Below are 57,671 nucleotides of genomic sequence, written 5' to 3' on the forward strand. Positions count from 1 at the left end.
CGCTTAATGTGGAGAAAGACTGATTTTCCTCGTAATGGGAAATCCTGGACGACGATCTCCTTATGAAAGCCATGACCTATTAAAATGCGATGTTTTTCCTCTTTAGGGGTATCCTTCTTTTCTTCAAAATATAAATGAAGGGTACCATCTTCTGTTTTATGGGAGACAAGATTAAAGTGGGTTATTAATAGTTCAGGCAGTATAAGCTTTAATAGGTCGATAGATAATTCCAATGCTGTTCGTTTTTCTGCAAATATCGAACTCCTATTTCAATTCACACACAACTTTTGTGCTTGATCCGGTAAAAGCTATAATGGTCTGGTAAGACAATCCATGAGCCGTAAGGGGAATTGTTAGGACAATGCCGTGGCAGAGTCCTTTTTTTAAATCCTTAAAGGTAGAGGGGGGTTATAGGCACAGTTATAAATTAAGATCAGAGGCCGAACTGTCTATCTATCAATGGATAGAGACATGGTACAATAATAAAAGAAGACATTCCTTTTTAGGGAATAGAACAATTAAAGAATTTGAAATAGATATGTATAACCTAGAATTAGCAGCTTAGTCATTCAACTAATTGTCCAGTTTTTTGTTGCAAGTCCAGAAGAAGCCTATAACGGGTTTAAGGACGAGTTTACGGATTATTCCAAATACAAAGGGAATTGGCTTTCTTTATGAATTGCAATTGGGTATATGGAGCCATAAAGGTGGTAATTAAGTATATGAACATAGATTAATATAACTAATGAACAAGAGTAAAATTTACTCTCACAGCGTAAACAAGGGTAATTTTTAACTATATTTACCCTCGTTAATCTAACATGAGTAATTGTTACCCTTGTACAATATGACAGAATTTAATAAAAATACACCATACAATAGTCTACCTTTGTTGCCACCAAAAGTAACCTTAGAAACTACTAAGGTGTTACGTAAGACCATCGATGCTAGTAGGGCATTAGCTCAACTCAAGGGTATGCTAACCAATTTACCGAACCCAACCCTATTTTTAGACACCATACATTTACAAGAAGCAAAAGCAAGTTCCGAAATAGAGAATATTATTACTACTAACGATGATCTGTATAAATCTATAGTTTCAGATAAGAAGTTTGAAAAACCTGCAACAAAAGAGGTGATAAGCTATAAAGAAGCACTTTGGAATGGCCTTCGAGACATAGAAAAACGACCTTTTATAAGTACCAATTTGTGTATTCAAATTGTTCAAAGTATAAAAAAAAATACCGCAGGTATTAGGACAACACCAGGAACAGCATTAAAAAATGCTACTGGAGAAACTATCTACACACCCCCTGAAGGTGAAAATGTGATAAGAGAAAAATTAGCAAATCTAGAAACCTTTATGAATGGTGATGATGAAATAGATCCATTAATTAAAATGGCTTTAATGCATTATCAATTCGAAGCAATTCACCCCTTTATTGATGGAAATGGTAGAACAGGACGTATTTTATTGTTACTCTACCTAAAGCTTGAGAAATTGCTGGATACCCCGGCTATATATTTAAGCGAGTATATTATAAAAAATAAAGCTGATTATTACAATAAACTACGAGAGGTTACCGAGAATAATGCATGGGAATCGTGGATATTATATATGCTTGAAATGGTAGAATATACCGCTAAAAAGGGATTACAGCGTTTAAAGGATGTAACCGATTTAATGCAATTAATGAGCACAGAAATAAAGGAAGCCTTGCCAAATGTTTATACAAAAGAGCTTGTAGAGATATTATTTAGGTTGCCATATACAAAAAGACAATATTTAATTGACGCTCAATTGGGAACACCCAAAACGGTTGGTAACTATTTAATAGCCTTAGAGGAAGCTGGGTTTTTAAGATCAGAAAAAGTTGGTAAAGAAAAATTATATCTCAACCATAGGTTAATGGCTGTATTGGAGACCTCCTAATGGTCTAATATCCGCAACGTGCAATATTTTTAAATGATACGGTTCTAATAGGATGAAGCTAATACTAGAAATTTTATTTCGTTATGTTTGACGTTATTTGACAATGATATGACAGTTCTTTGTTGAGAAAATGTAATTATAAAATGGATATAATTGCAATCATTTTAACGCCTGTATGGCCAGCAAACTAGGCTTAACTGTCGGAACCGCTAAAAAAACTCCGCAGGATAAACGAGTAGTTAAGTTATGGTAAGATTTTGGGTGGGGTGGAAAACCAAATTATTAATCGCCTTGAAAACCGAGTCGCATTTCCAATAATGGTCTAAGACTCTCTTCAATAGTAATGTCGGCCAAATTCGCCATAATCTTTGCCATTTGACTTGTATTGATATCCATCGTATTTTTTGCTAGAAGATTGGAGAGCCTATCGTGGAGCTTCTGGTTCCTGATCGCTATTTTTTTCATTTCACGACCCATCACACGGGCGGCGATTAGATTAAGTCCAAAATCATCGTAGCCAAATAGGTCTGAATGATGCTCATAAATCTGGTCGGTGTACATGTTAAAAAAGTGGGATAGGATACTAAGGATATCCTTTAGGTCATCTCTTCTGATTTCAGGACGGTCTTCCCATGCAATGAGCTTTAGGATAATTATTCCAGGCAAAGAGCAGAACTTAAATCGATGTTCCCCTTCCAATTCTACTTCGGGCAGTCCGCTATCATAGATTTCCTTGAAGCCGGGCATATTCAAACTGGTTAGTCCTGTGCCTTCAAAATTCACCTTTACATTTTTATCTACAATGCTTCCGAAAGGAAGTAGGTCAATCTGCATTCTTCCCTGCCACAGCAGTACGAAATCATTCTCTTTTGAAGGCTGAAAGTGTTCTATTTCAACAAGATATTGTTTTAGGTTTTCAAAAACTCCCTTGTCTTCTATGAAGATCGCAAAATCGATATCCCTAGTTATCCTACTAGGTGGAATTTGGTGGATGGCCGTCATCCATAGATCACGGGCGACTGCACCTACTAGATAAAAATCGACTTGATGTTTTTGAAAAGCGCGCTCCAAGGCAGCCAGCATCTCAGAGAAATCCGGACGTTGGTGGAGTTGTTTAAAATTTATTCTGTAGGTACTCATTATATATTTTTTGAGCGGTTTCGGTACATCTTCTATCTCCTTGCATCATTAGATCGGCGTAAGCGAGCAACGGATGAACGGCGTTGGTACCTTCAATATCGACTTTCCAGAATTTTTCATAGATCTTGATATTGCCGCCTTCATCGGGAACAAGTCTATAATTCTTCATTAGTTCGTTTCTTGGTTCAGTGGTGTAGAGTGTCAATTCCTCAGGACGTAAGTAGTTGGTATAAATATCCCCAGCGGGTTCGCCTCCCCAGAACGTTTGACCCTGTTTTAATTTAAGGTCCTTCCAATTAAAAAAAGTATCATTATCAACAAATCGAAATGTTCCAATGGCCAGATTTGGTTTTAACTTTTTTTCATAGGCCATAATCCATTTTTCGAGCAACTTTTTTTTGTTCTCCATTATATACGTATCCTTCGTAAGTGGAAGCAGAAACCCTTCATCCTTTAGGCCGTTAAAGATGTTTGTGATGTTGCCGATTCCTGTATCCGTTCGTTCCGCTATTTCACGATAGGTGTTGTTGACCCAAGTATCGTCCAATAAGAATTGGTAAACAACCTTTAGGCCAGTTTTGGTAAATGCCCTGTTGGTAATTTTTTGTTTTATTGTGATCGGTTCGTTGGCATCCAGCCAAAGAAAGGTTTCTTTTTGGTTTAGGTAAATATTACCGTTAGCCTCAAGATAGGCGATGTTCCTGTTACGGAGCTCTTGTTTTATTTTGGGGAATATGCTTTGTGCAACAATCATAAAAGGATAATATTCCTTGGCGAATGCCTCTAATTTGGGCAGATGGATATTTCTCAGCTCTTTTTTAATTTCTATATTAAGCTTGATAGTGCGGTCGCTCAGTGTTAGGGCTATCGTACCATCTAAGACTTTATCTGGGGCGTTATCAAGCCATTTGGCTTCGATTTCACCTGTTTTCTTAAGGTTGGCCAATGCGTATTGCACAATTCCTTGATTGTTCATTGTTCATTTAATTCTTACGTTCACGATAACGTGAACATGTATAAATAATGAACAAAGGTACTCAATTATTTTAAAATGAAAGAACATAGTTAAAATATTAGCTGGATATCCTATTTAAACGCAATCTATAGTACTGCTTCAATGGACTAAAGACCGATTACCATATCCAGAGCGTCGTCCAAGTCTTTATTGATGAAATTCTGCTGTTATTCAATGATGGTTTTAATATCGGAAAGATTATGGAGCTTCTGAAGTACCTGTGGCGGAATTCAGTCCCTGGAGATATTGCCAAACGAATGACGGGCAAGGTTCATAGTGAGTTTTTTGGTAATATTAGTTCTAAGGGCAATTTGTCGCAAGTTTCTATTGAGGTTAATACGGGTTACAAAGATATTCTACGATGGATGATCACGATTAGGCATCCATTAATAGGTTTACAATAATTCAACGGACATAGCTATATTTGTTAAGAAAGATAGTTGTTGTTAAATGGATGAGTTTATTAACAAAATACCCAGTATAATATTTGGCCGGGGCCAAGAGTACTTCGAAAATGACCATGTTTTAAAATTATATGAGAAAAGTAAGGGGATTTGGTGTGCCGAGGTTTCAGGTAACTACGGAAATTATGATGTAGAAATTGAAGCTGATGGTGTAGGTAGTGTTCGTAGTTACTATTGTGATTGCCCTTATGACGGTGTCATTTGTAAACATGTTGCCGCAGTTGCCATCGCAATAATAGAAACACAAACCATCACCGATATAGAGCATCAACGACCAGATCCACAAATTAATTGGGAACACTTAATAGAAACTACCAATGCGGATGAATTAAGGAGCTTTTTGCGTGACTATGGAAGTCAAAATGAAGCTTTCAGACGGCACCTCGTTTCAACCTTTTCAAAGCCTGAAACTATAGACCATCGCGAAACTATTGGGTACTACCAAAACCAGGTCAATGGGATTTTTGAGGATTATGAATATGGGGGGTATATTGATTATCGCCATAGTCACAAGGCCATGCGGGATGTCGATCATTATCTTACCCTAGCCGAGGATTATTATGGGAAAGGAAATTTTAACGAAGCATTTTCTATTGTAGCTGCCATCGCCATGGAAGGTGTCAAAGCCATTCAATACATGGACGATTCCTTGGGTCAATGCGGCGTTGCCATAGCGGAATCTTTTGAAATGATTGGAAATATCCTGAATACAACCGATTCAAAAACCTTACAGGATCATATTTTTGAATGGCTACATAAACAAGTACAGAACTCAGATTATAAGGATTACGGTCTAGAAGATCATTTAGAAGCGCTATTTTTTGAAACTGCCATAGTATTGAACCTACAGGATAAGGCCCATCAGTTTCTTGATCTTAAAATCAACGAACTGAACAATTCGGAAGGTTGGAGTAAAAAGTATTATTTACAGGAATATTTATTGCAAAAGATAAACCTCTTGCAATCCGAAGGAGAAACCAAAGAAGCTGATGCTATAATTGACGAGTATTTAAATTATAGTAAATTCCGCCAAATCCGTGTAGATAATGCTCTGGCTGAGAATGATTATAATCAGGCCAAAGAGTTAATTCTTAAAGGTGTTGAAATTGCAGGTCAAGAAAATGAGTCGGGTACGATTCATGATTGGAAAGTGCAATTGCTTGAAGTGTATAAATACCAGGGAGATGATATCCAATATCGTAACCTTGCTAGAGAACTGTTTATAGAGAACACCTCAGAGATAGCGTATTACAGATGCTTTAAGCAGACTTTCCCCTATGGCGGCTGGAAATTTGAACGAAATCGCTTGATTACAGAGTTGAAAAACCGCCAACAGCGCTATTATCAGGGGATACCACCGAACGATATGGCCCAAATTTTAATAGAGGAACAAATGACCATCGAGCTGCTCCAACTTGTCGGGGATTCAAACAATATTTACATGATCATGGAATATACCCATCTACTAGAACCTGAATTTTCGGTAGAATTATTGGGCTGTTATAAATCAGCCATCGAAATTGAAGCAAAAAAAACCGGTAGGAACGAATATAAAGCGCTAGTACGATATTTAGATAAGATGGCAGGTGTTAAGGGTGGAGTGTTATCTGCCAAAGAGTTGAAAGAATCGTTACTTCAACAATACAAGAACAGACCCGCTATGAGAGAAGAATTTCAAAAACTTCAATGGGATTAGCAATATATGCCTTCTAATTATTGGGCAAGCTTCACCGATTTATGAAAAACCCAAACGTATGGAACTCTTACTTCAAGCCCCTATAACCAAATCCAGAGCCTCGTCCAAGTCTTTGTTGATGAAATTCTGCTGATATTCTATGGTAGTCTTAATATCGGAATGATTGTAGAGCTTCTGTAGTACCTGTAGCGGAATTCGGTCCCCTGAGATATTATTACTTTAAATTACAGCAATAATACGGAACAGTTATTTATTAATAGTTGTTTCAATATTATACTATTGGTAGGTAGATAATAAATTCTTTAGAAGGAAAATACAACAATTTGACGATGCCTGAGGCGAGGGATAGAGAATATGCTCATCTGTGTTTTTTGAATCCCTGCTCTTGGAACAAAACGAACCGATATCCTTCTTCCTTCAAAAGAATACTTCTTGCTTTTTTGACCATTCCTAATGTCATAGCTATGGTTCCTAGTTCCATCTACTCTTCCACTGTGCTTAATTACAAATTGTATTTAATTCTTGATAATCGGAAATTGATACGGTTGGAATTTCCTGGCTACTTAGTATTTTAATACAGGATAGATCTGGATTTCTATCCACCCTCAAATCTATTAATTCGTGATTGTTGCTTACGTCGAGACTAGTAAGAAGATTGCTAGAACTATATAGATGTGTTAAACTAGTATTTTTTTCAAGATTAATACTTTGAAGCTTATTGCTAGAAATCAGTAAGGTCTCTAACAATGTATTAGCGCTAAAATCTACTGTGGTAAGTTGATTATGTATTAATAGCACGTTTTTTAGGTTTAAAGCATCATCAGTGTTAATATATTTTAATAGGTTATGACTAACGAGTAACTCTTCAATAGATTCATTGTTAATGCTAATTTCTTCAAAGTTATTAAAGGATAGATTTACCTTTTTCAAATTTTTCGATGTTGATAGCCCTTTAATTGAACTAAGTTCATTTGCTTGGACTTCCAATACTATCAGATTAGGGTTGTTGCTAATATCAATAACGGTTAGGTGATTTCCATTAAGAAATAAAGTATCTAACGTAGTGTTAAAGCTTAAATCAATATCTTTAATTTGTTGTCCTTCGGCAGACAAAAATGTTATGTTTACAAATCCCTCGATTCCTGTCAAATCACGTATTTCACCAAGATTGGCAGCAAGGTTTAAATTCAATTTGCTTACTGCCTCAGCATCTGACTTCAAGATTTGTTGGTTTACGATACCATCTGAATCTATGCCTTGTTCAATTAATTTTGTTTCAAAATGTATATCTGGAATTCTAAGATAATTATCATTTATCGGATTTTTGGTTTCATCGTTATTTGAACATGATACAATGTGATATAATGTTACAGCAAACATTAGGTAGGTACTTTTATTTCTGAAAAAGGAAAATTTCATAGAAGATTCTTTAGTTAAGATTAGTTCTTAACTGTTATTTTTAGACACTTTGTTTAACAAAATATTCAGCCCTGGTCTATGGACTAGCCGGATACTTCTTATATAATTAAGCACTATTTCTCTCATGCTTCAAAAAACTTAACAATTAAGTTCCTAATATAATTTGTAAATTTCGCACATTATTTAAATCGACGCATAAAATAAAAAAAAACCGGAATTCTATGAAATTTGGCGAATTTTTCAATAAGGAATAGGACAATGACTAATAATGAGGATAATTTAAAAGAGTTACTCGTATTAAAACTTAAAAAGGGGGATAAAAGGGCATTTCAAGAGCTCTTTGAGAGGTATCAACCAAGTATTTATGCCTATAGTCTTGCCATTTTAAAGTCCAAACCACAAGCAGAAGAAATCGTACAGGACGTATTTCTAAAAGTTTGGTTAAACCGTGAAAAATTAGATCCTTCCCTGTCTCTAAAAGCTTATATTTTTACTATTGCCAGGAATTTGGCTTTTAATCTCCTCGTCAAAAGCGCAAATAATAAACAACTAAGGGAAGCCATTTTCTATAAAAGCCAAGTACAGTATAATACAGCCATCAACAAATTTGTGGAAGACGATTATGAGCAACTAAAAAATCATGCCATTGAAAAATTACCTCCCAGGTGCAAGCTTGTTTTCCTGATGTCCAGGAACGACGGTAAAAGTTATGAGGAAATTGCCCGTGATCTAGATATTTCGGTAAATACCGTAAAATACCAAATAAACAAGGCTCTAACCACCATAAAGGAATTTCTTTCCACTAACGGAGATATCGTTTTTATTTTAGCATTCTTAATTGAATGTGCCAGATATTAGAAGCCATTTAAATTTCCCTTTTAAAGCGCTCCGAATACTAAAAGCTTGTAGAAAAAACGAGATAAAAACTTGTTTCTCAAATATTTTTCGAATTTTTATATTCCTTTGCCATACTCCATAAACATTATCTTTCCCTCTTTTTTTCCGCTTTCCTTTTGCCTTTTTCATAAAAAAAACAAAAAATAATTCTGATAGACATAGTAGTCGTTCCTGTTTCAACTGTATTATATGTAACGAAAATCTATTCTACCAATGAAACAAGGGCAACGCATAAAACACTTATTAAACAAGTTTGTACAGAACAAATGCTCCCCTGAAGAAGTAGCAGAATTAGTGGCATACTTTAAAAAAGAAGAGCTAACAGCTGAATTTTTACAAGTAGAGGAGGTTTTAGAAAATTTGGACATAATCCCTAAAATGGACAAAAACACCTATCATAGAATACAGGACCAAATCCTTTCAAAGGCCGAAATATTAGAGAACAAAACTAAAAGGGAACTATATAAAAACAAGAATCTTCTTAGTTATACTGCAGTGGCCGCTGTACTGATCGGATTAATGGTGAGCATAATTTATTTCCGATCGTTTATAGAACGTTTTTATAACGATTCCCAGGAAAACTACAAAGCTATTGTTGTAAAGGAATATATTTTATTAGAAACTGATGATGGAAAGTTACAGGAATTATCCGAGCAAGGAAATCTTGATTTATTGGATAAAAAAGGAAATATAATTGGAGGAAAAAAAGGAAATAAATTAGTGTATAAGAAGGCCGAAGCCTTAACCGAAAAAGTAAACTACAATACGATTCGCATCCCGTACGGAAAGCGTTTTGAAGTACAATTATCAGATGGAAGCCATGTTTTTCTTAATGCTGGGTCCTCTTTAAAATATCCCGTGAATTTTCCCAAAACGGGCAAAAGAGAAGTTACTTTAACAGGAGAGGCTTTTTTTAAAGTAACCGAGGATAAAGAGCGCCCTTTTGTGCTTACCACAAAGAATATTCAAATTGGAGTTTTGGGCACTGAATTTAATGTTACAGCCTATGGTGAAGATTCCATAACCAATGTAGTTTTAGTGGAAGGTTCGGTAAAGCTGAAAACTGGCCAAAATCTACAAAATGGTGCGATCCTTGAGCCTGGTCAGCTTGCCAGTTTGGAACTAAATAACAACAGCTTACATATAAGCGAAGTTGACACTGAAATCTATACTTCTTGGATGCAGGGCGGATTGGCCTTTGTGGAAATTACTTTTGAGGACATCCTAAAAAAAATGGAGCGACATTATAATGTAAAAATAATCAATGAAGATAAAAATCTTGCCAAGGAAAAGTTCAACGCAAAATTTGCCGATGAACCTCTGGATAGAATATTGAATTATTTTAAGGAGACCTATGGATTAGAATTTACCAAAGAAAACCAGAGAACAATAATTATTAACCAAAAAACTTAAGTGAAATGAAAAGAAAATGAGAAAAACCATAAAAGATGGGGAATGTTGTAGCATCCCCCACCAATAATTGTGGTCAATTAAAAATCTAGTATCAATTAACATCACTACTTCAAAAGTATGAAAAATCTATTCTATTGTATAACAAGATATCGCTTGTTTAAACTTGACTTAAAAATGAAGCTAACAATACTGTTGCTCATCATTAACTTTTTTGGCATACAGGCCAACCCCTCTTATTCACAAAAAAACGTGACATTGGACCTAGACGGGGTGAAAATTTCCCGACTAATTGGAATTTTAGAACACCAGACCGATTTCCTATTCGCCTATAAAATAAACGATGTGAACTTGGATAGAAAGGTGCAGATAAAAGCTTACAAAGAGAATATCCATACTGTTTTAGAGAGGGTATTCAGAAATACCGAGACCACGTTTAGGATTTTCGGTAACCAGATATTTCTTTCGAGAAAAGAGAACCCATCCTTAACTATGGACGACGTTCCTATAAATATACAACAGTCCATTACGGTAACCGGAACGGTAACTGAAGCCGATACTGGTCTGCCCATACCAGGAGCCAATATCTTGGAAAAGGGAACCTATAATGGAGTTATGACGGATTTTGATGGGAACTATTCCATTGAGGTCCCTAACAATGCTTTCCTTGAAATAAGTTTTATTGGTTTCACCTCCCAACAAGTTAAAGTAGACAATCGAAACAAAATCGATATAGTAATGGAAACGGAAACAGCGGCACTCGACGAAGTGATTGTTGTAGGTTATGGAGTGCAGAAAAAACAAACAATGACGGCCGCTGCCTCTGTAATGAAAATGGATGACATTAAATCCTCATCCTCCACGAACATAACATCTACACTAGGAGGCCGAGTAAGCGGGGTTTTAATTCAACAACAAGGAGGCGAAGCCGGTTATGAAAATCCTAAGATTATGATTCGTGGTTCTAGTTCACCTAACTCTTCTGATCCTTTGATCGTTGTAGATGGCATTGTTGGACGAAGTATGGGACAACTTACTTCAGACGAAATAGAGTCCATGACAATTTTAAAAGATGCTTCAGCCGTAGCACCATATGGGGCACGAGGAGCAAATGGGGTAATCTTGATAAAAACAAAACGAGGAAAAGCTGGAAGTAATCAAGTCAGTTATAATTTTAAAGGTGGTTTTGGAGAACCAACTCGCCTTCCAAAAATAGCATCTTCCTATGATCATGCACGTTATATGAACGATGCATGGCGGAATAAAGAAATGGATTTAGGAAATGAACCAGGCCAATATGGTATTTATTCACAGGAAGAGTTACAGAAATTTAAAGACGGTTCTGACCCTTACGGTTTCCCCAATACAAATTGGCAAAAAGAAGTACTCCTACCTCGCGCGTGGCAGGAACAACATGGTCTTAATGCGAGTGGTGGAAATGAAAAAGTACAGTACTTTTTAGGGTTAGGATATAGCAATCAAGATGCTTTATATGGTGATGTTCGAACAAATACACCTTCTACAGGGTTTAAACGATATAATGTAAGGGCTAATATAGATGCTAATCTTGTAGATAATTTGTTGAAATTATCAGGCAATATTGCGTTGCGTCAAGAAGATCGAAATACAATTCCTTCCTCCACAAACTTCATTTTTCATAATATGTATCGCAATCCACAAACCGATCCTGGGCGTTTTCCAGATGGTAAGCTGGGGAAGGTGTCTTTAGGACATAACCCTATCGGATTAATTACTGAAGGAGGGTATGTTAATAATAAGAAAACTTCCATCAATACTAACTTTATTGTAGATCTATCTATTCCTAATGTAGAAGGGTTGAATGTTAAGGGAGTTTTTGCTTTTGATAAAGGCTTCAGCTATCAAAAGAAATGGGAGACACCTATTAATTATTACATTTGGAACAAAACCTTAGAGCAATATGATGGTAGTAGCCCTAATCGAGAAGGTTCTGATTTAACAGAGTCTTTCGGCAATAGTCAGTCTTATTCAGCCGAACTCCAAGTAAATTATAATAAACGTATTGCGGAAGATCATCACATTGGAGCCTTATTCCTATATACTGCTTCGGAGGATAAGTCCAATAATTTTTGGGCCGCTCGTTATAAATATCTGTTTTCAACAATTCCGCAACTTTTTGCAGGACCCGAAAAGGATAAAGATAATAGTGGTTCTGCCACCGAAAGCGGAAAAATTGGTACGGTTTTCCGTTTAACCTATAACTATAAGGAGAAGTATATGGTTGAGACTAATGGTCGGATTGATGGTTCCGAGAAGTTTCCAAAAAATCGACGTTATGGCTTCTTTCCATCGGTATCCGTTGCATGGAGACTTTCTTCAGAGCCATTTATGCAATCTATTGACAATGTTTTAAACAATCTAAAGTTAAGAAGCTCTTGGGGGTTAGCAGGTGCTGATAATATAGGGCGTTTTAGTTATATGTCGGCTTATGGAGTGGGCAACAATGCCGTATTCGGTGGGCAAACACCAAATATTGCCATGGGATATACTGAAACACGCTTTGCAGACCCCAACATTACCTGGGAAACATCTGAAATGTTCAACGTGGGTATCGATGCCGCTTTATTCAGAAACAAGCTAACACTTGAGGCCGATTACTTTTATAAAGTTACCCGTGACATTTTACTTGCTCGAACAGATATACCTAATATTCTAGGTTATAAAGTGCCTGCTGCGAATGTAGGTGTTGTTGATAACCGAGGTATTGATCTAAATATTACCCACCGCAATAATTTTGCTGACTTAAACTATTCTATTGCTGGAAACCTTACTTGGGCGAGAAATAAAATTATTGATTTATTGGAACCTGAAGGTCAGAAAAACAACCCAAGGCAAAGAAGGACAGGTCATCCGATGGGTCAGTATTTTGGTTACCAGGCAATAGGCCTTTATAAAACAAACGAAGAGGCCGATAATACCCCTCAAATGCAGTTTGGTCAGGCAAAAGCAGGGGATATTAGATATAAGGACCAAAATGGAGACGGAATAATTAATGCAGAGGATAGAGTGGCTATAGGTAGAACCGACTATCCGGAGTTGATCTTTGGTTTAAATCTCCAAGGGGAATATAAAGGCTTCGATTTAGGACTGTTCTTCCAAGGGGCAGGCATGACCAATCTAATTTATAACGGCTTTCTAGCACAGCCTTATTTAGAAGGGCGTGGAGGAACACTTTTTGACCACCATATCGGTAACTCGTGGACACCAGAAAATTTAAGTGCAGAATTTCCTCGTTTATATTATGGCGGTAGTCCTATTAATCGTGAAATATCAACCTTTTGGTTGCGTGATGCGTCATACCTCCGTTTAAAAAATATAGAATTAGGATATGATTTTAAAACAACAGCATTTGCTCAGTCTAATCTTATCAAAGGATTTCGAATATATGCAGCTGCTCAAAACTTAGCCACCTGGTCCGCTGTGAAATACCTTGATCCAGAAGTACGTAGCAATACGATTTACCCGCAAATGAAAACCTTCACCTTAGGTGTTAATGTAACATTCTAAATATAAAACTTATGAAAATTATAAATTATTCTATTCTACTCCTCCTTTTATTCTTTGCTACCTCGTGTAGTGATGTGCTTGAAAAAAGTCCATTAAACGAGATTTCTGACGATGCCTTTTGGAATGACCCTGTTCTGGTATCCTATTATATAAATGACCTATATGCGAACCTACCCTTACAACAATACCAATTAGGAGAATCGCGTACAGATAATTCGGTGCACTCGCAACGCGATAAGTGGCGCGCTAGTTCTTTTTTATATAATTATAATTTAGAAAATGCAGACAATCCCTCGGAAGTTACATGGAGTACATCTTATGAAAATATTAGGAAATTTAATCGTTTTGTAGAGAAAATAGAACTTTCTTCGTTGAGCCTTGAAGAAATTAATTCTTACAAAGGAGAAGTTTATTTTCTACGTGCTTTCACCTATTTTGAATTGGTAAAAAGATATGGTGGCGTTGTCTTGTTAAATGAAGTACTTTCCTTAAAAGACAACTGGGAAATACCACGTAGCACAGAAGACGAAACATATGACTTTATATTTCAAGACTTAAAAAAAGCATGCGAACTTCTACCTGACTATTGGGAAGGCAAAGATAAAGGACGGGCTACAAAAGGAGCTGCATGGGCATTACGATCGCGTGCCGCACTCTATAATAAACGTTTTGATGAGGCAATCGAAGCGGCAAAGGAAGTATATAAATTAGGTTATAATTTGGTTCCTGGACAAACACCAGAACAATATCGCTCTATTTGGTGGACAACTAACAAGGATAATTCGGAAATAATCTTTGACAAACAATTCAGCAACCCTGATGTATCGAACGCCATGTTAATTTATCATATGGTTACTTATATCAATGATCCATACGGTGACAGAGGATGGGGTGGTCTTGGTCCTACTCAGAATTTAATCGATCAATATGAATTAAAGGATGGTAGTCAAGCTCCACAGTTTAGCGGTAAACCTGAAACCGAAATTTTCGATATTCATGAAAGTGGGATATATGAAAATCGAGAGCCTCGTTTTTACGCTTCTATCGTTTTTCACGGCGCAAATATTTGGTTGAATGGCGATAAAGGACCAGTAGCCGTAGATCGTTATACCATGGATACCCCTGATAAAGGAGATGGATCCATGACCGGTTATAATGTTTGGAAATGGATTGATTATGACAACTACAATTACCCTTATGCTGGTTCTAGCAGTAAAGACCACAGTATAAATTGGATATATTTCAGGTTGGCAGAAGTTATTCTCAATGAAGCAGAAGCTCGTGTGGAAAAAGGCGATATCACAGGCGCATTAACCGCTGTTAATAAAATACGATCTAGAGTAGGACTGCCTAATTTAACAGAAACGAACCAAATAAAGTTACGTGAATTAATACGTAAAGAGAGACGAATAGAACTTGCCTTTGAGGATCATCGCTTTTGGGATATTCGTCGTTGGCGAATCGGAAATAAAACAAATCAAGGGGTTATGTCTGGTGTACGGTTTATATCCCCAACTAAATTTTACATTTCCAATACGGATACCCGAACCTGGGACGACCGGTTATACTACCATCCAATACCTCGTTCAGAAATTGTCCGAATGAATGTTTTAGAACAGAATCCTGGATTTTAACTTTTTAAAAATAATAAATGAAAACAATAAAAAACATATTCACCGTCCTTTTTGTTTTGGTCTTAGTAGGATGCGAAAATATTGAAATTGAAGACGTTTCAACTTTTGATAGAACTGAAATTTTGTCATTCAAAGTATATGGAAAAGATAAAAAGTCAATTCTTGTTGGTAAGCCGATAATAAATCCTGAATCAGGAACGATTGTAGCTAATGTAACAAAAGAGTCTGATTTATTTGAAATTTTTGCTACTTGTACGCTAACTTCAGGTTCTACTATTTCACCCGCTTTAGATGGGTACCGTAATTGGTCCACGGGAAGTCATACATTCACGGTCTCTTCTGCAAGTGGCAAACGAACTAAAACATGGACAATAACTCTTCAAAAATAAATATTTTGTTGTGCCCAGTACTTATTGTTGTCAACTATACAATTCTGTTTTGAACCTATGGGAATTAAGCTGTTCCTATAGCTATATTCTTATGAGTATAATAATTAAATACTTATAAGGAATTAAAAAGAACCCTGTGAATTTATCAAAAGTGTAAGGACAATCATGAATAGCTAATTCATGGACAGAAGAAATAGGCCATATTACAAAGGAGACCGGAATAGCGGTCTCCTTTATTTCTTTTGCCTATGATGGAGAGTAAGATATTTCGTCGGCAGGGGATTCTGTAAATGTAGAAGCCATGAAGACCATTTCAAAGGGCATGGGATCCGCAATATATATCTTGAAGTCATTATGCTTTATGGATTAACCTGATGCAGAGCTTATCGAAGACGATGAGCGATCTGTTCAGATTGAATCAAGTGGAAAGTCTTTAAAGAAATTAGAGCAGGTTGTTAAGCTTTTAGTTAAGATGTTATTAGTAAATACACTTCCTATAACTTGTTTATACCGGGACTCTTATAAAATTACAAAACTGATTAACAGTAGTTCTAATACCTATGGTTTTTGATTGAATGCTGTCCTATTTCGTATTCAAACGACGATTGCCAATAGAAAAGTGAACAGGTATTGTCAGGAACAGAAAAACAATTACTCTATAAAAAGGGAAATATGGCTTTTATTAAAAAAAGACTGATTGGAAATTACCTTTCATTTCAAGGATAATATAATGTCAAAAAGTAGTATTTGCACTAAACATAATTACTAAACACTCTTCCTCGAAATTAACAAAGCGAGGCTCTCCTAAATACTTCTTAATTTTAACGCGATAGTATTTATTTTTATTCTCCAAACTCCTTTCAAACAATGAAAAGACAACATAATTAAATAAAAAATAATTTTAAAAAAAACAATTATGAAAATAATATTTTATATGCAGATCTGCATCTTCCTATCAGTCAAGCTTTGCATTTCACAAGCCAATACCCAAGATAAAAGAAATAGGTATATTCATTTTAATTTTGACAATAACTTAAATAGTGGTAATTATAAATTCGAAGGCGATTATTATGCTTTTGTAAAAGGTATCAATGGGAAATCCTTAACCTTTTCTCCCAATGAGAATTTTGACCATTTAGTTTTAAACAACCTCATGTTAGATGGCTCTAAAGATTTCTCTGTTCAATTCTGGGTCAGGACATTTTCAAAAAAACCTACTGTTTTAATATCACAAAAAGAATTTTCAGACAAGAGTATTAATTCACAAAAAAATAAGGGTTGGGTATTGTACTCTTCTGGGGGAACATTTGCATTTAGTATTGGTTCCGGTGATAAAAGGTTAAATTATGAAAGAGAAAATGGCGACAAAATGCCTATATCTGATGGGGAATGGCACCAAATAACAATGACGTATAACAAAGAGGCCTCTGAAGTTCGCTTATATTACGATGGGCATAACAAAGCCATTTATAAAGTAGGGTTCGATTTTTATCATAACAAACCATTGGTTATAGGGACAAAGAAAAATGGTTTTGATTACAACAATAAATTGCTGCCTCAAATTGAGGATGGAGCTGTAAAGTTACAGGCTTTAGTAGATGAATTTAACTCCTTAGGCATCGGAACCCTAAAAAATGATGAATTTCTTGACTTGGTCGTCAATCCTGATCAAATTTTCACTAGTAAAAACCCCAATTCTAACCAATCTAATTCGTTAAAGCGTGTAAATGACATAAGAAAAGAATTGTTGAAAAACCCATACACTGTTTTTCAAATTATGGAGTTAACCGAGCTAAAGCCTATAAGTAAAATTTATTATTTGGATAACGGAAAGGTCCGTATTCATAAGGAAACAGCTCACACCTTTAGCCAGCAGACACAATTATTTCCTTCTGAATTTGAATTAGATGAGCTTTATATTTGGGATAAAAACCTTAACGCATCGGAAGTACTAGATACTTATAGAAAATATAAAAATTCCACTGCGTTCAAATTTGATTCAAAATTAGATTCCTTAAACATAGGCAATTGGAATATATGGCACGGAGGAAAACACTTTACAATTGAAAATGATAATTGGGATTCACGCATGCGTATTGTTGAAATGATTAAAGAAAAGGATTTAGATGTGGTTTTACTACAGGAAACCTATTCATCGGGAGATTTCATAGCTGCTGAGCTAGGTTATTATTTTGTTACAGCATCTGACTGGGATTATTGTTTTCAAGGATCAAACATCTCCATTATTAGCCGGTACCCTATCAAAGAAGTATTCGTACCATTGGAAGCTTCCTTTATGAACATAGGAGCCAAACTAATCTTGAGTGAAAGTCAAGAAATTTATGCTATGTCGAATTGGTATGGGATGACCTCCTTCCCTAAGGTTTATGATTTCCATAAAGACAGGTTTAGTGCTGCAAATGTAGTCCCAGTGGTATTTGGCGGTGATTTTAATGCAGTTCCCCATACCGATGGAGGGGACAGTCCTGCTTCCTTAAAATTGTTAAATAATGGATTTACTGATGCTTATCGCAGTTTATATCCTAATGTAAAAGAGCACCCTGGATATAGCCATATTGAGGACGGAAGAATAGATCAGATTTATTACAAAGGAAAGGGAATTAAAAATTTTTCGACTGAATTAATATCGGAATGGCCAAATGGATTCCCATCAGATCATTTTTTAATTATTTCAAAATTTAAGTTAAATTATTAAGCTTTAAACTAAAACAATGCTTGGGTAACATGAAATTAATTATTGCATAAAAAATGTCGGCACTATGCCATAAAGTATGTAAGTTTAAAAAACAAGGGCTGGACTTCCTAAAGTCCAGCCCTTGTTGCATAGCAAAAAAAATAATTTTGGATTACTATTAATAGAAAATTCCCTGATGTAAATTTGATGAAATATGAAGCGTAAATTAATTTTAAAAATGTGAAACATAATTTGTTTTAGTCATAGAATACAGTGAGAGGCCTTATGTTAGTATTAGCATAAACCTCAATGTTAATGGTTAAATTTATGTAGATAAAATAAATAATAACTAAAATCCAATATCTTATGCAAGTCAATAGTAAAGAAATGAATTTTTATGGGAAAAATATCTATACAGGTATTGACACTCATTTGAAGAATTAGAGGGTTACCATTATGATAGAAGATGCATATTACAAAACTTTTTCAATGAACCCGAAAGCTAAAGAGCTGTCATTGTATTTAAAGAAAAACTTTTCTAATGGGAACTACTTTTCAGCTTATGAGGCAGGTTTTTGTGGATATGGTGTTCAGGTAAAAGATATTTACAGGAACAAATCTAGGATAAAATCATTCTTATACCGCCATGGGATTGAAGTGCCATTCGAACTGGCAACGGCTTCAAAATATTGGTCTTCTAACCTTACAACATGGTTGAGAGAAGTAAAATTAAGTACTGATTTTGGGCATACGATAATACTCGGTATTTTAGATACTGTCACCCTGCTCAGGGTAAGGTTGTTGTACGTACAAAAGGAATTACGGAGAATTTCTAATCAAGAGGAATATGTCCAACAAGTTAAATGGCTTACCGGTATTCCTGCATAGGCTTAATAAGTGTCATGACCTTATAGTCAGAGCTAGAGTCTATTCTTCGGTTCAAAAGTTTGGATAAACTTTGCTCGTATATTGGATTGGTGCCCACAACCAATAGCTCAAGCGGAAATGAAATGGTGGGAAGCATTCCCCCAAGGAGCAATCGATACTTACGTGGGATGATAATAGAAAGTGCATGGATCTCTATAAGAACTGATCCGGCATTGGTATTAGTATTTTGTAATTTATGTAAGCGTATGAGGCTCAAGAAAGCAATAATCAGGATTGCGAAAAAGCTATTGAACAGAATAAGATATGTGCTTAAAAATCAAACAGAATATAAATATGCAATTGTATAAAAACAGGATTTACCGAAAGACAGCTATCTAGACCTTTGCGGTGCAACAAAAATATGTATCCGTTCTTATGAGAGGCTGCTGCTGCTTTCAATTATAGAAAATTAAACAAGGAAATGCGGCCTGATGATCCGTTGATAGAAGATTGTTTTTATAATTTGCATATTATCAAACCAAGAGGATACCGAAGGTGCGGTTTTAAATCGATGGGTTTTGAAAATCATTTTAGGGTGATGAATCTGTAATGCTTTTTTCAATGAAGAAAACTTCGGATGCAATGCTTCCCGATGGAGAAAAGCTTATAAAAAAAATTGGATTACAACATAGAAGGCTAGGGGTGAGACTCGCCTTCACCTTCTCGACTATTAATAGTGTTTTTATCCAAAATTAAATTTCACTTTAGTTTTACATTTAAACACCCATTATTCGCCTTTATCACCCTTTGTTTTTCTTAAATCTCTATAATACTTGTTATAAACTTTGTGGTCCCAAATCTATTGATATGAAAAAAAGGCATAGCGAAAGGAGTCTCGGAGTTTATCCTATCGCATCTAGGGCCTGTACAACGAGAAGCCTCTAAACGTGAGTTTAGAGGCTTTTTCTATTTATAAAAAGTCCTAATTGGACCAATCTTTCATTAGAGCGGGTTTATTTCAAATCGAATCTATCGGCATTCATTACTTTTGACCAAGCTTTTACAAAATCATTGACAAATTTTTCTTTATTATCATCCTGAGCGTAAACTTCAGCATACGAACGCAAAATAGCATTGGAACCAAATACGAGATCTATACGAGTGGCTGTCCATTTCACTTTTCCTGTTTTGCGGTCGCAAATTTCGTAAAGTCCATTTTTTGTGGGCTTCCAAGTGTTAGCCATATCGGTTAGATTGATAAAAAAATCGTTGGTTAGAGCTCCGACGTTATCAGTAAAAACCCCGTGTTTCGTCTTTCCATAATTTGTGTCTAACATTCTCATACCGCCCACAAGTACCGTCATTTCTGGTGCCGTTAATCCCATAAGTTGTGTTCGGTCGATCATTAATTCTTCCGGACTTACAACATAATCATTTTTATTCCAGTTACGATACCCATCAGCTATTGGTTCTAAGTATTCAAAAGATTCTACTTCTGTCATTTCATCAGTAGCGTCTCCACGACCGGGTGCAAAGGGCACAATAATTTCAAAACCTGCAGCTTTAGCAGCTTGTTCTATGCCAACATTACCCGCCAAAACAATTGTATCGGCGACACTAATCCCAAATTCAGAAGCAATAGGTTCTAGAACTGATAAAACATGTGCCAAACGTTTTGGTTCATTCCCTACCCAATCTTTTTGAGGAGCTAACCGAATACGCGCACCATTGGCTCCCCCTCGCATATCCGATCCACGAAAGGTACGAGCACTATCCCAAGCAGTAGTTACCATGTCTGAAATCGACAAACTTGATGTAGCAATTTTGTTCTTTACAGCTGTTACGTTATAATCAGTGGTCCCTTTCGGAATGGGATCTTGCCAAATTAAATCTTCCTTTGGAACATCTGGACCAAAGTAATTTGATTTTGGTCCCATATCCCTATGTGTCAATTTAAACCAACTACGGGCAAAGGTTTCTGAAAAATATTCTTGGTCGTTCATAAACTTCAATGATATTTCTCGATAAATAGGATCGACTTTCATAGCCATATCCGCATCTGTCATCATTGGATTAAGACGAATACTTGGGTCTTCTACATCTACTGGTTTGTCTTCCGCTTTAATACTCACAGGTTCCCATTGCCAAGCCCCGGCAGGACTTTTACGAGACTCCCATTCATGATTAAATAACATTTTAAAATAGCCATTGTCCCATTTTGTAGGGTGAGTAGTCCATGCACCTTCAAGTCCGCTTGTTACCGCATAGCGACCTTTTCCCGATTTGGTGGGGTTACGCCAACCTAATCCTTGTTCTTCTAAATTTGCCGCTTCGGGCACAGGTCCCAAAATACTGGCATCACCGTTACCATGAGCTTTCCCTATCGTATGTCCGCCTGCCGTTAAAGCGACAGTTTCTTCATCGTTCATAGCCATACGTTTAAATGTTTCACGTATTTGAGCAGCTGTTTTTAAAGGATCTTGTTTTCCATTGACTCCTTCTGGATTTACATAAATTAACCCCATTTGTACAGCGGCTAAAGGGTTTTCCATTGTCGAAGGCTTGTCTACATTCTCATAACGTCCTTCACTTGGTGCCAACCACTCCTTTTCAGCTCCCCAATAAGTGTCTATTTCTGGATGCCAAATATCTTTACGTCCAAAACCAAATCCAAAGGTTTTTAATCCCATATTTTCATAAGCAATAGTACCCGCCAATACAATTAAATCGGCCCAACTGACTTTATTGCCATACTTCTTCTTGATAGGCCAAAGCAATCGTCTTGCTTTGTCCAAACTAACATTGTCTGGCCATGAATTAAGAGGTGCAAAGCGCTGATTGCCTGTACCACCACCACCCCGACCATCAGAAATACGGTATGATCCAGCTGAGTGCCAAGATAAGCGTATGAATAAACCTCCATAATGACCCCAATCTGCCGGCCACCAATCTTGACTATCAGTCATTAATGCATGCATATCCTTTTTTAGAGCCTCAGTATCTAGTTTTTTAAGTTCCTCGTGATAATTAAAATCTTCACCTAACGGATTTGTTTTAGTATCATGTTGATGCAGAATATCAAGGTTAAGTGCATTTGGCCACCAGCTCATTACGGATGATTTGGTTGATGTATTTCCTCCATGCATTACAGGACATTTACTTTCACCGGCTAATGAGTTGAAATGTTTGTCATTTTCCATATTTACAAGTTTTATAGATTCAATTGTTTAATTTTCATACTTTATCTAACTGTAGATAAAACTTATGTAAGTATTTGGGTCCGTATGTTATATGTGTTGTGATTTAGCGTGCATTACGTTAAAATTAATTAAAAAAAAAACAATAGGTTCTATATGTGCCATAAAAACATATGTTCCTTGAAGGCAACTATTTAGACATAGGTTTTTTTAAAATTTTTCCTAACCTTGGCCTTGATAATCTTTTAGGTTATAAATTACCAAAACTTTATTTTATTGAGCCATAATTTCGAGTCTTGAGGCCAATTTGGGGTTAACTAAATGGACTGTTTTTGCGTTTGCTTTTCAGCTTGTAAACTACTTTCCCAAATAAACACATCCTACTCTTTTATCCCATTATAAAAGATAGATTAAAATGAATGTCCCATTGATCGTGAAACTGTTTCTTGATTTTTTACAAAGACTTTCAAAGCCCGGAACTTCTGTTATAGAAGACTCTACTATCGATTCACTTTCTTTTCTACATAAGGGTGAAATTTAAGGCTACCATAAATATAAGAATTATAGTGCTTTGCATTGGAAAAGCTTCCTGCCGATTGAAAGGATTCCTTCAGCAGCATGTATTGCTCATTGGTGGATCAGTGATCTCTTGCACAATCTTTTTGTATTTTCTATTCGATTTTTATTTTCCAATTTAGGTGGTCATCCACGTAACTAACCAGATAAAAAAACCTGAGATGCAAATTCAAAAACTATGATCTGACCGTACAGACTTACTGATAAAGAGAGGTTGTCGGAAATTTTTAGCTTAAACATTCCAAAATATTTTGCCAAAAATGAAATTGATGATTTTAAAAAATATCGAGAGCAAAAGCTAGAAAATTATTTGACCACTGTCATAGAGAATTCTATTGTTGGTGGGACGGGCTATTTTATAAATGAAGATTATAAATCAGGGCGAATTACGTGGATTTTTTTTGATGTAAATTAGTATGGGAAAGGGATAGGGGAACAGGCTGTAGAACATTGTTTGAATATATTAAGTAATGATAAAAGAGCAGATAAGTTTATGGTTGCAACCGCTCAATATGCGTATAGATTTTTTATGAAATTTGGCTACGACATTTACTGAATCGAAAAAGATTATTGGGGAGAAGGTCTCGATTTATACGAAATCGAAAGGTCTAATTAATAGAGGCTAAAAGCTGGCATAGACTTGTTTTAAAAATAGTTACTGTTTGTTTTTTGAGTGGTTTTTGTTTATTGAAGAAGTAAGCAAATAGAATTATAGCCGAAAGGGATATGTGATGTTTTTGCTTTTTAGTTCGAAAAATTGAAATAACATATAAAAATACGTCCCTGAGATAGTCCAAGAACGAAACGTCGTTTTACCCTTAATAATTTCTTAAGCTTTTCAGGCCAAAATATTGGAAGCTAAAATAAGTGGCAAGCAAACCTCGATTTACATTTTAATAGGTTTTATATAAAATATTATTTATTAGCTTTGAACCAGCAATGAAATTTTTGAACAGCATATTACGTCTTCCATTTTTCAGCACTTATTATTATCTAATAATATCTGCTCGGAATGGTTATATACATACTTGAAATTGATTTAAAATAAACAATAAATAGTAACATTATTAAAGCCCGAGCATTTGCTCGGGCTTTTTTTATTTAAAAATGAAATGGATACAATAGACAAATTAAAAGAAAACGTAGAAATTATATTTCCAGAAAACGGGTTAAAGGAAAAATTGGAACAATCCGATAAAAACGGGAAGAAACTAATTATAAAACTTGGTTTCGACCCAACGGCACCAGATTTACATTTGGGACATGCCGTTGTCCTTAAAAAAGTAAAACAATTTCAAGATTTAGGGCATCAAGTTGTTATTTTGGTTGGAGATTTTACAGCAGAAATTGGGGATCCAACGGGCAAAAATAAAAGCCGTAAACCTTTGAGTAATGAAGAAGTGTTGTTGAATGCTGAAACGTATATTGCGCAACTGTCAAAGATAATTGATGTAAATAAAAGCAAAATAGTTTTCAATTCAGAATGGTTGGACAAGCTTTCCTTCTCTGAAATCATTCAAATTTTATCTAAAGTTACTGTTGCTCAGTTGATGCACCGAAATGACTTTAACAAGCGGTTCTCCGAAAATACTCCTATAGGCATGCATGAGCTAGTGTATCCTATATTGCAAGGTTTTGACTCCATTAGAGTGAACTGTGACATTGAAATGGGCGGCACAGACCAGCTTTTTAACTGTACAATGGGAAGGCAGTTACAGCAAACCTACGGAATGAATCCACAAACTGTAATGTGTATGCCTTTATTAAAAGGGTTAGATGGCAAGGAAAAAATGAGTAAAACCTTAAATAATATCATAGGCTTAACAGACGAACCCAATGATATGTTTGGTAAGACAATGTCAATACCAGATACTCTAATTACAGAATTTTTGGATATGACAACTGACTTTTCCGCGGAGGAAAAAGAAGATTTAAAAGCGCGATTGGCAAATGGAGAAAATCCTATGAACCTAAAAAAACTTATAGCCAGAAATATAATTACGCAATACCATAATAAGGAAGAAGCAGAACAAGCCGAAGACTTTTTCACGAATCAATTTCAAAACAAAAAATTTGAAGAAAAAGTATTTGAACCTGTATTACTTGAATCCATTGATTCTGAAAACGGAAACATTAGTTTAATTGATTTATGTTTCCATCTAAAAAACGACTTGAGTAAATCTGCCATAAGAAGACTCATTGAAAGCGGCGCTGTTCAGATCAACAACAAAAAGATAACAGATTCTTACATAAATCTCCAACTAGAAAAGGAAACTAAGATTAAAGTGGGGAAAAGAAATTTTTATGAATTAAAATAACAAATCCAGCCAAGACTAAAGTTATGTAAAAGCAATTTTGGATCTTGCCTAATCAAGTTACTGGTAAAAATTGAATAAGAAGAGCTGTATGACGGGAGATTGAAACCTGCGGATATAAACGAGGGGAAGGGTAAAGCTCTTTTTCGAATCGGCAAATAATCGTTGGTGGTAATAGGTTGAACGAACGGGGAAATCAACTAGGTATCAAAAATAATTAAGTAAAAAAATGACAAAAAACATTTAAACAATAGCAGTCCTAACAGCATTATTTTTAAATTCTTGTAAAGAATCTTCAAAACAAAAAAATACAGAAACCAACACCACAGGAAAAGTTGAAAAAGTTGTTTGCGAAATTGTTGATATGTCATCAACTGATAAAGACGGAAAAAAATTAAAACCACCACAGAAACACAAGAAATTTAAGGCCTGGCGTAAGACCAAGACTGAAAATATTGTATATGGAACAAGTCTTCTTTTGGGTTGTTTAGAATTTATAAATGCATATCCAATGATTAAATTAAATCAATATAGGATCATTCGTTGAGCCGATTAAGACAATTAATCGGCTTGTTTTTTGCTATAATTGAGCCGAAAACGATTGGAAATTGGCTCAAATGCCATAGTAGAGGGGGAGGGGATCATAACCAGGATTTTTATTGATGAAGACTTTAAAGGTAAAGGCCTAATCTTATTTGATAATTAGAATGAATTGAATGTCTTGCTCCTTTTTATTTACTTTATACTTATTTATTTCTTGAATTCTGCTTCATGAGACCTTTTGATGGTATTTTATCCTAATTCATGCGAATTGGTCGGGTATTTTTTGTAGATCTCATAGCTAATAGTAACTTTTTTTATATAATAATCTGTACCAACCATACTTACCGACCAAAAATCTTATTGCAAAAACAACCGAACCCAGTAAACAATGCTATTTGTTTTAGAATTTTGGGAGGTATTCCTAAGTGAAGGTAGTCTTCTGGAGAAATAGAAGGGAGGTAACTTAATAGCTGGCTGTAATACAATAGGATGAATACTTTAATTATTGTATAATTAATTTAAAATGCCAAAAAAATGACGCAAAAACCTACGTTTTGGATAGTTGTATTAGGGGTGGTGATCCTAGCTTTTGGGGTAGGGATTTATCTTCAGGACATACAACACCAGAAAAGCACAAAAGCCGCATGGCAAGCCAATCGTTTCAATATTACGAGATTTGATAAAATTATGAAATATGCCGCGGAAATGGATTCTGATAATTGGTCCGTAATGCGCGATAGTATTGGAATGCAACTGGATAGTCTGATGATTTTAAGATTTAGGAAGGAAAAGGACAGTTTGGATGCCCTTAAGAGAAAATAATCCTTAGATGGAGTTGGATATTCGTAGATAATGGTCGGAAAGCTTTACTCTTTTGTATGGCTGGCTGCCATTTTTCTTTTTTAAGGTGGGCAAATAAACACAACCATTACTCCAGTTGGTTAGGTTGGCAAGCTTATAATTATAGTATTTTTACAGAATCCTTGGCTTACTTAAAGAAACCAAAGGCTGCCAGTATAAGACAAAGGACTACCGATACCAAAATGATGACCAAAACCACTACCATAAGGCTAAGGAATCCGTTAAGCACCCTAGTACCAAAAGAAAGATCTTTCATACGTTAAGTTTTTACTACAATTTAGGAAATATTTGTTTAATAATTTGCAGTCCTCTTCCCAATTCGTTTAAATGTTCTACAAATAAGATGTTTTTAGGATAAGTGGTGGTCTTAATGGATAAAATATTGAAAATGAGGCTTTATTTAGAATGCGGCAGGTTATGCGGAAGAACGGTCGTTGTAATTCCAACGGTGCTTTTTTACTGCGCTGCCAATGAGTTAATTGCTAATGATAAAGCCCCTTCTTAGAAAAAGAATGGTTGTGCTAATCTAACTTGGTTTCTGTCTATAATAGGATCCCCTAATTAATAAGTCTTACTACCATAGGGTTATCGCTCTAATATAGTGCCAATGTGGTTCATGATCTGGGTACTTGCTCCCATATTACGACTTACATAACTGCTGTTGATACTTCCTGTAGTTTTCAAATAATCAGGGGCGTTTATAAAGCTATCCAATACTTTTGCGAAGTCGGTCTTGTTGTTTGTTGTTAATACTCCTTTTAGGGCCACCAATTCCTCGGCTTCTTTAAAGCCATGGTAGTGCGGTCCTATAATTACCGGGATGCCAAATGCCGCAGGTTCCAAGGTATTGTGCAAGCCCGTAGCATAACCGCCACCGACATAACTGATGTCTGCATAACTATAAATTTTCGTCAGTATCCCAATGGTATCTACGATCAACACCTCAAATTCCGACAATTCTTGATCGCTGATTTGGCTATACAATATTGTTTTCTTTTGTATAGATGCGGCCAATTTATGAATGTGTTCTTCTTTTATGTTATGGGGGGCCAATACATATTTTATAGATGCATCGCTTGAATTGATATAGGAGACGATGGCTTCTTCATCCTCGGGCCAAGTACTGCCAGCTACAAAAGTACTGACGTTGTTTTTAAAGGCTTCCATAAAGGCTAGCCTATTGTCTCTTTGGAGAATTTCGCCTACCCGGTCAAACCTAGTATCGCCACCAATGGACGTATTGGTTAATTGAATGTTTTTGAGTGCCGTTATGGAGTGTTGGTCCTGAACAAAAATAAAGGAGAAATTGCGCAGGGCCTTTCGCATAAATCCGCCATAAGGTTTAAAGAATATCTGTTTTTTCTTAAAAATCGCGGAGATAAGGAGCGTTGGAACCTGACTTTGTTTTAGAGCATTTAAATAATTGGGCCAAATTTCATATTTCACAAATATGGCTAGTTCGGGACGCACAATTTTTAGAAATTTGGCAACATTGGTTTTGGTATCCATAGGAAGATAGGTAACCAAATCTGCGGCCGGAGTATTTTTTTTAATCTCATAGCCAGAAGGGGAAAAAAAGGTCACTAAAATTTTATGGGTAGGATATTTCTTTTTTAATCGTTCTATGATGGGTAGCCCCTGTTCAAATTCGCCCAAGGAGGCTGTATGTACCCATAGAATACGGTCGTTAGATGAGACATGGCTGTATAGGTAAGAAAAAACTGTCTTTCTGCCTTCTGTAAAAAGTCTGATTTTGGGATGGAACAAGGCTATCAATCGCAAAATAAAAGAGCTAATCTGTATGGCTATATTATATATGGTAAACACACTAATTTCGTTTGGGGCTAAAATACACTTCTTTAAATAATATCCATTGGCTGCGAATCCTTATTTTTGTAATATTATTTTGAATAAATACTGACGATGAAGAAAATACAGATGGTAGACCTTAACGGGCAATACCAAACTATAAAAGAACAAGTAAACGATTCTATTGCCAATGTTTTGGAGACTTCTGCCTTTATCAACGGGCCCGAAGTGCATGCCTTTCAAAAAGAATTGGAAGACTATTTAGGGGTAAAACACGTTATTCCTTGTGCCAATGGGACCGATGCTTTACAAATAGCCATGATGGGACTGGGGTTAAAGCCCGGGGATGAGGTTATCACTGCCGATTTTACATTCGCAGCAACAGTAGAGGTTATAGCCTTGTTAAACCTGACTCCGGTTTTGGTAGATGTAGAATTAGATAGTTTTAATATAGATCCGGTTGCCTTGGAAAAGGCCATTACACCAAAAACCAGGGCTATTGTACCTGTGCATTTGTTTGGGCAATGTGCCAATATGGATGCTATTATGGAAATAGCAGAAAAACATAACTTATATGTTATAGAAGATAATGCACAAGCGATAGGGGCAAGCTATACCCAAAAAGATGGCAGTAAGAAAAAAGCCGGTACTTTTGGTCATGTAGCGGCAACTTCCTTTTTTCCTTCTAAAAATTTAGGTTGTTATGGCGATGGTGGGGCTATTTTTACCAATGACGATGCTTTGGCGCATACGCTAAGGGGAGTAGTAAATCATGGGATGTACGAACGTTACCATCACGATGTTGTTGGGGTAAACTCAAGGTTAGATTCTATCCAAGCCGTAGTTTTGCGTGCAAAATTACCTTTGTTAGATCAGTATAACAAAAGCCGTAGAGAGGCGGCAGAGAAATATTCTAAGGCCCTGGAAGGACATAAGAATATTATAGTGCCTACATTGGTGAATACTTGTGCTACACAATGTGAGAATTGCGATTGCCATGTGTTTCATCAGTATACCCTGCGGATTACCAACGGACAAAGAGATGCTTGTGTAAAGCACTTGGGAGAACTTCAAATCCCATGTGGGGTATACTATCCTATTCCATTGCACCTGCAGAAGGCATATTTGGATGAACGATATAAGGAAGAAAATTTCCAGGTAACCAATCAGTTGGTGAAAGAAGTAATCTCCTTGCCTATGCATACAGAATTAGACGATGAGCAAATTGCATATATCACATCGACCATCCTTGAGTTTGTTAATCAATAGTCAAGGATCGGGTTTTCCTTTCAATAGCTGAGGTTATAAAAAATGAAGCCTTTTTTGACAGGAATGGTATGCTTTAAAGTTATAAGTAATTTAATAGATATATTATAAATGAAAATACTAGTTACAGGAGGATTGGGGTTTATAGGTTCCCATACAACAGTAGAATTGCAGAATAAAGGATTTGAAGTGGTCATTATAGACGACCTTTCAAATTCGACAGAAAAGGTATTGGACGGTATTGTTGCCATTACTGGTAAAAAGCCGATTTTTGAAAAACTGGATTTAAAGGAAAAATCAAAGGTCGAGGATTTCTTTAAAAGACATCAAGATATTGCAGGGGTCATTCATTTTGCAGCTTCTAAGGCTGTAGGAGAAAGTGTAGAAAAACCGTTGTTATACTACGAGAACAATATAGGTACCCTAGTGTACTTGCTAAAAGAGCTTTCTAAAAAGGAGAAGGCTAGTTTTATATTTAGTTCTTCTTGTACAGTATACGGTCAGGCCGATAAAATGCCGATTACAGAAGACGCCCCGGTAAAAGCAGCAGAATCTCCTTATGGGAACACCAAGCAAATCGGAGAAGAGATCATTCAGGAGACCTGTAAGGTTACTCCGGCGATAAACGCCATAGCGCTTCGATATTTTAACCCAATGGGAGCGCATCCTTCTACGGAAATAGGGGAATTGCCAATAGGAGTGCCACAGAACTTGGTGCCTTTTATCACTCAGACAGGAGCAGGGATTAGAGAGCAAATAGCAGTCTTTGGAGGCGATTATCCTACAGAAGACGGTACTTGTATTCGCGATTATATTCATGTTGTAGATTTAGCAAAGGCCCATGTAGTGGCTTTAGAAAGGCTGTTGAATGATAAAAATGAAGAAAATTACGAGGTTTTTAATGTAGGTACCGGAAAGGGTAGCTCTGTATTGGAAGCAATTCAAAGTTTTGAAAGGGTATCGGGCAAAAAACTTAATTATAAGATTGTCGATAGAAGACCTGGAGATATTATGACGGCGTATGCGGATACTACCAAAGCAAATAATGTTTTAGGATGGAAAGCCCAATCTACGCTAGATGAAGCCATGAAGTCGGCTTGGTTGTGGGAACAAAAAATTAGAAAGTAAAAAAAAAACATGCCTCTTTCCTTAGGAAAGGGGCATTTTTTTGTCCATTAGCAAGTGTCGTCCTATGGCGAATCAACAAGAAGGGGCTTTTAAAAAGTGTAGCTGATAAGTTTTTTGATCCGTTTAAGGGCGTAGCCCGTAGATTATATATGGTTGTAAATTTCCCAAATAGTTCCGAGCTCTTAAGTCATATTGTGGCCGAAAAGCTATTCCAAAATTTGGTGGCACAATTGCAAAAAGATTTTGGATTGGCCAATGTTTTTATAGATATCCCCTCTGAAATATCTCCAAAAGACTTAAAGACTTTGATACATGAAAAGGTGTATTACCTTATCCTGGAAAAATTTACCGATTACTTGAATCTTTTGTATGTCATAGATGTATCTGAGAAGGCAATAAAAGAAATAAACGTTATTGATGTCGTAGAGATTTCGGAGCAGGTAACTTTTGAAATTCTAAAACGAGAATGGCAAAAGGTATGGTTTAGGAATAAATATCGGTCTTAAGTAAGGCGGCACCCTACCCTAGGCGAAAACCTCCGACGAATTGAACTTTATTTCAAAAAGGGGAATTGTGAAGTTTTCCCTGACTAAACAGATTAGTTGTTAAATGGCTAAAGAACAGTAATAAAAAAGATATTTTGGCTAAGGGAAATCCGCTTTTCATAAATATTTTAAAAATTTTCCATTATTCATAACTAAGATAAGCTTAGATATCTTAAATGTTGTATTTTTGAATAAATTTTGTTCAAAAGACAGAGAAAATTTACATGGATAAATATTCCTTTTTAAACGCTGCGCACACTTCTTATTTCGCAGAATTATACGATAAGTATTTAATACACCCCGACAGTGTAGAACCTAGTTGGCGGGCATTTTTTCAAGGTTTCGATTTTGGAATGGAAAGTGCCGAAGCAGGTGAGGGTGTAGAACAATCAATAGCTCCATTGTCCGTCCAGGGCGGACAAAATGTAGAAGTGCCTCTATCGCTTCAAAAGGAGTTTCAAGTGGTGCGGCTAATCGATGGCTATAGAACAAGAGGGCATCTGTTTACCAAGACCAACCCAGTAAGGGAAAGACGTCAGTACTTTCCATCCTTGGAGTTGGAGACTTTCGGTTTGCAGGCTAGCGATCTTGATACCCAGTTCACTGCAGGGGATATTTTGGGCATTGGCCCAAGTACCTTGCGTCAAATTATTGAACACTTGAAACGCATCTATTGCGACGCTATTGGGGTCGAGTATATGTACATTAGAAACCCCGAAAGGGTCGAGTGGATACAAAATTGGCTGAATGTCAATGATAACCACCCTAATTTTGATGTAGAAAAAAAGAAGCATATTCTGCATAAGTTGAATGAGGCTGTTTCTTTTGAAAGTTTCTTGCATACCAAATATGTTGGGCAAAAAAGATTCTCTCTAGAAGGAAATGAATCGCTGATTCCTGCCTTGGATGCCATGGTGGAAAAGGCAGCAGATATGGGGGTAGAGCAATTTGTGATGGGAATGGCTCACCGTGGAAGGTTAAATGTGTTGACCAATATTTTTGGCAAAAAAGCAAAAGATATTTTTAGTGAATTTGACGGGAAGGATTATGAGCTGGAAATTTTTGATGGAGATGTAAAGTACCATCTAGGGTGGACCTCGGTACGCAAGGCAGCCAATGGCAATAATATAAAAATGAATATAGCTCCAAACCCCTCCCACTTGGAGACGGTAGGCGCTGTGGTTGAAGGAATTGCCAGGGCTAAACAAGACGATCATTATCCCGATGATTTTTCTAAGGTATTACCAATAGTAGTACACGGAGATGCGGCAATTGCCGGTCAAGGTTTAGTGTACGAATTGGTGCAAATGGCCAATTTGGACGGTTATAAAACTAACGGAACTATTCATATAGTGGTTAATAACCAAATAGGGTTTACAACCAACTATTTGGATGCACGTAGTTCTACCTATTGTACAGATGTGGCTAAGGTTACCTTAAGTCCTGTGTTGCATGTCAATGCCGATGATGCCGAAGCGGTGGTACATGCCTCTAATTTTGCGTTGGAGTTTAGAATGCGTTTTAAAAGAGATGTGTTTTTAGATCTTTTAGGGTATCGTAAATATGGGCATAATGAAGGTGATGAGCCTCGTTTTACCCAGCCTAAATTATATAAAGCAATCGCTAAACAGAAAAATCCAAGAGACCTTTACGCAGAAATCCTGATCGCTCAAGGAGTGATCGAAGAAGGTTATGTGAAAAAATTGGAGGAAGAATACAAGGCAACCTTAGAGGAAGAATTGGAAGATTCCAGAAAAGAAGCCAAGACGGTAATTACTCCGTTTATGCAGGATGAATGGAAAGGCTTTGATGCGGTGCGCGAATGGGAGATGCTCGAGACTATAGATACTACCTACGATAAAGATAAATTGGTGGCAGTGGCCAAGGTTCTGACAGAACTTCCTAAAGATAAAAAGTTCTTGCGTAAAGTAGAGAAACTGGTGAAGGATCGTAAAGATATGTTTTTCAAAAACGATAGCTTGGACTGGGCTATGGGCGAGCTTTTGGCCTTTGGTAGTTTGCTAGAAGAAGGGTATTGTGTACGTATGTCTGGACAGGATGTAGAACGGGGCACCTTCTCTCACAGACATGCTGTAATGAAAGTAGAGGAAAGCGAGGAAGAGGTAATTCTATTGAACAAAATTTCTGACAAACCAGAAGCCTTTCAAATATATAATTCCCTATTGTCTGAATATGGTGTGGTTGGTTTTGATTATGGTTATGCAATGGCCAGTCCTAATACCTTAACGATTTGGGAAGCACAATTTGGAGATTTTAGTAATGGTGCCCAGATTATGATCGACCAGTATATTTCTGCTGCCGAAGATAAATGGAAACTGCAAAACGGATTGGTGATGTTGTTGCCCCATGGTTATGAAGGTCAGGGAGCCGAGCATTCTTCGGCACGTATGGAGCGTTATTTGCAATTATGTGCTAGGGATAACATGTATATAGCCGATGTAAGTACACCTGCCAACTTGTTTCATATGTTGAGAAGGCAAATGAAGGTGAACTTCAGAAAGCCGTTGATCGTATTTACTCCTAAAAGTTTGCTAAGACATCCAAAAGCGGTTTCTACCGTAGAAGAATTTGCGAACGGAAGTTTCCAAGAAGTTATAGACGACCATTCCGCAGAGGTGAAAGATATAAAAAGCTTGGTGTTCTGTACCGGTAAGTTTTATTACGATCTTTTGGCCTTTAAGGAAGAGCATAATAGAAATGATGTTGCCTTGGTGCGTGTAGAACAGTTGTTTCCGCTTCCTGCCAAGAAAATGATCGCTATCATGGATAAGTATAAAAATGCCGATGATATGGTTTGGGCTCAAGAAGAACCTAGAAACATGGGGGCATGGGGGCATATGACCATGCATTTTAGCGAAGCCCATAAATTAAGGGTGGCTTCTAGAAGATTTTATGCGTCCCCGGCAGCAGGTAGTGCGGTCCGTTCTAAACGTCGTCACCAGCAAGTGATCGATTACGTTTTTGACAAGACCAAAAACAATATGAGTAGACAGCCAGAAAAAGATAATTAATTAGACGATATATACGTATTGTTTAGAGTTGGATTTCTTTTTTTTAGAAAGGAAAATATAAAACAGACTAGACATAAATTAAAATTATAAAGAATGATTTTAGAAATGAAAGTGCCCTCGCCAGGAGAGTCTATTACAGAGGTAGAGATTGCAGAATGGTTGGTTAGTGATGGGGATTATGTAGAGAAAGACCAAGCGATTGCCGAAGTAGATTCTGATAAGGCGACCTTGGAATTGCCAGCGGAAGAAAGCGGAATTATTACCTTGAAAGCAGAAGTAGGCGACGCTGTTGCTGTTGGAGCGGTAGTGTGTTTGATAGATACGTCGGCCGAAAAACCAAGTGGAGCTACAAAAGGCGAAGAGAAACCAGCGGCTAAGGAAGAGGTTAAGGAAAAAGCACCGGCACCTAAAGAAGAAAAAACATCTTACGCTACAGGAGCAGCATCTCCGGCAGCAAAGAAAATATTGGCAGAAAAAAATATCGATACCGCTACTATTAAAGGAAGTGGTAAAGATGGGAGAATTACTAAAGACGATGCCGTAAAAGCAGTGCCGTCCATGGGAACTCCAAAAGGTGGTTCTAGAGGAGAAACCAGGACCAAATTGTCTATGCTTCGTCGTAAAGTTGCAGAGCGTTTAGTGTCGGTTAAAAATGAAACCGCCATGTTGACGACTTTTAACGAAATAGATATGTCCGCTATTTTTGCCTTAAGAGAGCAGTATAAGGAAGACTTTAAAAGTAAGCATGGCGTAGGATTAGGATTTATGTCCTTCTTTACTCAGGCAGTGATAAGAGCCCTACAATTATATCCTTCCGTAAATTCGATGATTGATGGTAAGGAAATGGTGACCTTTGATTTCTGTGATATCAGTATAGCAGTTTCCGGGCCTAAAGGTCTTATGGTGCCGGTAATCAGAAATGCTGAAAACCTAAGCTTTAGAGGGGTAGAGGCAGAGGTGAAAAGACTGGCCATACGTGCCCGTGAAGGCGATATTACCGTTGATGAAATGACAGGGGGTACCTTTACCATTACCAATGGAGGGGTGTTTGGTTCTATGTTGTCTACGCCAATCATCAACCCTCCTCAGAGTGCTATTTTAGGGATGCACAATATCGTAGAAAGACCTATTGCTAAAAATGGGGCAGTGGTAATTGCGCCTATTATGTATTTGGCATTGTCATACGATCACCGAATTATTGACGGTAAGGAGTCTGTTGGTTTCTTGGTTGCTATTAAGGAAGCTTTAGAAAATCCGGAAGAATTACTTATGGCTAATAATGTAAAAAAAGCCTTGGAACTATAGGGGTGACCAAATAGTACAAGTCTAATTTTTTTAGATACTAAGACCTGCAATGTGTGATGCACCTTGCAGGTCTTATAGTTTTAAATAGAGTTTCGTTTTTTTGTAGTCTATAATGGCTTTTCCTTTTTTAAGGACATCGGCACCTATAATACCATCGACCGGTAGGGCTTGGTGCGAAGTAAGGGCTTCGTTTACATGGACTAAGTCGAAAAGCACTATTTTTTGTTTGTTTTTAGACCAAGTCCCTATGGCAACGGTATTCTTGGTAGAGATTTTAGTATACATTTCCGTGGCTCCTGCTCCTGCAGCTTTTATTTTGGATTCCTTGGAGTTTAATTTGAAAAAATCGATTTTATCCAAACCTATACAGGTGTTGGATGCCCCGGTGTCTAAGATAAAACGACCGCTGATGCCGTTTATTTGTGCCGTGACTTCAAAGTGATTGGTCTTGGTGAGGAGTAATGGGATTTTGATGTAATTCTTTTTCTTTAGAAATTTTTTAAGGCTGGGCATCTTGTTCTCTTTTTAACAAAGATAGTTCTATTTTTGCACTATGATATTAACAGATACGCATACGCATTTATACAGTGAAGCCTTTGATGAGGATAGAGATTTGGTAGTGGCCAAGGCTATAGATATGGGGGTGTCCCGGTTTTTTGTTCCTGCTATAGATTCTACTTATACAGAAGCTATGTTGAGGCTGGAAAAAGCCTATCCAAAGAATGTATTCTTAATGATGGGGCTGCACCCTACCTATGTCAAAGAAAATTATTTGGAAGAATTGTCCCATGTCGAGGAAAAGCTTGCCGAGCGAAAATTTTATGCAGTAGGTGAAATTGGGATCGATCTGTATTGGGACAAAACCTTTTTAAAGCAACAACAAGATGCTTTTAAATTACAGATTCAATGGGCTAAAAAATATAAATACCCAATAGTGATTCACTGCCGGGATGGCTTTGATGAAGTCTTTGAAGTGCTGGAGGAAGAAAAGGGAGACGATTTGTTCGGTATTTTTCATTGTTTTACAGGGACCCTAGAACAAGGGCAACGGGCAATATCATATAATATGAAATTGGGTATTGGGGGTGTTCTTACCTATAAGAATGGTAAAATAGATACCTTCTTAAAGGAGATTCCGGTTGAACATATAGTGTTGGAAACAGATGCGCCTTATTTGGCTCCGGTTCCTTACCGTGGAAAACGGAATGAAAGCGCTTACTTGGTACAAGTGCTCGAGAAATTGTCGCTTATATATAATAGGAGTAAAGAAGACTTGGCAGCTATTACGACCGAAAACTCAAAAAGAGTGTTTGGGATATAGCTTTATAGCTATGCAGGTTTAGAAGGGTAAAAGTTCCCTGTGAGAAGTTATTGTAATAGAAGGAATAACTTGGTTGACAATTTAAATGTTTAATTTCATCGATGTGATAAAACAGGCCAATATTTTATTGATATATACCGGTGGTACCATTGGTATGGTAAAGGATTATGAAACCGGTGCCTTAAAAGCATTCAATTTTAAGAAATTGCTTAAACATATTCCAGAGCTTCATCAGATAGATTGTAAGATCGATACCTTTTCTTTTGATACGCCTATAGATTCCTCTAATATGAATAGTAGCCATTGGGCGACCATAGCAACTATTATAGAAGATCATTATGATTCTCATGATGGTTTCGTGGTGCTTCATGGAAGTGATACGATGAGCTATACCGCTTCTGCTTTAAGTTATATGTTGGAGAATTTAAGAAAGCCGGTGGTTTTTACAGGTTCGCAATTGCCGATAGGAGATTTAAGAACCGATGCCAAGGAAAACCTGATCACTTCTATTCAGATAGCAGCCTTACAGGAAGATAATAGGGCGGTGATACAGGAGGTATGTTTATATTTTGAATATAAATTGTACCGTGGCAATAGGACTACCAAGATTAATGCAGAACATTTTGAAGCTTTTGCTTCTTTAAATTATCCTGCTTTGGCAGCGTCTGGGGTGCATTTAAAAGTAAATAAGGAATACTTGTTGCGGCCAAAAGGCTCTAAAAAGCTTGTGGTTCATAAGGATATGGATCAAAATGTAGCAATTTTAAAAATATTTCCTGGTTTTAACAAATTTGTATTGCAGAGTGTATTAAATTCGCCTCGCCTAAAGGCAGTTGTTTTGGAGACCTATGGATCTGGGAACGCTCCAACGGAGGAGTGGTTTTTACAGGAACTGAAAAAGGCGATTGAGAAAGGTATTTTTATTGTGAATGTGACACAGTGCTCGGGCGGAAGTGTCATTATGGGACAATATGAGACCAGTAAACATCTCCAAAACCTAGGTGTTATTAATGGAAAGGATATAACTACAGAGGCAGCAATTACCAAATTGATGTATATATTGGGAAATAAAGTTTCTTCTAAGTTGTTCAAAACCATCTATGAAACATCGCTGCGAGGGGAAATGCAATAAAAATAACGTTCTAAATTTCTTTAACTAATATATTTTTTGTTATTTGGACGTCTGAAATCATTGAAAATAGAGAGGTGGCCGAGTGGTCGAAGGCGCACGCCTGGAAAGTGTGTATACCCCAAAAGGGTATCGAGGGTTCGAATCCCTTCCTCTCTGCAGTTAAGTTTTATTTAAGTATTATAATTTTTTTTATCTTTAACCCATTAACTAACTAAAATTAAGTTTTAAAAAAATGAAAAAATCATTCTCTATCCTAGCAGCGGCTGGGTTATTTGTGGCAGGTACAAATACAGTAAGTGCAAAAGTTGCAGCTGCGGCGGTGGTTTTGCAGGATGCAGCTCCAGAAGCTGAAAAAGGATTTACTCAAGTATTGAAAGAACAGTTTATCCAAGGGGGCGCAGGCTTCATGGGGATTGTACTTTTGTGTTTGATTCTAGGATTGGCAGTAGCTATCGAAAGAATTATCTACCTTAATTTAGCTACTACAAATACAACAAAATTAAAACAACAAGTAGAAGACGCTTTGGCTTCGGGTGGTGTTGATGCAGCGAAGGAAGTATGTAGAAATACAAAAGGACCTGTTGCTTCTATTTTCTACCAGGGATTGGAAAGGGCTGGAGACAGCATCGAGTCTGCTGAAAAAGCGGTTGTTGCATACGGTGGAGTTCAAATGGGACAATTAGAGAAAAACGTTTCTTGGTTATCATTATTTATCGCCGTTGCCCCTATGCTTGGGTTTATGGGTACGGTAATTGGTATGATTCAGGCCTTCCAGAAGATTGCTGCAGTAGGTAACTTAAGTGCTTCCCTTATTGCTGGTGATATTCAGGTAGCATTATTAACTACGGTATTTGGTCTTATTACTGCGATTATCCTACAGATTTTTTACAACTACATCATCGCTAAGATTGATAGTATTGTAAATGATATGGAAGACTCTTCAATCACTTTGATTGATATGTTGTCAGATCACAAAAAATAAGTCGGACTTAATACTTAAAGTGTCATGCATAAAATAATAAAAATAATATTGGTTATTCTTGGAGCTGTCGGAGCCATACTATGGTTTCAGTTGCCTTCAACAGATATGCCAGCAGGAGAAGCGGTAAATAGCGCTTCCATGAACTTTATGTTCATTATTACGTACTTGTTGTTAGGAATCGCTGTTGCAGCATCATTGATTTTCGGATTGGTTAATTTATTGACGTCGAAAGAAGCTATTAAAAAGGCAGCATTTGCAGTGATAGGTTTATTGGTTGTAGTAGGGGTGTCTTACACCTTGGCCGATGGAACTGATATTGATTTGAATGAAATGGCCAGAAAGGGCATTCCAACAACCGAAAGTACAGTGAAGTCAATTGGAATGGGATTAAACGTATTCTTTATATTGACGATTATTGCGGTTGCCGCCATGTTATGGTCGGGAGTTAAGAAAATGATTAGTAAATAAAAAATAAAATAGTATGCCAAAAAGAGGAGCACCACCAGAGGTTAATGCGGGTTCTATGGCAGACATAGCGTTCTTATTGCTGATCTTTTTCCTAGTGACAACCACTATTGAGACAGATGCAGGCCTAGATCGTATGTTACCACCGATTGAACCGCCAGATCAAGATGTCGTTATTAAGGAGAAAAATATTTTTCAAGTTAGTATTAATAGGGACGGACAATTATTGGCAGATGAAGAGTTGACAGAGCTTAAAGATCTTAGGGCGAAAGCAATTGCCTTTTTAGATAATGGAGGCGCTCCGGCCGGTAGTGCAGATTACTGTAACTACTGTCAAGGAGAAAGAGATGCAGCTTCATCAGATAGTCCACAGAAAGCTATTATTTCGCTTAAGAATGATAGAGAGACGAAATACGGTACCTACATTACAGTTCAGAACGAATTGGTAGGGGCGTATAACGAATTAAGGAATAGAGAGGCCCAACGTTTGTACAAGAGAAACTTTACGGACATGGAAGCAGAATATCTAAACCCCGAAACGCCAGATGACGTTAGGGATGCCTTAAAAGACAAAGTGAAGAGAATTCAAGAATTGTTTCCTCAGAAACTTTCGGAAGCAGAGACATCTTCTTCGTCAAAATAATTAGAAGTTAAAAGAATTTACTATGTCAAAATTTAACAAGAAAAAAGATGCGGCACTACCGGCAGTGAATACTGCCTCGTTGCCAGATATCGTTTTTATGCTCTTGTTCTTCTTTATGACGGTTACGGTAATGAAAGATAGCACTCTTAAGGTAGAGAACGTTCTGCCAAATGCTACTGAAGTTAAAAAGCTAGAAAAAAAGGACAGGATTATCTATATCTATGTTGGGAAACCTACTCGTGAATACGAGAAAACATACGGTACAGAATCTAAAATTCAATTAAACGATAAGTTTGCTCAGGCATCGGAAGTTGGAGATTACATTTTACAGGAAAGGGCTAAAAAGCCCCAAGAACTGCAAGATGTTTTAACAACAGCTCTGAAAGTAGATAAAAATGCCAATATGGGTATTATATCCGATATTAAACAAGAACTTAGAAAGGTAAATGCCTTGAAAGTGAATTATACCACCTATGAAGGTGATGCTTTCAAGAATATACAATAGTTAGTAAAAAGGATAAGAGAATTAAAACGCTTCAAATGCTATATTTGAAGCGTTTTTTTGTTGATATTAGAATCATTATCTTAAAATGGTTATGAAGCGTTTTTTTATTTTAGTTTTCCTATCTGCACAAGCCTTTGTTCATTCCCAGGAAATAGAGGGGTCCATGAGGCCAGTGTCTAATTACCTAGAAGATCAATTCTATTTAGGGGTCACTTACAACCTATTTACTAATCTGCCCAAGGATATTTCGCATCGAAACCTTTCATATGGGTTGCAGGGTGGTTTTATTAAGGATATCCCTTTAAATGAGGCCAGAACCATTGCTATGGGTGCTGGGCTGGGGTTTGGTATAAATTCTTATTACACGAACTTATTGGCCTCTAAAACGGAAGAAAACATTACTTATAGTAGAATAGAGAGCAAAACAGATTACAGTAGAAATAAAATAGAAACCCATATACTCGAGTTTCCGATAGAATTTAGATGGCGCAATTCTTCGCCAGAGGAATATAAGTTTTGGCGTGTTTATAGCGGTGTAAAAATGGGGTATGTGCTCAATGCTAGGTCTAAATATGTTTCTGACTTGAAAAATATAAGTTTTTCAAACGGTGAAATTAAAAAGTTTCAATACGGGCTTACCTTTAGTGTTGGATATAATACCTTTAATTTTCATGCGTATTACGCACTTAGCTCCTTGTTTAATAAGGACGTTACGCTCGCTTCCGGAGAGCAGTTAAAAGTAAAACCCCTTCGGGTGGGCTTGATTTTTTATATTTTATAACCAAAACTTCACGGTTAACAATTGGGTAGCCACGCCTAAAAGAAATCCTATGATTAGTTCTGGGGCCGTATGAGCTCTTAGGTATAGTCTTGCTGTGGCGGTTAATCCGCAAAGTAATGTCATGATGGCAATAGCGATGGCAATATTGATCTCAAAATGAATACTAAGGTTTATAAGGAACATTAGCAGGCTTCCTAATCCCATAAGGTGCATACTGCACTTAAAGTTTATAAACAGCAGGAAAAGGGCGCTAAAGCTCGCTGCGACCAGTCCTAGGAAATAATAATGGAGTTCTACGCTGTAGTGGTTTGGAATAACCTTTAAAAGAACCAATAAAAGTAGGCCTAGATTTAAATATAAGGGGTACTTTCTCTCCCTTAGGTTTGGCATAAAAACCGAACTAACAATGCCTAGGTGCTTTAATAGTATATAAGAAAGTATGGGTATGATAATGGTTAAAAGAAAAATAGGCAGTATAGTGGCTGCCTGAAAACTTGTAGGGATAAATTTAGGGCTAATAATAAAATAGGCTGATGTGCCCGATAAAGGAATAAAAAGTGGATGAAGCAGGTAAGATATGGCCGTTGAAAACTGTTGCATTAAATTTCTTTACGTAACCTAGCGACGGGTATACCCAATTGCTCACGATATTTTGCCACCGTCCGTCTTGCAATGGGGTATCCTTTTTCCTTTAAAATAGCTGCCAACTTATCATCGGTCAAGGGTTTTCTTTTGGCTTCTTCACCTATAACGGTCTCTAGGATCTTTTTAATTTCTTTGGTCGATACGTCTTCACCTTGTTCGTTTTTCATCGACTCTGAAAAATACTCCTTGATTAATTTTGTGCCATAAGGGGTGTCTACGTATTTGCTATTGGCAACCCTAGATACGGTAGAAACATCCATTTGTATGGTATCGGCAATATCTTTAAGGATCATAGGTCGCAGTTTGCGTTCATCTCCTGTTAAAAAGTATTCCTTTTGATACTGCATGATGGCATTCATGGTCACGAAAAGGGTCTGTTGGCGCTGTCTAACGGCATCTATAAACCATTTGGCGGCATCGAGCTTTTGTTTTATAAAAATTACAGTATCCTTTTGGGATTTCGATTTCTCCTTGGCATTTTTATATCCTTCGAGCATATTGTTGTACTCTCTTGAAACATGTAGTTCTGGAGCATTTCGACCGTTTAGGCTAAGCTCTAATTCGCCTTCGGTGATGCGGATGCTAAAATCTGGTACTACGTGTTCTACGATCCTTGTATTGCCAGAATAAGAACCACCAGGTTTTGGGTTCAAGCGTTCAATCTCGGTAATGGCATCCTTAAGTTCTTCTTCGGAAACATTGTGTTTCTGAAGCAGTTTCTGATAATGCTTTTTAGTAAACTGTTCAAAAGATTTTTCCAGCAATTCCAAGGCTAACCTTGTGCTAGGAGTAGCATCCTTTCTTTTCAATTGGATGATCAGACATTCTTCCAAAGATCTGGCTGCTACTCCAGCAGGGTCTAAATCTTGAACTATGTGTAAAATTCTTTCTATGGTATGCTCATCGGTATAGATGTTTTGGGTAAAAGCCAAGTCGTCCATGATGTCGGATAACGGTCTTCTAATATACCCGCCTTCATCTACACTGCCCACCAAAAACTCGGCAATAGCCCATTCCTCATCATTTAAATAAACCGTGTTCAGTTGGCTTATCAAATATTGTGTAAAGGAGATGCCGGCAGCATAGGGTAGGTTTTTTTCCTCATCGTCCGAACTGTAGTTGTTGATTTGTGTTCTATAGTCTGGAATTTCATCATCACTCAAGTATTCGTCTATATTAATGTCATCGGCACTGATGTTTTCACTATCGGTTTCGTTGTCGTAGATGTCCTCGAACTCGTCTTGTTGAAGTTCACCTTCTTCCTTACCACTCTCCAATGCAGGATTCTCTTCCAATTCTTGTTTTAAACGTTGCTCAAATGCCTGTGTAGGCAATTGAATCAACTTCATCAACTGAATTTGCTGTGGAGATAATTTCTGCGATAGTTTAAACTGTAAGTGTTGTTTTAACATATAGTCTTAAATACTTGTTACCCTATAAAGTTAAATAATAAAAGCTTAAAATTCGGCATTTTGTGGTGTTCTTGGAAAAGGAATTACGTCTCTGATATTACCCATTCCTGTAGCAAAAAGCACTAATCTTTCAAATCCAAGGCCAAAACCACTATGGGTTGCCGTTCCAAATTTTCTAAGGTCTAAATACCACCAAAGTTCTTTCTCATCGATATCTAGGGCTTTTATTTTCTCTTTTAGGACATCTAAACGCTCTTCACGCTGCGATCCGCCTACGATCTCACCAATGCCCGGGAATAAAATATCCATGGCCCTTACGGTTTTCTGGTCCTCGTTTAAACGCATGTAAAATGCCTTTATTTTTGCAGGGTAATCAAACAAAATTACGGGGCATTTAAAATGCTTCTCTACTAAATAGCGTTCGTGCTCACTTTGTAAATCGGCACCCCATTCGTCAATAATATATTTAAATTGTTTCTTCTTGTTGGGTTTGCAATTTCTTAGAATATCGATCGCCTCGGTATAAGATACACGTTTAAAGGTGTTGTCTACCACAAATTTTAGTTTTTCTATCAAAGGCATGTCACTGCGTTCTGCTTGTGGTTTTCTCTTTTCTTCATCGAGTAAACGCTGTTCCAAGAATTTTAAATCTTCTTGACAGTTTTCTAAAACATAGGAAAGAACATCCTTGATAAAATCTTCTGCAAGATCCATGTTAGCATCCAAATCATTAAAAGCTACTTCTGGTTCTATCATCCAGAATTCTGCCAAATGTCTAGAGGTATTAGAGTTTTCAGCTCTAAAAGTAGGGCCAAAGGTGTATACTTTGCCCAAAGCCATAGCATATGTTTCGGCTTCTAACTGTCCAGAAACGGTTAAGTTGGTTTCCTTTCCGAAAAAATCTTCCCTATAATCAATAGTGCCTTCGTCCGTTAGAGGAGGATTTTTACTGTCTAGGGTTGATACGCGAAACATTTCTCCCGCTCCCTCGGCATCAGAACCTGTGATGATAGGGGTGTGTACATGGTAGAATCCGTTTTTCTGAAAATATTGGTGTACCGCAAAAGATAGGGCAGAACGCATACGCATAATGGCAGAAAAGGTATTGGTGCGAACACGTAAGTGAGCCTTTTCACGTAAAAATTCCAGGGAATGCTTTTTAGGCTGTATAGGGTAGGTCTCCGGATCGGCACCACCGTGAACAATCACTTCTTTGACCTGTATTTCTACCTGTTGGCCTTTTCCCTGACTTTCGGTTAGTGTTCCTACAATTTTTAAGGCAGCACCGGTGTTGATTTGCTTTAGTAGATTTTCGTCAAAATCCTCAAAATTGACCACGCACTGAATATTATTAATGGTAGATCCGTCGTTTAAAGCAATAAACCTGTTGCTTCTAAAGGTTTTAACCCAACCATTAACCGTTACTTCTTTGTGTAAATGATCGGAAGAAAGTAATTCTTTTACGCTGTAGGTGTTCATTTGAATTCTTTGTAAATTAAGTGGCAAAGATAGCCTTTTTAGCAAAAAAAAGGATTGTGATTCCCAAGGGTTGTGTATTATTTTTAGATAAAGGGCTAACCGCTCAGGTATGGGGATGCCAAAGCTGGTCTTTTAGCGGTATTTCCCGAGCTTTAAAACTTCCGTAAAGCCAATTTTAGTGCTGTGCACACCAATGGATATCACTAGTGAGGCCAAGGAAACCGGCGATATTGAATAGGTGTTTTCTTTAAAAGTCGAATCTTACTTGTCCTTGTCTTCTTCTTTTGGGAGAATATCAATCATGGGTTCCTTTAAGGTCTGTTTGTTCGCTATACTTCTTTCTAGGGAAAGAAGTAGGGAGGGCAATAAAACAAGGTTAGACAACATGGCAAAGAGCAAGGTAGCCGATACCAAGGCGCCAAGGGCTACCGTACCACCAAAACTGGAGATAATGAAGACCGAGAATCCAAAAAACAAAACAATGGATGTGTAAAACATACTTACGCCAGATTCGCGCAAAGCAGCATAGACCGATTTTTTGATGCGCCACTTATTACTAATCAGTTCTTGCCTGTATTTGGCCAAGAAGTGTATGGTGTCATCTACCGAAATTCCAAAGGCAATACTAAATACCAATATGGTCGACGGTTTTATGGGAACCCCTACAAAACCCATGACCCCTGCCGTAATGACCAGTGGTAATAAGTTGGGGATTAGGGAAATTATAATCATCCTGAAGGAACGGAACAAATACGCCATAAACAACGCTATCAGTGCTATGGCCAAGGCTAGGGACATAATTAAGTTCTTGACCAAGTACTTGGTGCCCTTTAAAAATAACAAGGCACTACCGGTCATACTGACCTCGTATCGTTCTGCAGGGAATATTTTGTCGATGTTGTCTTGAAGTTTTGCCTCGATCTCCTCCATTCGCTCTGTCTTAACATCCTTGATGTAAGTGGTAATACGTGCTACCTGGCCAGTGCTGTCCACAAAACCGTTCAGCATATTGCTTTGACCGGTAGATTTTCGTGCGACATCCATGATGAAGGTGTTTTCTTGGGTCGTTGGCAGTTGATAGTATTTAGGGATGCCGCTATAAAAAGCTTGTTTAGAATACTTCACCATATCTACTACGGAAATAGGACGGGAAAGTTCCGGGATCTCAAGGATTACCGTACCTAATTGGTCTAACCTTTTTAAAGTCGACGGTTTTAAAACGCCTTTTGGTCTTTTGGTGTCTACCACAATTTCAATGGGCATGATACCATCAAATTCTTCTTCAAAAAAACGGATGTCCTTAAAGAACTGCTCTCCCTTTGGCATGTCTTCAATAGGACTGCCAGAAATATTGATTTGATAGATACCGATAATACTGGTTACCAAAAGTAGAATGGAAACAATATAGACCGAGATTCTTTTGTTTCTGACGATGTTTTCCATCCAATTGACAAAGGTCTCTATCCATTTGGTTTTTAAATGTTTTAAATGCTTGTCTTTTGGCAAGTACATAAAACTGTAAATGATCGGAATAATTAAGATCGATAGGATAAATATGCCTATAATATTAATGGAAGCTACAATGCCGAATTCTTTGAGCAGTTTACTGTCCGTGATTATAAAAGTAGCAAAGCCCGAGGCAGTAGTAACGTTGGTCATCAGGGTCGCATTCCCGATTTTGGAAATTACGCGCTGTAATGAAAGCGCTTGGTTGCCGTGCTTTTTTACTTCCTGTTGGTATTTATTAATCAAGAAAATACAGTTCGGGATTCCAATAACGATGATCAATGGCGGTATCAAAGCGGTCAGAACGGTAATTTCATATTGCAAGAGTCCTAAAACGCCGAAAGACCACATCACCCCTATAATGACTACGAACATAGAGATAAACGTGGCTCTAAAACTTCTAAAAAAGAAAAAGAATATTAAGGAGGTAACTCCTAAGGCTGCTAAAATAAACTTCCCTATTTCATCTATAATGTTTTGGGAATTCATGGTCCGGATGTAAGGCATGCCCGAAATACGTACGTCAAGACCGGTTTCTTTCTCAAAGCTTTCTATCAGTACGTTTAAGTCTTTAAGGATAAAGTCTTTACGGGCCGACGTATTGATAATGTCCTTGTCTACATAAATTACCGTGCGGATAGTACTCGTTTCTTTATTGAAAAGGAGGTTGTCGTAAAAAGGAAGCTCATTAAACAGGCGATCGGTTAGGCTAACTACTTCCGCGTTGGTTTGCGGGGTAGCTTTCATAAAAGGCAGCAAAACAAACTCTTGCTTTATGCTATCTTTTACCAGTTCTTGAAGGTTGTCGGTAGACAAAACAAAATCTACTTCGGGAAAAGCTTCTAACTGTTTGCTGAGTTTGTTCCAACGGTTGTATTTTTCGGGGGTAAATAAGGAACTATCCTTGACGGCCAAAACGACCACATTGCCTTCTTCCCCAAATTTTTCCAAAAACGATAGGTATTCCAAGTTTACAGGGTGGTGATCTGGCAATAAATTGGCTTGGGTATTAGAAAACCTCATGTTCTCCCATTGCATAGCCAAAAAAACAGTCAACACCGTTAGAAGTACCAGGATTAAGATCCTGTTTCTAAGAATTATTCTTGCTGTTTTTGCCCAAAATCCCTGTGTAAGCTTGGTAACCATTTTCTATTATTTTCGGGGCCAAAGGTAGAAAATGATTGTTAGTGTTCCTAGAAAGGATACGCTAAATAATGGCGAGAGAGGGCAGGAGAACAACTTTGGAATTCTAGATTTATTCTTATGCCTTATGTCCTCTGACAGGAGTGGGAGCTTAGAACTGGTTTTTAGGGGGCCTTAACGGATTGAAACCATTGCAAAGGACAGGATATGGCAGGGGTATTTGGATAAAAATAGGGGTATGCTAAACAGTATAAAATAAAAACGGGCGACTTTTAGTCGCCCGTTTTTATAGTAAGCTTGAAAAGCTTATACTTTCATGATTTCTACCTCTTTTAATTCAAAATGGGCCTCAATCTTTTTAATATATTTATTCGTCAGTTCTTGAACGTCGGCTTCGGCACTCTTTTTTAGGTCTTCAGAAGCTTCAATATTTCTAAGTTCCTTATTTGCTTCTTGTCTGGCATTACGAACTCCTATCTTGGCATCTTCGGCTTCGGCCTTCGCTTGTTTTACCAAGTCTCTCCTGCGTTCCTCAGTCAAAGGTGGCACATTGATAATAACCATGTCCCCATTGTTCATAGGGTTGAATCCAAGGTTGGAATTCATGATGGCTTTCTCTATTTCGTGCAGTAGTTTTTTTTCCCAGGGCTGAACCGTTATGGTCCTGGCATCAGGAGAAGCTACATTGGCTACTTGCGATAATGGGGTAGGGGAACCATAATAATCGACCATCACACTCGATAGCATTACTGGATTCGCTTTTCCGGCCCTAATTTTGATAAACATTTTCTCAAGATGTGTCATGGCACCTTCCATCCCTTCCTTAGCAGAGTCTAATATAAATGTAATCTCTTCGTTCATATACTTACAGATTTATAAATTGAAAACACTAATAGTGTAAATTATAGATTTACAACGGTTCCTATATTTTCTCCGGAAACCAATTTCATAAGGTTGCCCTTCTTGTTCATATCAAATACAACGATAGGCAGTTCGTTTTCCTGACTAAGGGTAAACGCTGTGGTGTCCATAACCTTTAAGCCTTTTGTCAACACATCATTAAAAGAAATTGTATCAAATTTGGTGGCTGTTTTGTCTTTCTCAGGATCGGAAGTGTAAATTCCGTCTACTCTAGTTCCTTTAAGGATCACATCTGCTTCAATTTCTATCGCTCTAAGTACGGCGGCAGAGTCGGTCGTAAAATAGGGATTCCCGGTACCTCCTCCAAAAATAACAACTCTTCCTTTTTCTAAATGCCTCATGGCGCGTCTTCGGATAAAAGGTTCTGCTACCTCATTGATCATGATGGCCGATTGCAGTCTTGTCTGTACTCCCTTCACCTCCAAAGCGCTTTGTAGTGCCAAGCCGTTGATTACTGTGGCCAACATTCCCATATGGTCACCTTGAACCCTGTCCATTCCCTCGCTGGCACCGGACAAACCTCTAAATATATTTCCACCTCCAATAACAATTGCCACTTCTATCCCCTTATTTACAACAGCCTTTATTTCATCTGCATATTCGGAAAGTCGTTGTGGGTCTATACCATATTGTTTATCACCCATTAGAGCTTCGCCACTGAGTTTTAAAAGTATTCTTTTGTATTGCATGTTGTGTTAGATTTAGTCCCAGCAAAAATAATCAAAATTATTTAGGCTACACCCTGTACGGAAAGTTTAGTGATGCCTTAATTATTTCAAAATTAAAATAAAGGCATGGCTAAAAATTTATAATCTTGTGGAACAATACGAAGGACCGTCCTAATATTTGTGTGGAATGATTATTTTTTTATAAAAATTAATGGAAAAATACGGGCATTCGGCCTTTTAATGGACTGCGGTAACATAATTGGACCTTCATAATAGGATGAAGCAAGAAAAGTATTGTATTAAAAAAATGCTGCTAATTGGGGTGATGGGTCTTGCGTTGTAAGGTTGTGGGCCGGCCAAATGCTTGTAATATGTCGATAAAGCTACGATTTTAACTCAAATTGATTTGGTGCCTTGGAACATCATACTTTTACCACTGTGGTGCCTCCAGAGCAAATGCCTAGGGAAATGTTGGTAGAGGCTTTGGTGGATGTGGTTTCGCACGAATTCTTCCTTATAGTGACTCCTTGAAGTATTTATTCTGAAGAAACAAAATATTTTGATTTTAATGCCCCTAAAATGTCCAAACACCTTTGGATGTACGAGGGAACAACAGAATACTTTGCAAATTTGTTTCAGATTCATCAAGGCTTAATCGATGAAGTAAATTTTTACGAACGTTTAATAGGAAAGGTGTAAAATGCGAAGGCTTATGACGATAGCCAATCCTTTACAGGAATGACCAAAAACGTATTAGAGGCGGCCTATAAAGATAAGTATGGCAATGTCTATGAAAAGGACGCACTGATCAATATGGCACTGGATATTCGATTGCGCGAATTGAGCCATGGAGAAAAAGGAGTTTTATGGTTGATGAAACAGCCTTCTCAAAAATATGGTAACCATATCCCCTTTGAGGATGATGCCTTGGTCGATGAGATTGTAGCATTGACATACCCCGAGATTAAAGATTCTTTTATAACCCATGTCATCGGTAATAAGCCAATAGTTTATCGGGAGTTTTGGGAAGGTTGGACTTTCCGTAACTACTCAGAATAAGGGACCGAGTTTTTTTTCATGGAAAATATCCCTTTTATAGATGTCGATCAAAGCAATGATAATTCCGTATTTATTCGTCATGATATTCTCTTAAAATCCTTTTTAAACACTTTAGGGGGCAAGGTGGCGATGTTATAAAAAGTATAGACGGAAAAGAAAATACCATTGAAAGTATGCAGGGAATTATAAGTGATAGTTTTTGGTGGTCACCAGAAAAAGAAATTATAATGACGGTCCTTAGAGGCGAGCAGGAACTGGTTTTAAAGGCTATGGCGAAAATTCCAATAGTAACTCTTGAGGTGCTTGCGCCAATCGAGAATGCCACCGCGCAGCAAGTAAAGCTAAGGGAGTATTGGTTAAAGAATTAAAAAATAAAAAACGAAAAGTTGAATCGGCTCTCTGTAAAGGCAACCTTTTTTTTTGCCAAATTAGAAAGGTATAGGCTGGCATCTCAAGAAATAAAATTTATAATAATCATAGTTACAGGTGTTTCAATATGGGCGTTCCCTCCTTCGTCGGGCGGGCCCTTGGCTATATCCCTTGCTTTGCTTCGGGGATGCCGCCGCGGTCCCTAACGCATTTTAAATTTCGCTGATTAATGTTGACCGCTTTTGGATATTAAATCCATTGATCATTGCTAAATTGGTTATTGTTTGCTGTATTTGTTTATGGCGTGTTGTTTGTGGAGTAAAAAAAAGAAACCCCCGCTTTATAGAATAAAGCGGGGGTTTCAAATATAGGTATTAAAAGATTACCCTAGGGCTACTCTTTTAAAGTCTGTAACTTCTACAGTGTCACCTAAAGACTTAACGTATTGAGAAACGCTAACCTTACTGTCTTTAATAAAGTCTTGGTTAACCAAAGTGTTGTCTTTAAAGAAACGCTTAATTTTACCTTTTGCGATGTTGTCTAACATTGCTTCTGGCTTACCTTCTTGACGCAATTGGTCCTTGGCGATCTCGATTTCTTTGTCGATAATGCTTTGGTCAACTCCAGTTTCATCTAAAGCAACCGGGTTCATTGCGGCAGCTTGCATTGCTACATCTTTAGCAACAACATCAGCACCCTCAACAGCGGCAGAAAGTCCAACTAAAGTGGCGATTTTGTTACCGGCATGGATATAAGAACCAACAAAAGGAGCATTTAACTTGCTAAATCCTTTGATCTCGATTTTTTCTCCAATAACACCAGTTTGTTCAGTTAACTTTTCTTGAACGGAAATACCGTTAAAATCAGCAGCCAACAATTCTTCAATAGTGTTAAGACCTAAAGCTACATCAGCAATTTCGTTCGCTAGAGCAACAAAAGAATCGTTCTTAGCTACGAAATCTGTTTCACAGTTAAGGGAAATAACAACACCAGAAGTGTTATCACCATTTACCTTAGCAATAGCAGCTCCTTCAGAAGAATCTCTATCTGCTCTGTTAGCAGCTACCTTTTGACCTTTCTTACGTAAGATCTCAATAGCAGTTTCAAAATTTCCTTCTGCTTCAACCAATGCTTTCTTGCAATCCATCATGCCTGCACCAGTTGTTTGTCTTAGTTTGTTTACCTCAGCGGCGGTAATTTTAGCCATTTTATTTTGGGTTTAATTTTCGCCTAAATTAAGATTACAATGTAATCTTGGTTTAGGTTAATGTTAAATTTATGTTCTATTTAGTAAAGAAAAAGAATAAGACTATTCTTCGCTCTTAGCATTAGCTGCAGCGTCTTCCGTTGCTACAGTGTCAGCTTTAGGAGCTTTAGGAGCTTTTGCTTCCTTTGGCTTAGCCTCTTCGTTTCCTTCTTTGTCAGCTTGCTTTTCTGACTTGCGCTCCGTTAAACCTTCAGCGATAGCACCGGTAACAGATGCCATGATAGCTTCGATAGATTTAGAAGCATCGTCGTTAGATGGAATAATGAAATCGATAGGTCTTGGATCAGAATTGGTATCGACCATTGCAAAAATAGGAATGTTCAATTTTTGAGCTTCTTTTACAGCAATGTGCTCACGCATAGTGTCTACGATGAACAAAGCAGCTGGTAGACGAGTCATGTCAGAAATAGAACCTAAGTTCTTCTCTAATTTTTGACGTAAACGATCTACCTGTAAACGCTCTTTTTTAGATAGTGTGTTAAAAGTACCGTCTTTCTTCATTCTATCGATAGTAGCCATTTTTTTAACAGCTTTACGGATAGTAACAAAGTTAGTCAACATACCACCTGGCCATCTTTCAGTGATGAAAGGCATATTAACTTTGCCTGCTTTTTCAGCAACGATATCTTTTGCTTGTTTCTTGGTAGCTACGAAAAGAATTTTTCTACCTGAAGCTGCAATTTTTTTAAGGGCCTCGTTAGACTCCTCTAATTTTGCAACTGTTTTATAAAGATTGATAACGTGAATCCCGTTACGCTCCATGTAGATATAAGGAGCCATGTTTGGATTCCATTTTCTGGTAAGGTGTCCAAAATGTACACCTGCCTCCAATAGGTCTTTTACTTCAATATTGTTTGCCATTTTTGTTTTAGTTTACGTTCCTTTGAATTAGCAATATTAAAGTGAGGCCCTAGGGACAGCCTTTAATATTTAGATGCTAAACTAATTTTTTCCGGTTCGGGAAGCCCAAACGGTCGCTAGGATGGTTTGTGGTCACTTTCCGGAATTATTATTACCCTATGACAAGGGTTTTCAATGAACAATTGTAACTTCCCTATAAATAGGGCTTTTGTAACTTTTAAATCCTGTAAGGGATTTGAACAGTAAGGTAGTTAGGTGAAATAAATTCAAATAACCGGCCAAACCAAGTATTAACGTTTAGAGAACTGGAATTTCTTACGAGCTTTCTTCTGACCGAATTTCTTACGTTCAACCATTCTTGGATCTCTAGTTAAAAGTCCTTCTGGTTTAAGCACTAATCTGTTTTCAGCATCTACTTCGCATAATGCTCTAGAGATTGCCAAACGAACAGCTTCTGCTTGTCCAGTAATACCACCACCGTAAACATTAACAGTAACATCAAAGTTTTCTTCGTTGTTAGTCAATGCAAAAGGTTGTTTTACTTTGTACTGCAAAGTTGGAGTTGGGAAATACGTACCAAGATCTTTCTTGTTAATAGTGATATTTCCATTTCCTTGAGAAACATAAACACGGGCAACCGCTGTTTTTCTTCTACCAATCTTATGAATTATTTCCATATTACTTAAGGTCGTTTACGTTAATTGCTGTCGGTTTTTGAGCTTCTTGATTGTGAGTAGAACCTGCATTTACTTTTAGATTACGGAATAAAGCAGCACCTAATTTGTTCTTAGGCAACATCCCTTTAATCGATTTTTCTAAAATTTTTGCTGGGTCCTTGGCCAACAATTCTTTAGCTGTTGTAAACCTCTGGCCTCCTGGGTATCCGGTATGACGGACATAGGTTTTTGAATCCCACTTCTTTCCAGTTAAGTTGATTTTTTCTGCGTTGATAATAACAACATTATCTCCACAATCAACATGTGGTGTAAAATTAGGTTTATGCTTCCCTCTAAGTAACTGAGCTACTTTAGAAGCAAGACGGCCCAATGTTTCTCCTTCAGCATCAACTAGTAACCATTGTTTTTCAACGGTTGCCTTATTGGCCGAAATCGTCTTGTAGCTTAATGTATCCACACTAAATAAATTTATTTATTAAACACTTCTATCCCGTTTAACGGGCTGCAAATGTACAATTATTAAGTTGAATTCCAAATGGTTGTTTCTTATTATTTATAGTTTTTTCTTTTTTAGGGTTAAAAAAAGCCGCTTTTCCGATGAAATACAATTTTGTATTGCCTTGGGGGTTAGCTAAATTAAGAAATGTCGGCGACATACAATATATATATTTTCACCTAAAATTTAACAAATACACATAGGGGATAAAAAAGAAATTCAGTTAAGATCTATCGATGTAAAGATCCTTTCAAAACATGTTTTTCTCTTTCTTGTGTCATGGATTATTTTCCTTTTTTTAAGAAAAAATTGGAGGCAGCGCGGTTTCAATAACCAAAAAATGTCCCATTACTAGGGTAATGGGACATTTTAGTAAGCTGTTTGGTTAAATTCTTAATGGGCTTCTAGCCAATTGTCGCCAATACCAATTTCTACGTCTAATGGTACAGGTAGGGTGTAAGCATGTTCCATTTCCGACTTTATCATGGTTTTTATTTCTTCTAATTCTGGCTTGTATACATCAAAGACCAATTCATCATGTACCTGAAGGAGCATTTTGGTTTTGTAATTCCCTTCTTGTAGTTTTTGATAGATATTGATCATTGCAATTTTGATAATGTCGGCTGCGCTTCCTTGAATAGGGGCATTTACGGCATTGCGTTCTGCTGCGCCTCTTACGATGGCATTGCTTCCATTAATATCCTTTAAATACCTACGCCTGCCCAAAACGGTTTGTACGTAACCGTTTTCCCTTGCAAAATTTACCTGATTGCTCATATAACTTCGCAATTTTGGATATGTCTCATAATAAGTATCTATCAACTCTTTTGCTTCGGCACGCGATAGGGCTGTCTGGTTGCTTAAACCAAAGGCCGATACGCCATAAATAATCCCGAAGTTTACGGTTTTGGCATTGCTTCGTTGTTCGCGGGTAACTTCGGCAAGAGGTACGTTAAAGACCTTTGAGGCGGTAGAGGCGTGAATATCCTCGCCATTTTTAAAAGCTTCTATCATAGTAGGCTCTTCGCTAAGAGCAGCGATGATCCGCAATTCTATCTGTGAATAATCTGCCGCTAACAAAAGATAATTTTCATCCCTGGGTACAAAGGCCTTTCGTACCTGTCTTCCTCTTTCGGTTCGTATAGGGATGTTTTGTAGGTTGGGGTTATTACTGCTCAACCTTCCCGTAGCTGCTACGGTTTGCATATAATCTGTGTGTATCCTTCCTGTGCTGGGTTCTATTTGTTCCGGTAGCGCATCTATATAGGTGCTTTTTAATTTTGCCAATCCACGGTAATCCAATACACGCTGAATAATTTCGTGATCTTTGGCCAAAAGGGACAGCACGTCTTCAGAAGTAGAATACTGACCTGTTTTGGTTTTCTTCGGTTTGGCTACCAATTTTAATTTGTCAAACAATATTTCTCCCAACTGCTTTGGGGAAGCAATATTAAATTCGGCTCCGGCATCTTGGTATATTTGTGTCTCTAACGCTTTAATGTCGTCATTTAACGCTTGGGACAGTGAATTTAAAAAGGCCTTGTCTAGTTTAATTCCCTCTTCTTCCATGGCTGCCAAAACATGTAGTAGCGGTATTTCTATATCGTTGAATAAGGATTCGGTATTGGCTTCCTTTAATTCTGGCCTAAAATGTTGTGCCAACTGATAAGTAATATCCGCATCTTCTACCGCATACTCGGTTTGCTGGTCTAAGGGTACTTCGCGCATCGACAATTGGTTTTTTCCTTTTTTGCCAATGAGTTCAGTGATAGAGACAGGGGTGTAGTTTAAATAGGTCTCGGCCAATATATCCATGTTATGGCGCATATCGGGATTTATGAGGTAATGGGCCAACATGGTATCAAAACATTTCCCTTTGATAGTAATATTGTATTTTCGCAGTACCTTAATATCGTATTTTAAATTCTGACCTATTTTTTCAATGTGTTCTGCCTCGAAAAAGGGACGTAACTGCTCAATAATTTCTTGTGCTTCTGTCTTGTCTTCCGGAAAGGGAATGTAAAAGCCTTTCCCTGCTTCCCAGCTAAACGCTATGCCCACCAATTCTGCGGTAAGCGGATTCAAACCAGTAGTTTCGGTATCGAAGCACACCGAAGTTTGCTTCATGATATTTTGAAGGAAAAGCTTCATAGCTATCCCTGGAACAACGCTTTGATAGACGTGGGCTACCTCCTTGATGGTTTTTCGGCTAGAACTTTCTTTAATGGTTCCCGATGCAGCATCGTCACCACCCCCAAAGAGGGAAAACTGACCTACTCCGGCCTCGGATGTTGGCTTTTGTTCGGTTGGCTTGTCATTTGATGCCTGTTCAGATTCTTCGGTGTCTCTAGTAAACAATCTTAGGAATTGATCTTTTAATCTTCTAAACTCCAGTTCTTCAAAAATCTCCTGCACCTTATCCCCATCGGGCATGGTTAGTTCATAATCCTTGGCGTTAAAGGTAACCTCGCAATCGGTATAAATGGTGGCTAATTTTTTGGACAGAATACCTAATTCGGCATTTTCGATAATCTTCTCCTTCATTTTGCCCTTTAGTTTATCGGTATTGGCCAAAAGACCTTCCATGGAACCAAATTGTTCAATGAATTTTTTAGCGGTTTTGTCCCCAACACCTGGGAGGCCTGGAATATTGTCACTGGCATCGCCCATCATCCCTAAATAGTCAATAACCTGCTCTGGACGTTCTACGCCAAAACGTTCTTGGATTTCTGGGATACCCCAAATTTCTATCCCGTTGCCCATACGTGCTGGGCGGTACATAAAAATGTTTTCGGAGACCAATTGTCCAAAGTCCTTGTCGGGGGTAACCATAAATACCTTGTAGTCTTCTTTTTCTGCTTGCTTGGCCAAGGTTCCTATAATATCATCGGCTTCCCAGCCTTCTAGTTCCACGACCGGAATGTGCATGGCCTTTAATATCTCTTGTATGTAAGGTACAGCAATTTTAATGGCATCGGGAGTTGCATCTCTGTTGGCCTTGTAATCGGCAAACATTTCGGTACGGTCTACACTGCCGCCCTTATCGAAACAAACCGCAAGATGATCTGGTTTCTCGCGCCGGATGACATCCAATAACGAATTCATAAATCCCATGATAGCAGAGGTGTCCATGCCTTTGGAATTGATTCTGGGGTTTTTTATGAGGGCATAGTACCCACGGAAAATTAATGCGAAAGCATCGAGTAGGAAAAGTTTTTTTTGTTCTGCCATTTTGGATGTCTAGGATCTATTAAATTGTATACTTTATGCTATATATAGTACTATTGGTAAAATGATTCCGGTTTTTTGTCAAAATGTCCTTCTTCGGAATACGAGCGGTAACTAAATCCTGGGTGTACGCAATAGCCTCCGGTTTCGCCTTTTTTGTTAATGGCAATAAATCCGATCTGGAAATCTTTACGGCCTTTATTTTTGGCCATGATACGTTTTACACCTTCTTCACAGGCTTCTTGTGGCGATTTTCCCTGACGCATTAATTCTACGATCAAAAAACTGCCTACAGTTCTTACCACTTCTTCGCCTACACCTGTAGCTGTAGCAGCACCTACTTCATTGTCGACAAATAGTCCTGCTCCAATAATAGGGGAGTCGCCAACCCTTCCGGCCATTTTGTATCCCATACCACTAGTGGTACAA

At 37.4% G+C, this 57,671-nt stretch carries 49 protein-coding genes, 1 tRNA gene and 1 pseudogene (1 of these 51 running past the window's edge); 30 read left to right on the forward strand and 21 right to left on the reverse strand.

Annotation, left to right across the window (positions count from 1 at the left end; genetic code table 11):
* The coding region (locus tag BUA16_RS18830) for an ISAon1 family transposase N-terminal region protein (RefSeq protein WP_072764314.1) at window positions 1–233 on the reverse strand (233 nt) is incomplete at its 3' end.
* A 70-nt stretch (window positions 234–303) separates the two neighbouring features.
* Between BUA16_RS18830 and BUA16_RS18230 the strand changes: the two are divergent.
* Both BUA16_RS18230 and BUA16_RS08430 read left to right on the forward strand, forming a co-directional pair.
* A pseudogene (locus BUA16_RS18230) lies at window positions 304–565 on the forward strand (integrase core domain-containing protein); the annotation flags it as partial.
* Between the two features lie 282 nt (window positions 566–847).
* Complete coding sequence (locus BUA16_RS08430; protein WP_072764315.1) at window positions 848–1,933, forward strand: Fic family protein; 1,086 nt, start codon at window positions 848–850, stop codon at window positions 1,931–1,933.
* A gap of 282 nt (window positions 1,934–2,215) precedes the next feature.
* On the opposite strand, the gene BUA16_RS08435 is transcribed toward BUA16_RS08430, so the two are convergent.
* Both BUA16_RS08435 and BUA16_RS08440 read right to left on the reverse strand, forming a co-directional pair.
* On the reverse strand, window positions 2,216–3,073 hold the full coding sequence (locus BUA16_RS08435; RefSeq protein WP_072764316.1) for a hypothetical protein: 858 nt from the start codon (window positions 3,071–3,073) through the stop codon (window positions 2,216–2,218).
* The gene (locus BUA16_RS08440) at window positions 3,048–4,049 is read right to left on the reverse strand and encodes a type IV toxin-antitoxin system AbiEi family antitoxin (protein WP_072764317.1); all 1,002 of its coding nucleotides are present in this window, start codon (window positions 4,047–4,049) and stop codon (window positions 3,048–3,050) included. Before BUA16_RS08440 ends, BUA16_RS08435 begins: the two co-directional genes overlap by 26 nt.
* Window positions 4,050–4,538: 489 nt before the next feature.
* On the opposite strand from BUA16_RS08440, the gene BUA16_RS08450 reads away from it, so the two are divergent.
* Entirely contained in the window at window positions 4,539–6,248 is a 1,710-nt protein-coding gene (locus tag BUA16_RS08450) for an SWIM zinc finger family protein (protein WP_072764319.1), read from the forward strand.
* A gap of 498 nt (window positions 6,249–6,746) precedes the next feature.
* On the opposite strand, the gene BUA16_RS08455 is transcribed toward BUA16_RS08450, so the two are convergent.
* Window positions 6,747–7,628, reverse strand: coding sequence for a leucine-rich repeat domain-containing protein (locus BUA16_RS08455; protein WP_072764405.1), 882 nt, complete (start codon window positions 7,626–7,628; stop codon window positions 6,747–6,749).
* 297 nt (window positions 7,629–7,925) lie between these two features.
* Between BUA16_RS08455 and BUA16_RS08460 the strand changes: the two genes are divergently transcribed.
* From BUA16_RS08460 to BUA16_RS19200, 8 genes are all read left to right on the forward strand, one after another.
* Complete coding sequence (locus BUA16_RS08460; RefSeq protein WP_072764320.1) at window positions 7,926–8,525, forward strand: RNA polymerase sigma-70 factor; 600 nt, start codon at window positions 7,926–7,928, stop codon at window positions 8,523–8,525.
* A gap of 252 nt (window positions 8,526–8,777) precedes the next feature.
* On the forward strand, window positions 8,778–9,977 hold the full coding sequence (locus tag BUA16_RS08470) for a FecR family protein (RefSeq protein WP_072764322.1): 1,200 nt from the start codon (window positions 8,778–8,780) through the stop codon (window positions 9,975–9,977).
* A 174-nt stretch (window positions 9,978–10,151) separates the two neighbouring features.
* On the forward strand, window positions 10,152–13,520 hold the full coding sequence (locus BUA16_RS08475; RefSeq protein WP_072764323.1) for a TonB-dependent receptor: 3,369 nt from the start codon (window positions 10,152–10,154) through the stop codon (window positions 13,518–13,520).
* Between the two features lie 11 nt (window positions 13,521–13,531).
* Window positions 13,532–15,154 carry a RagB/SusD family nutrient uptake outer membrane protein gene (locus BUA16_RS08480; RefSeq protein ID WP_072764324.1) on the forward strand — a complete coding sequence of 541 codons (1,623 nt, stop codon included), beginning with the start codon at window positions 13,532–13,534 and terminating at the stop codon, window positions 15,152–15,154.
* Window positions 15,155–15,171: 17 nt separating this feature from the next.
* The gene (locus BUA16_RS08485) at window positions 15,172–15,543 is read left to right on the forward strand and encodes a hypothetical protein (protein ID WP_072764325.1); all 372 of its coding nucleotides are present in this window, start codon (window positions 15,172–15,174) and stop codon (window positions 15,541–15,543) included.
* Between the two features lie 916 nt (window positions 15,544–16,459).
* Window positions 16,460–18,259, forward strand: coding sequence for an endonuclease/exonuclease/phosphatase family protein (locus BUA16_RS08490; RefSeq protein ID WP_072764326.1), 1,800 nt, complete (start codon window positions 16,460–16,462; stop codon window positions 18,257–18,259).
* 435 nt (window positions 18,260–18,694) lie between these two features.
* Window positions 18,695–19,126 (forward strand): hypothetical protein, encoded by a 432-nt coding sequence (locus tag BUA16_RS08495; protein ID WP_072764327.1) that lies wholly within the window; start codon window positions 18,695–18,697, stop codon window positions 19,124–19,126.
* Between the two features lie 41 nt (window positions 19,127–19,167).
* Window positions 19,168–19,473: a transposase gene (locus BUA16_RS19200; RefSeq protein WP_084668464.1), complete on the forward strand. Its 306-nt coding sequence runs from the start codon at window positions 19,168–19,170 to the stop codon at window positions 19,471–19,473.
* Window positions 19,474–20,118: 645 nt separating this feature from the next.
* Here the strand turns inward: BUA16_RS19200 and katG are convergent.
* Window positions 20,119–22,305: a catalase/peroxidase HPI gene (gene katG / locus BUA16_RS08505; RefSeq protein ID WP_072764329.1), complete on the reverse strand. Its 2,187-nt coding sequence runs from the start codon at window positions 22,303–22,305 to the stop codon at window positions 20,119–20,121.
* 787 nt (window positions 22,306–23,092) lie between these two features.
* On the opposite strand from katG, the gene BUA16_RS18835 reads away from it, so the two are divergent.
* The 3 genes from BUA16_RS18835 (at window position 23,093) to BUA16_RS08525 (ending at window position 26,558) form a co-directional block, all read left to right on the forward strand.
* Window positions 23,093–23,293: a hypothetical protein gene (locus BUA16_RS18835; RefSeq protein ID WP_072764330.1), complete on the forward strand. Its 201-nt coding sequence runs from the start codon at window positions 23,093–23,095 to the stop codon at window positions 23,291–23,293.
* A gap of 697 nt (window positions 23,294–23,990) precedes the next feature.
* On the forward strand, window positions 23,991–25,196 hold the full coding sequence (gene tyrS, locus BUA16_RS08515) for a tyrosine--tRNA ligase (RefSeq protein ID WP_072764331.1): 1,206 nt from the start codon (window positions 23,991–23,993) through the stop codon (window positions 25,194–25,196).
* Between the two features lie 1,074 nt (window positions 25,197–26,270).
* Window positions 26,271–26,558, forward strand: a complete 288-nt coding sequence (locus BUA16_RS08525) for a hypothetical protein (RefSeq protein ID WP_072764333.1) — start codon at window positions 26,271–26,273, stop codon at window positions 26,556–26,558.
* A gap of 166 nt (window positions 26,559–26,724) precedes the next feature.
* Here BUA16_RS08525 and BUA16_RS19065 read toward each other — a convergent pair whose 3' ends face one another.
* Together BUA16_RS19065 and BUA16_RS08530 are read right to left on the reverse strand one after the other, a co-directional pair.
* Window positions 26,725–26,853 carry a hypothetical protein gene (locus tag BUA16_RS19065; protein ID WP_262482958.1) on the reverse strand — a complete coding sequence of 43 codons (129 nt, stop codon included), beginning with the start codon at window positions 26,851–26,853 and terminating at the stop codon, window positions 26,725–26,727.
* Window positions 26,854–27,182: 329 nt separating this feature from the next.
* Window positions 27,183–28,424, reverse strand: a complete 1,242-nt coding sequence (locus BUA16_RS08530) for a 3-deoxy-D-manno-octulosonic acid transferase (RefSeq protein WP_072764334.1) — start codon at window positions 28,422–28,424, stop codon at window positions 27,183–27,185.
* A 96-nt stretch (window positions 28,425–28,520) separates the two neighbouring features.
* Here BUA16_RS08530 and BUA16_RS08535 point away from each other — a divergent pair, with 96 nt between their 5' ends.
* The 5 genes from BUA16_RS08535 to odhB all read left to right on the forward strand — a co-directional run bounded on the left by BUA16_RS08535 (window position 28,521) and on the right by odhB (window position 35,682).
* Window positions 28,521–29,675, forward strand: a complete 1,155-nt coding sequence (locus BUA16_RS08535) for a DegT/DnrJ/EryC1/StrS family aminotransferase (protein WP_072764335.1) — start codon at window positions 28,521–28,523, stop codon at window positions 29,673–29,675.
* 108 nt (window positions 29,676–29,783) lie between these two features.
* Window positions 29,784–30,800: a UDP-glucose 4-epimerase GalE gene (gene galE, locus BUA16_RS08540; RefSeq protein ID WP_072764336.1), complete on the forward strand. Its 1,017-nt coding sequence runs from the start codon at window positions 29,784–29,786 to the stop codon at window positions 30,798–30,800.
* A 149-nt stretch (window positions 30,801–30,949) separates the two neighbouring features.
* On the forward strand, window positions 30,950–31,306 hold the full coding sequence (locus BUA16_RS08545; RefSeq protein WP_072764337.1) for a hypothetical protein: 357 nt from the start codon (window positions 30,950–30,952) through the stop codon (window positions 31,304–31,306).
* 263 nt (window positions 31,307–31,569) lie between these two features.
* Complete coding sequence (locus BUA16_RS08550) at window positions 31,570–34,377, forward strand: 2-oxoglutarate dehydrogenase E1 component (protein ID WP_072764338.1); 2,808 nt, start codon at window positions 31,570–31,572, stop codon at window positions 34,375–34,377.
* A 93-nt stretch (window positions 34,378–34,470) separates the two neighbouring features.
* Window positions 34,471–35,682 (forward strand): 2-oxoglutarate dehydrogenase complex dihydrolipoyllysine-residue succinyltransferase, encoded by a 1,212-nt coding sequence (odhB, locus tag BUA16_RS08555; RefSeq protein ID WP_072764339.1) that lies wholly within the window; start codon window positions 34,471–34,473, stop codon window positions 35,680–35,682.
* Between the two features lie 72 nt (window positions 35,683–35,754).
* On the opposite strand, the gene BUA16_RS08560 is transcribed toward odhB, so the two are convergent.
* Window positions 35,755–36,195: a retropepsin-like aspartic protease family protein gene (locus BUA16_RS08560; protein ID WP_072764340.1), complete on the reverse strand. Its 441-nt coding sequence runs from the start codon at window positions 36,193–36,195 to the stop codon at window positions 35,755–35,757.
* A gap of 40 nt (window positions 36,196–36,235) precedes the next feature.
* Here BUA16_RS08560 and BUA16_RS08565 point away from each other — a divergent pair, with 40 nt between their 5' ends.
* From BUA16_RS08565 to BUA16_RS08600, 8 genes are all read left to right on the forward strand, one after another.
* Window positions 36,236–37,003 (forward strand): TatD family hydrolase, encoded by a 768-nt coding sequence (locus BUA16_RS08565; protein WP_072764341.1) that lies wholly within the window; start codon window positions 36,236–36,238, stop codon window positions 37,001–37,003.
* 85 nt (window positions 37,004–37,088) lie between these two features.
* Complete coding sequence (locus BUA16_RS08570) at window positions 37,089–38,135, forward strand: asparaginase (protein ID WP_072764342.1); 1,047 nt, start codon at window positions 37,089–37,091, stop codon at window positions 38,133–38,135.
* Between the two features lie 68 nt (window positions 38,136–38,203).
* Window positions 38,204–38,291 (forward strand) — tRNA-Ser (locus BUA16_RS08575).
* Between the two features lie 76 nt (window positions 38,292–38,367).
* Complete coding sequence (locus BUA16_RS08580) at window positions 38,368–39,117, forward strand: MotA/TolQ/ExbB proton channel family protein (RefSeq protein WP_072764343.1); 750 nt, start codon at window positions 38,368–38,370, stop codon at window positions 39,115–39,117.
* Window positions 39,118–39,141: 24 nt separating this feature from the next.
* Window positions 39,142–39,585 carry a hypothetical protein gene (locus tag BUA16_RS08585; protein ID WP_072764344.1) on the forward strand — a complete coding sequence of 148 codons (444 nt, stop codon included), beginning with the start codon at window positions 39,142–39,144 and terminating at the stop codon, window positions 39,583–39,585.
* Window positions 39,586–39,598: 13 nt separating this feature from the next.
* Window positions 39,599–40,225, forward strand: a complete 627-nt coding sequence (locus tag BUA16_RS08590; protein ID WP_072764345.1) for an ExbD/TolR family protein — start codon at window positions 39,599–39,601, stop codon at window positions 40,223–40,225.
* A gap of 22 nt (window positions 40,226–40,247) precedes the next feature.
* Window positions 40,248–40,730, forward strand: a complete 483-nt coding sequence (locus tag BUA16_RS08595; RefSeq protein ID WP_072764346.1) for an ExbD/TolR family protein — start codon at window positions 40,248–40,250, stop codon at window positions 40,728–40,730.
* A gap of 91 nt (window positions 40,731–40,821) precedes the next feature.
* The gene (locus BUA16_RS08600; protein ID WP_072764406.1) at window positions 40,822–41,511 is read left to right on the forward strand and encodes a porin family protein; all 690 of its coding nucleotides are present in this window, start codon (window positions 40,822–40,824) and stop codon (window positions 41,509–41,511) included.
* On the opposite strand, the gene BUA16_RS08605 is transcribed toward BUA16_RS08600, so the two are convergent.
* From BUA16_RS08605 to pyrH, 6 genes are all read right to left on the reverse strand, one after another.
* Complete coding sequence (locus tag BUA16_RS08605) at window positions 41,506–42,111, reverse strand: hypothetical protein (RefSeq protein WP_072764347.1); 606 nt, start codon at window positions 42,109–42,111, stop codon at window positions 41,506–41,508. The two genes, BUA16_RS08600 and BUA16_RS08605, sit on opposite strands and share 6 nt — an antisense overlap.
* Window positions 42,111–43,568, reverse strand: a complete 1,458-nt coding sequence (gene rpoN, locus BUA16_RS08610) for an RNA polymerase factor sigma-54 (protein ID WP_072764348.1) — start codon at window positions 43,566–43,568, stop codon at window positions 42,111–42,113. Before rpoN ends, BUA16_RS08605 begins: the two co-directional genes overlap by 1 nt.
* A 45-nt stretch (window positions 43,569–43,613) precedes the next feature.
* Window positions 43,614–45,047: an asparagine--tRNA ligase gene (gene asnS / locus BUA16_RS08615; protein ID WP_072764349.1), complete on the reverse strand. Its 1,434-nt coding sequence runs from the start codon at window positions 45,045–45,047 to the stop codon at window positions 43,614–43,616.
* Between the two features lie 261 nt (window positions 45,048–45,308).
* Window positions 45,309–47,699 (reverse strand): efflux RND transporter permease subunit, encoded by a 2,391-nt coding sequence (locus BUA16_RS08620; RefSeq protein WP_072764350.1) that lies wholly within the window; start codon window positions 47,697–47,699, stop codon window positions 45,309–45,311.
* 303 nt (window positions 47,700–48,002) lie between these two features.
* Window positions 48,003–48,557 carry a ribosome recycling factor gene (gene frr / locus BUA16_RS08625; RefSeq protein ID WP_072764351.1) on the reverse strand — a complete coding sequence of 185 codons (555 nt, stop codon included), beginning with the start codon at window positions 48,555–48,557 and terminating at the stop codon, window positions 48,003–48,005.
* A 41-nt stretch (window positions 48,558–48,598) separates the two neighbouring features.
* Window positions 48,599–49,306: a UMP kinase gene (gene pyrH / locus BUA16_RS08630; RefSeq protein WP_072764352.1), complete on the reverse strand. Its 708-nt coding sequence runs from the start codon at window positions 49,304–49,306 to the stop codon at window positions 48,599–48,601.
* A 513-nt stretch (window positions 49,307–49,819) separates the two neighbouring features.
* Here pyrH and BUA16_RS08635 point away from each other — a divergent pair.
* From BUA16_RS08635 to BUA16_RS08645, 3 genes are all read left to right on the forward strand, one after another.
* Entirely contained in the window at window positions 49,820–49,984 is a 165-nt protein-coding gene (locus BUA16_RS08635) for a M61 family metallopeptidase (RefSeq protein ID WP_262482959.1), read from the forward strand.
* A 39-nt stretch (window positions 49,985–50,023) separates the two neighbouring features.
* The gene (locus tag BUA16_RS08640; RefSeq protein ID WP_072764353.1) at window positions 50,024–50,344 is read left to right on the forward strand and encodes a hypothetical protein; all 321 of its coding nucleotides are present in this window, start codon (window positions 50,024–50,026) and stop codon (window positions 50,342–50,344) included.
* 173 nt (window positions 50,345–50,517) lie between these two features.
* Window positions 50,518–50,712, forward strand: a complete 195-nt coding sequence (locus BUA16_RS08645; RefSeq protein WP_072764354.1) for a hypothetical protein — start codon at window positions 50,518–50,520, stop codon at window positions 50,710–50,712.
* 383 nt (window positions 50,713–51,095) lie between these two features.
* Here the strand turns inward: BUA16_RS08645 and tsf are convergent, their stop codons facing one another.
* The 7 genes from tsf to BUA16_RS08675 form a co-directional block, all read right to left on the reverse strand.
* Window positions 51,096–51,920, reverse strand: a complete 825-nt coding sequence (tsf, locus tag BUA16_RS08650; RefSeq protein WP_072764355.1) for a translation elongation factor Ts — start codon at window positions 51,918–51,920, stop codon at window positions 51,096–51,098.
* A 102-nt stretch (window positions 51,921–52,022) separates the two neighbouring features.
* On the reverse strand, window positions 52,023–52,841 hold the full coding sequence (rpsB, locus tag BUA16_RS08655) for a 30S ribosomal protein S2 (RefSeq protein WP_072764356.1): 819 nt from the start codon (window positions 52,839–52,841) through the stop codon (window positions 52,023–52,025).
* A gap of 290 nt (window positions 52,842–53,131) precedes the next feature.
* On the reverse strand, window positions 53,132–53,518 hold the full coding sequence (rpsI, locus tag BUA16_RS08660; RefSeq protein ID WP_072764357.1) for a 30S ribosomal protein S9: 387 nt from the start codon (window positions 53,516–53,518) through the stop codon (window positions 53,132–53,134).
* 1 nt (window position 53,519) lies between these two features.
* Window positions 53,520–53,975: a 50S ribosomal protein L13 gene (rplM, locus tag BUA16_RS08665; protein WP_072764358.1), complete on the reverse strand. Its 456-nt coding sequence runs from the start codon at window positions 53,973–53,975 to the stop codon at window positions 53,520–53,522.
* A gap of 37 nt (window positions 53,976–54,012) precedes the next feature.
* Window positions 54,013–54,174 carry a hypothetical protein gene (locus BUA16_RS18630; protein WP_178338863.1) on the reverse strand — a complete coding sequence of 54 codons (162 nt, stop codon included), beginning with the start codon at window positions 54,172–54,174 and terminating at the stop codon, window positions 54,013–54,015.
* A gap of 233 nt (window positions 54,175–54,407) precedes the next feature.
* Window positions 54,408–57,245: a DNA polymerase I gene (polA, locus tag BUA16_RS08670; protein WP_072764359.1), complete on the reverse strand. Its 2,838-nt coding sequence runs from the start codon at window positions 57,243–57,245 to the stop codon at window positions 54,408–54,410.
* A gap of 50 nt (window positions 57,246–57,295) precedes the next feature.
* Window positions 57,296–57,671, reverse strand: the 3' end of a protein-coding gene (locus tag BUA16_RS08675; RefSeq protein ID WP_072764360.1) for an isoaspartyl peptidase/L-asparaginase family protein. Its footprint extends 617 nt past the window's final position; only the last 376 of its 993 coding nucleotides appear in the window; its start codon lies beyond the right edge, outside the window; the stop codon is at window positions 57,296–57,298.

This window comes from Arenibacter nanhaiticus, from assembly GCF_900141935.1.
GTDB lineage: Bacteria > Bacteroidota > Bacteroidia > Flavobacteriales > Flavobacteriaceae > Arenibacter > Arenibacter nanhaiticus.

Excerpts from the sequence above, each read along its gene's own strand:
- BUA16_RS08430 (WP_072764315.1), top strand. The coding sequence starts at position 848 with ATGACAGAATTTAATAAAAATACACCATACAATAGTCTACCTTTGTTG.
- BUA16_RS08435 (WP_072764316.1), bottom strand. The coding sequence starts at position 3,073 with ATGAGTACCTACAGAATAAATTTTAAACAACTCCACCAACGTCCGGAT.
- BUA16_RS08440 (WP_072764317.1), bottom strand. The coding sequence starts at position 4,049 with ATGAACAATCAAGGAATTGTGCAATACGCATTGGCCAACCTTAAGAAA.
- BUA16_RS08450 (WP_072764319.1), top strand. The coding sequence starts at position 4,539 with ATGGATGAGTTTATTAACAAAATACCCAGTATAATATTTGGCCGGGGC.
- BUA16_RS08455 (WP_072764405.1), bottom strand. The coding sequence starts at position 7,628 with ATGTTTGCTGTAACATTATATCACATTGTATCATGTTCAAATAACGAT.
- BUA16_RS08460 (WP_072764320.1), top strand. The coding sequence starts at position 7,926 with ATGACTAATAATGAGGATAATTTAAAAGAGTTACTCGTATTAAAACTT.
- BUA16_RS08470 (WP_072764322.1), top strand. The coding sequence starts at position 8,778 with ATGAAACAAGGGCAACGCATAAAACACTTATTAAACAAGTTTGTACAG.
- BUA16_RS08475 (WP_072764323.1), top strand. The coding sequence starts at position 10,152 with ATGAAGCTAACAATACTGTTGCTCATCATTAACTTTTTTGGCATACAG.
- BUA16_RS08480 (WP_072764324.1), top strand. The coding sequence starts at position 13,532 with ATGAAAATTATAAATTATTCTATTCTACTCCTCCTTTTATTCTTTGCT.
- BUA16_RS08485 (WP_072764325.1), top strand. The coding sequence starts at position 15,172 with ATGAAAACAATAAAAAACATATTCACCGTCCTTTTTGTTTTGGTCTTA.
- BUA16_RS08490 (WP_072764326.1), top strand. The coding sequence starts at position 16,460 with ATGAAAATAATATTTTATATGCAGATCTGCATCTTCCTATCAGTCAAG.
- BUA16_RS08495 (WP_072764327.1), top strand. The coding sequence starts at position 18,695 with ATGATAGAAGATGCATATTACAAAACTTTTTCAATGAACCCGAAAGCT.
- katG (WP_072764329.1), bottom strand. The coding sequence starts at position 22,305 with ATGGAAAATGACAAACATTTCAACTCATTAGCCGGTGAAAGTAAATGT.
- tyrS (WP_072764331.1), top strand. The coding sequence starts at position 23,991 with ATGGATACAATAGACAAATTAAAAGAAAACGTAGAAATTATATTTCCA.
- BUA16_RS08525 (WP_072764333.1), top strand. The coding sequence starts at position 26,271 with ATGACGCAAAAACCTACGTTTTGGATAGTTGTATTAGGGGTGGTGATC.
- BUA16_RS19065 (WP_262482958.1), bottom strand. The coding sequence starts at position 26,853 with ATGAAAGATCTTTCTTTTGGTACTAGGGTGCTTAACGGATTCCTTAGC.
- BUA16_RS08535 (WP_072764335.1), top strand. The coding sequence starts at position 28,521 with ATGAAGAAAATACAGATGGTAGACCTTAACGGGCAATACCAAACTATA.
- galE (WP_072764336.1), top strand. The coding sequence starts at position 29,784 with ATGAAAATACTAGTTACAGGAGGATTGGGGTTTATAGGTTCCCATACA.
- BUA16_RS08545 (WP_072764337.1), top strand. The coding sequence starts at position 30,950 with ATGGTTGTAAATTTCCCAAATAGTTCCGAGCTCTTAAGTCATATTGTG.
- BUA16_RS08550 (WP_072764338.1), top strand. The coding sequence starts at position 31,570 with ATGGATAAATATTCCTTTTTAAACGCTGCGCACACTTCTTATTTCGCA.
- odhB (WP_072764339.1), top strand. The coding sequence starts at position 34,471 with ATGATTTTAGAAATGAAAGTGCCCTCGCCAGGAGAGTCTATTACAGAG.
- BUA16_RS08560 (WP_072764340.1), bottom strand. The coding sequence starts at position 36,195 with ATGCCCAGCCTTAAAAAATTTCTAAAGAAAAAGAATTACATCAAAATC.
- BUA16_RS08565 (WP_072764341.1), top strand. The coding sequence starts at position 36,236 with ATGATATTAACAGATACGCATACGCATTTATACAGTGAAGCCTTTGAT.
- BUA16_RS08570 (WP_072764342.1), top strand. The coding sequence starts at position 37,089 with ATGTTTAATTTCATCGATGTGATAAAACAGGCCAATATTTTATTGATA.
- BUA16_RS08580 (WP_072764343.1), top strand. The coding sequence starts at position 38,368 with ATGAAAAAATCATTCTCTATCCTAGCAGCGGCTGGGTTATTTGTGGCA.
- BUA16_RS08585 (WP_072764344.1), top strand. The coding sequence starts at position 39,142 with ATGCATAAAATAATAAAAATAATATTGGTTATTCTTGGAGCTGTCGGA.
- BUA16_RS08590 (WP_072764345.1), top strand. The coding sequence starts at position 39,599 with ATGCCAAAAAGAGGAGCACCACCAGAGGTTAATGCGGGTTCTATGGCA.
- BUA16_RS08595 (WP_072764346.1), top strand. The coding sequence starts at position 40,248 with ATGTCAAAATTTAACAAGAAAAAAGATGCGGCACTACCGGCAGTGAAT.
- BUA16_RS08600 (WP_072764406.1), top strand. The coding sequence starts at position 40,822 with ATGAAGCGTTTTTTTATTTTAGTTTTCCTATCTGCACAAGCCTTTGTT.
- BUA16_RS08605 (WP_072764347.1), bottom strand. The coding sequence starts at position 42,111 with ATGCAACAGTTTTCAACGGCCATATCTTACCTGCTTCATCCACTTTTT.
- rpoN (WP_072764348.1), bottom strand. The coding sequence starts at position 43,568 with ATGTTAAAACAACACTTACAGTTTAAACTATCGCAGAAATTATCTCCA.
- asnS (WP_072764349.1), bottom strand. The coding sequence starts at position 45,047 with ATGAACACCTACAGCGTAAAAGAATTACTTTCTTCCGATCATTTACAC.
- BUA16_RS08620 (WP_072764350.1), bottom strand. The coding sequence starts at position 47,699 with ATGGTTACCAAGCTTACACAGGGATTTTGGGCAAAAACAGCAAGAATA.
- frr (WP_072764351.1), bottom strand. The coding sequence starts at position 48,557 with ATGAACGAAGAGATTACATTTATATTAGACTCTGCTAAGGAAGGGATG.
- pyrH (WP_072764352.1), bottom strand. The coding sequence starts at position 49,306 with ATGCAATACAAAAGAATACTTTTAAAACTCAGTGGCGAAGCTCTAATG.
- BUA16_RS08640 (WP_072764353.1), top strand. The coding sequence starts at position 50,024 with ATGACCAAAAACGTATTAGAGGCGGCCTATAAAGATAAGTATGGCAAT.
- BUA16_RS08645 (WP_072764354.1), top strand. The coding sequence starts at position 50,518 with ATGCAGGGAATTATAAGTGATAGTTTTTGGTGGTCACCAGAAAAAGAA.
- tsf (WP_072764355.1), bottom strand. The coding sequence starts at position 51,920 with ATGGCTAAAATTACCGCCGCTGAGGTAAACAAACTAAGACAAACAACT.
- rpsB (WP_072764356.1), bottom strand. The coding sequence starts at position 52,841 with ATGGCAAACAATATTGAAGTAAAAGACCTATTGGAGGCAGGTGTACAT.
- rpsI (WP_072764357.1), bottom strand. The coding sequence starts at position 53,518 with ATGGAAATAATTCATAAGATTGGTAGAAGAAAAACAGCGGTTGCCCGT.
- BUA16_RS18630 (WP_178338863.1), bottom strand. The coding sequence starts at position 54,174 with ATGTCGCCGACATTTCTTAATTTAGCTAACCCCCAAGGCAATACAAAA.
- polA (WP_072764359.1), bottom strand. The coding sequence starts at position 57,245 with ATGGCAGAACAAAAAAAACTTTTCCTACTCGATGCTTTCGCATTAATT.